At 63.2% G+C, this 55,643-nt stretch carries 54 protein-coding genes, 2 tRNA genes and 1 riboswitch (1 of these 57 only partly in view); of the genes, 37 read left to right on the top strand and 19 right to left on the bottom strand.

Features of this window, described 5'->3' with window-relative positions:
- The 3 genes from ACODSK_RS02385 to ACODSK_RS02375 all read left to right on the top strand — a co-directional run.
- On the top strand, window positions 1-250 hold the final stretch of the coding sequence (locus ACODSK_RS02385; protein WP_489013597.1) for an Orn/Lys/Arg family decarboxylase. 2,006 nt of this gene lie to the left of the window's left edge; the window shows 250 of its 2,256 coding nt (coding positions 2,007-2,256); its start codon lies off the left edge, out of view; it ends in the stop codon at window positions 248-250.
- 58 nt (window positions 251-308) lie between these two features.
- The gene (locus ACODSK_RS02380) at window positions 309-878 is read left to right on the top strand and encodes an SPOR domain-containing protein (protein ID WP_489013595.1); all 570 of its coding nucleotides are present in this window, start codon (window positions 309-311) and stop codon (window positions 876-878) included.
- Window positions 879-981: 103 nt separating this feature from the next.
- A complete protein-coding gene (locus ACODSK_RS02375) occupies window positions 982-1,407 on the top strand; it encodes a GTP pyrophosphokinase (protein ID WP_489013593.1) in 426 nt (141 codons plus the stop codon).
- Between the two features lie 16 nt (window positions 1,408-1,423).
- Here ACODSK_RS02375 and ACODSK_RS02370 read toward each other — a convergent pair whose 3' ends face one another.
- Together ACODSK_RS02370 and ACODSK_RS02365 are read right to left on the bottom strand one after the other, a co-directional pair.
- Window positions 1,424-2,113, bottom strand: a complete 690-nt coding sequence (locus tag ACODSK_RS02370; RefSeq protein ID WP_489013591.1) for an endonuclease — start codon at window positions 2,111-2,113, stop codon at window positions 1,424-1,426.
- Between the two features lie 5 nt (window positions 2,114-2,118).
- Entirely contained in the window at window positions 2,119-2,364 is a 246-nt protein-coding gene (locus ACODSK_RS02365) for a DUF1654 domain-containing protein (RefSeq protein WP_489013589.1), read from the bottom strand.
- Window positions 2,365-2,759: 395 nt separating this feature from the next.
- Here ACODSK_RS02365 and ACODSK_RS02360 point away from each other — a divergent pair, with 395 nt between their 5' ends.
- Genes ACODSK_RS02360 through rbsK form a run of 5 tightly spaced genes read left to right on the top strand, consistent with a single transcriptional unit; the run spans window position 2,760 to window position 8,176 of the window.
- Complete coding sequence (locus ACODSK_RS02360) at window positions 2,760-3,707, top strand: sugar ABC transporter substrate-binding protein (protein ID WP_489013588.1); 948 nt, start codon at window positions 2,760-2,762, stop codon at window positions 3,705-3,707.
- The gene (locus tag ACODSK_RS02355; RefSeq protein ID WP_489013586.1) at window positions 3,704-5,248 is read left to right on the top strand and encodes a sugar ABC transporter ATP-binding protein; all 1,545 of its coding nucleotides are present in this window, start codon (window positions 3,704-3,706) and stop codon (window positions 5,246-5,248) included. The genes ACODSK_RS02360 and ACODSK_RS02355 overlap by 4 nt, the downstream gene beginning before the upstream one ends.
- Window positions 5,245-6,234: an ABC transporter permease gene (locus ACODSK_RS02350; protein ID WP_489013584.1), complete on the top strand. Its 990-nt coding sequence runs from the start codon at window positions 5,245-5,247 to the stop codon at window positions 6,232-6,234. The genes ACODSK_RS02355 and ACODSK_RS02350 overlap by 4 nt, the downstream gene beginning before the upstream one ends.
- Before the next feature lie 4 nt (window positions 6,235-6,238).
- Entirely contained in the window at window positions 6,239-7,261 is a 1,023-nt protein-coding gene (locus ACODSK_RS02345) for a LacI family DNA-binding transcriptional regulator (protein ID WP_489013583.1), read from the top strand.
- Between the two features lie 6 nt (window positions 7,262-7,267).
- Complete coding sequence (gene rbsK / locus ACODSK_RS02340; RefSeq protein WP_489013581.1) at window positions 7,268-8,176, top strand: ribokinase; 909 nt, start codon at window positions 7,268-7,270, stop codon at window positions 8,174-8,176.
- Here rbsK and ACODSK_RS02335 read toward each other — a convergent pair.
- Window positions 8,121-8,381 carry a hypothetical protein gene (locus ACODSK_RS02335; RefSeq protein ID WP_489013579.1) on the bottom strand — a complete coding sequence of 87 codons (261 nt, stop codon included), beginning with the start codon at window positions 8,379-8,381 and terminating at the stop codon, window positions 8,121-8,123. The genes rbsK and ACODSK_RS02335 overlap by 56 nt on opposite strands.
- 187 nt (window positions 8,382-8,568) lie before the next feature.
- Here ACODSK_RS02335 and ACODSK_RS02330 point away from each other — a divergent pair, with 187 nt between their 5' ends.
- Both ACODSK_RS02330 and ACODSK_RS02325 read left to right on the top strand, forming a co-directional pair.
- The gene (locus ACODSK_RS02330; RefSeq protein ID WP_489013577.1) at window positions 8,569-8,871 is read left to right on the top strand and encodes a hypothetical protein; all 303 of its coding nucleotides are present in this window, start codon (window positions 8,569-8,571) and stop codon (window positions 8,869-8,871) included.
- Window positions 8,872-9,008: 137 nt separating this feature from the next.
- Complete coding sequence (locus ACODSK_RS02325; RefSeq protein WP_489013575.1) at window positions 9,009-9,329, top strand: I78 family peptidase inhibitor; 321 nt, start codon at window positions 9,009-9,011, stop codon at window positions 9,327-9,329.
- A 63-nt stretch (window positions 9,330-9,392) separates the two neighbouring features.
- On the opposite strand, the gene ACODSK_RS02320 is transcribed toward ACODSK_RS02325, so the two are convergent.
- Both ACODSK_RS02320 and ACODSK_RS02315 read right to left on the bottom strand, forming a co-directional pair.
- A complete protein-coding gene (locus ACODSK_RS02320; RefSeq protein ID WP_042126302.1) occupies window positions 9,393-9,605 on the bottom strand; it encodes a cold-shock protein in 213 nt (70 codons plus the stop codon).
- 150 nt (window positions 9,606-9,755) lie between these two features.
- Window positions 9,756-10,061 (bottom strand): hypothetical protein, encoded by a 306-nt coding sequence (locus ACODSK_RS02315; protein WP_489013573.1) that lies wholly within the window; start codon window positions 10,059-10,061, stop codon window positions 9,756-9,758.
- A 371-nt stretch (window positions 10,062-10,432) separates the two neighbouring features.
- Between ACODSK_RS02315 and thrS the strand changes: the two genes are divergently transcribed.
- From thrS to ACODSK_RS02260, 11 genes are all read left to right on the top strand, one after another.
- Window positions 10,433-12,355, top strand: coding sequence for a threonine--tRNA ligase (gene thrS, locus ACODSK_RS02310; RefSeq protein WP_489013572.1), 1,923 nt, complete (start codon window positions 10,433-10,435; stop codon window positions 12,353-12,355).
- On the top strand, window positions 12,355-12,906 hold the full coding sequence (gene infC, locus ACODSK_RS02305; RefSeq protein ID WP_489013748.1) for a translation initiation factor IF-3: 552 nt from the start codon (window positions 12,355-12,357) through the stop codon (window positions 12,904-12,906). Before thrS ends, infC begins: the two co-directional genes overlap by 1 nt.
- A 60-nt stretch (window positions 12,907-12,966) precedes the next feature.
- Window positions 12,967-13,161, top strand: coding sequence for a 50S ribosomal protein L35 (rpmI, locus tag ACODSK_RS02300; RefSeq protein ID WP_009394045.1), 195 nt, complete (start codon window positions 12,967-12,969; stop codon window positions 13,159-13,161).
- A gap of 28 nt (window positions 13,162-13,189) precedes the next feature.
- The gene (gene rplT, locus ACODSK_RS02295; protein ID WP_009394046.1) at window positions 13,190-13,546 is read left to right on the top strand and encodes a 50S ribosomal protein L20; all 357 of its coding nucleotides are present in this window, start codon (window positions 13,190-13,192) and stop codon (window positions 13,544-13,546) included.
- Between the two features lie 107 nt (window positions 13,547-13,653).
- The gene (gene pheS, locus ACODSK_RS02290) at window positions 13,654-14,670 is read left to right on the top strand and encodes a phenylalanine--tRNA ligase subunit alpha (protein ID WP_330075375.1); all 1,017 of its coding nucleotides are present in this window, start codon (window positions 13,654-13,656) and stop codon (window positions 14,668-14,670) included.
- Between the two features lie 34 nt (window positions 14,671-14,704).
- Complete coding sequence (gene pheT / locus ACODSK_RS02285) at window positions 14,705-17,080, top strand: phenylalanine--tRNA ligase subunit beta (RefSeq protein ID WP_489013570.1); 2,376 nt, start codon at window positions 14,705-14,707, stop codon at window positions 17,078-17,080.
- A 3-nt stretch (window positions 17,081-17,083) separates the two neighbouring features.
- Window positions 17,084-17,386, top strand: a complete 303-nt coding sequence (gene ihfA, locus ACODSK_RS02280) for an integration host factor subunit alpha (protein WP_009394049.1) — start codon at window positions 17,084-17,086, stop codon at window positions 17,384-17,386.
- Window positions 17,367-17,723, top strand: a complete 357-nt coding sequence (locus ACODSK_RS02275; RefSeq protein ID WP_151926229.1) for a MerR family transcriptional regulator — start codon at window positions 17,367-17,369, stop codon at window positions 17,721-17,723. Before ihfA ends, ACODSK_RS02275 begins: the two co-directional genes overlap by 20 nt.
- A gap of 99 nt (window positions 17,724-17,822) precedes the next feature.
- Window positions 17,823-17,899 (top strand) — tRNA-Pro (locus ACODSK_RS02270).
- Between the two features lie 113 nt (window positions 17,900-18,012).
- Window positions 18,013-18,088 (top strand) — tRNA-Gly (locus ACODSK_RS02265).
- Between the two features lie 116 nt (window positions 18,089-18,204).
- Entirely contained in the window at window positions 18,205-19,116 is a 912-nt protein-coding gene (locus ACODSK_RS02260) for a LysR family transcriptional regulator (protein ID WP_489013568.1), read from the top strand.
- A gap of 27 nt (window positions 19,117-19,143) precedes the next feature.
- Here ACODSK_RS02260 and madM read toward each other — a convergent pair whose 3' ends face one another.
- The 10 genes from madM to ACODSK_RS02210 form a co-directional block, all read right to left on the bottom strand.
- Entirely contained in the window at window positions 19,144-19,908 is a 765-nt protein-coding gene (gene madM, locus ACODSK_RS02255; protein WP_489013566.1) for a malonate transporter subunit MadM, read from the bottom strand.
- A gap of 2 nt (window positions 19,909-19,910) precedes the next feature.
- On the bottom strand, window positions 19,911-20,333 hold the full coding sequence (gene madL, locus ACODSK_RS02250) for a malonate transporter subunit MadL (RefSeq protein WP_489013564.1): 423 nt from the start codon (window positions 20,331-20,333) through the stop codon (window positions 19,911-19,913).
- A gap of 63 nt (window positions 20,334-20,396) precedes the next feature.
- Window positions 20,397-21,317, bottom strand: a complete 921-nt coding sequence (gene mdcH, locus ACODSK_RS02245) for a malonate decarboxylase subunit epsilon (RefSeq protein ID WP_489013563.1) — start codon at window positions 21,315-21,317, stop codon at window positions 20,397-20,399.
- Complete coding sequence (locus tag ACODSK_RS02240; protein WP_489013561.1) at window positions 21,314-21,928, bottom strand: malonate decarboxylase holo-ACP synthase; 615 nt, start codon at window positions 21,926-21,928, stop codon at window positions 21,314-21,316. Before ACODSK_RS02240 ends, mdcH begins: the two co-directional genes overlap by 4 nt.
- 1 nt (window position 21,929) lies before the next feature.
- Entirely contained in the window at window positions 21,930-22,721 is a 792-nt protein-coding gene (gene mdcE, locus ACODSK_RS02235) for a biotin-independent malonate decarboxylase subunit gamma (RefSeq protein WP_489013560.1), read from the bottom strand.
- Complete coding sequence (locus tag ACODSK_RS02230; RefSeq protein ID WP_489013558.1) at window positions 22,718-23,566, bottom strand: biotin-independent malonate decarboxylase subunit beta; 849 nt, start codon at window positions 23,564-23,566, stop codon at window positions 22,718-22,720. The genes mdcE and ACODSK_RS02230 overlap by 4 nt, the downstream gene beginning before the upstream one ends.
- Window positions 23,563-23,859: a malonate decarboxylase subunit delta gene (locus tag ACODSK_RS02225; protein WP_489013556.1), complete on the bottom strand. Its 297-nt coding sequence runs from the start codon at window positions 23,857-23,859 to the stop codon at window positions 23,563-23,565. Before ACODSK_RS02225 ends, ACODSK_RS02230 begins: the two co-directional genes overlap by 4 nt.
- Window positions 23,860-24,711, bottom strand: a complete 852-nt coding sequence (locus ACODSK_RS02220; RefSeq protein WP_489013554.1) for a triphosphoribosyl-dephospho-CoA synthase — start codon at window positions 24,709-24,711, stop codon at window positions 23,860-23,862.
- Window positions 24,711-26,372, bottom strand: coding sequence for a malonate decarboxylase subunit alpha (gene mdcA / locus ACODSK_RS02215; RefSeq protein WP_489013552.1), 1,662 nt, complete (start codon window positions 26,370-26,372; stop codon window positions 24,711-24,713). The genes ACODSK_RS02220 and mdcA overlap by 1 nt, the downstream gene beginning before the upstream one ends.
- 116 nt (window positions 26,373-26,488) lie before the next feature.
- The gene (locus ACODSK_RS02210) at window positions 26,489-27,370 is read right to left on the bottom strand and encodes a LysR substrate-binding domain-containing protein (protein ID WP_489013551.1); all 882 of its coding nucleotides are present in this window, start codon (window positions 27,368-27,370) and stop codon (window positions 26,489-26,491) included.
- 150 nt (window positions 27,371-27,520) lie between these two features.
- Between ACODSK_RS02210 and ACODSK_RS02205 the strand changes: the two genes are divergently transcribed.
- The 11 genes from ACODSK_RS02205 to ACODSK_RS02155 all read left to right on the top strand — a co-directional run bounded on the left by ACODSK_RS02205 (window position 27,521) and on the right by ACODSK_RS02155 (window position 40,043).
- Window positions 27,521-28,378 carry a transketolase gene (locus tag ACODSK_RS02205; RefSeq protein WP_489013550.1) on the top strand — a complete coding sequence of 286 codons (858 nt, stop codon included), beginning with the start codon at window positions 27,521-27,523 and terminating at the stop codon, window positions 28,376-28,378.
- A complete protein-coding gene (locus tag ACODSK_RS02200) occupies window positions 28,375-29,376 on the top strand; it encodes a transketolase family protein (protein WP_489013549.1) in 1,002 nt (333 codons plus the stop codon). The genes ACODSK_RS02205 and ACODSK_RS02200 overlap by 4 nt, the downstream gene beginning before the upstream one ends.
- A gap of 134 nt (window positions 29,377-29,510) precedes the next feature.
- The gene (locus ACODSK_RS02195; protein ID WP_489013548.1) at window positions 29,511-30,836 is read left to right on the top strand and encodes an MFS transporter; all 1,326 of its coding nucleotides are present in this window, start codon (window positions 29,511-29,513) and stop codon (window positions 30,834-30,836) included.
- On the top strand, window positions 30,833-31,201 hold the full coding sequence (locus tag ACODSK_RS02190) for a glucose dehydrogenase (protein ID WP_489013546.1): 369 nt from the start codon (window positions 30,833-30,835) through the stop codon (window positions 31,199-31,201). The genes ACODSK_RS02195 and ACODSK_RS02190 overlap by 4 nt, the downstream gene beginning before the upstream one ends.
- 10 nt (window positions 31,202-31,211) lie before the next feature.
- The gene (locus tag ACODSK_RS02185; RefSeq protein ID WP_489013544.1) at window positions 31,212-33,245 is read left to right on the top strand and encodes a pyrroloquinoline quinone-dependent dehydrogenase; all 2,034 of its coding nucleotides are present in this window, start codon (window positions 31,212-31,214) and stop codon (window positions 33,243-33,245) included.
- 56 nt (window positions 33,246-33,301) lie between these two features.
- The gene (locus ACODSK_RS02180; RefSeq protein ID WP_489013542.1) at window positions 33,302-34,054 is read left to right on the top strand and encodes an SDR family NAD(P)-dependent oxidoreductase; all 753 of its coding nucleotides are present in this window, start codon (window positions 33,302-33,304) and stop codon (window positions 34,052-34,054) included.
- 34 nt (window positions 34,055-34,088) lie between these two features.
- Window positions 34,089-34,721 (top strand): glutaredoxin 2, encoded by a 633-nt coding sequence (gene grxB / locus ACODSK_RS02175; RefSeq protein ID WP_489013540.1) that lies wholly within the window; start codon window positions 34,089-34,091, stop codon window positions 34,719-34,721.
- A gap of 70 nt (window positions 34,722-34,791) precedes the next feature.
- Window positions 34,792-34,998: riboswitch (cobalamin riboswitch) on the top strand.
- 107 nt (window positions 34,999-35,105) lie between these two features.
- Entirely contained in the window at window positions 35,106-37,244 is a 2,139-nt protein-coding gene (locus ACODSK_RS02170) for a TonB-dependent receptor (RefSeq protein WP_489013538.1), read from the top strand.
- A gap of 47 nt (window positions 37,245-37,291) precedes the next feature.
- Complete coding sequence (locus tag ACODSK_RS02165; RefSeq protein WP_489013537.1) at window positions 37,292-38,077, top strand: ABC transporter ATP-binding protein; 786 nt, start codon at window positions 37,292-37,294, stop codon at window positions 38,075-38,077.
- Window positions 38,074-39,042 carry an ABC transporter substrate-binding protein gene (locus tag ACODSK_RS02160; protein ID WP_489013536.1) on the top strand — a complete coding sequence of 323 codons (969 nt, stop codon included), beginning with the start codon at window positions 38,074-38,076 and terminating at the stop codon, window positions 39,040-39,042. Before ACODSK_RS02165 ends, ACODSK_RS02160 begins: the two co-directional genes overlap by 4 nt.
- The gene (locus ACODSK_RS02155) at window positions 39,039-40,043 is read left to right on the top strand and encodes a FecCD family ABC transporter permease (protein WP_489013534.1); all 1,005 of its coding nucleotides are present in this window, start codon (window positions 39,039-39,041) and stop codon (window positions 40,041-40,043) included. Before ACODSK_RS02160 ends, ACODSK_RS02155 begins: the two co-directional genes overlap by 4 nt.
- Before the next feature lie 185 nt (window positions 40,044-40,228).
- Here the strand turns inward: ACODSK_RS02155 and ACODSK_RS02150 are convergent, their stop codons facing one another.
- Window positions 40,229-42,442 (bottom strand): DNA/RNA helicase domain-containing protein, encoded by a 2,214-nt coding sequence (locus ACODSK_RS02150; protein WP_489013533.1) that lies wholly within the window; start codon window positions 42,440-42,442, stop codon window positions 40,229-40,231.
- A complete protein-coding gene (locus tag ACODSK_RS02145) occupies window positions 42,439-42,759 on the bottom strand; it encodes a nucleotide pyrophosphohydrolase (RefSeq protein ID WP_489013532.1) in 321 nt (106 codons plus the stop codon). Before ACODSK_RS02145 ends, ACODSK_RS02150 begins: the two co-directional genes overlap by 4 nt.
- A gap of 267 nt (window positions 42,760-43,026) precedes the next feature.
- Here ACODSK_RS02145 and ACODSK_RS02140 point away from each other — a divergent pair, with 267 nt between their 5' ends.
- Complete coding sequence (locus ACODSK_RS02140; protein WP_489013531.1) at window positions 43,027-45,207, top strand: PQQ-dependent dehydrogenase, methanol/ethanol family; 2,181 nt, start codon at window positions 43,027-43,029, stop codon at window positions 45,205-45,207.
- A gap of 28 nt (window positions 45,208-45,235) precedes the next feature.
- Entirely contained in the window at window positions 45,236-46,669 is a 1,434-nt protein-coding gene (aldA, locus tag ACODSK_RS02135; RefSeq protein WP_489013530.1) for an aldehyde dehydrogenase, read from the top strand.
- A 314-nt stretch (window positions 46,670-46,983) separates the two neighbouring features.
- Here aldA and ACODSK_RS02130 read toward each other — a convergent pair whose 3' ends face one another.
- Window positions 46,984-48,876: a sigma-54-dependent Fis family transcriptional regulator gene (locus ACODSK_RS02130; RefSeq protein ID WP_489013529.1), complete on the bottom strand. Its 1,893-nt coding sequence runs from the start codon at window positions 48,874-48,876 to the stop codon at window positions 46,984-46,986.
- Between the two features lie 157 nt (window positions 48,877-49,033).
- Window positions 49,034-51,217: a TonB-dependent siderophore receptor gene (locus ACODSK_RS02125; RefSeq protein ID WP_489013527.1), complete on the bottom strand. Its 2,184-nt coding sequence runs from the start codon at window positions 51,215-51,217 to the stop codon at window positions 49,034-49,036.
- A 243-nt stretch (window positions 51,218-51,460) separates the two neighbouring features.
- Between ACODSK_RS02125 and feaR the strand changes: the two genes are divergently transcribed.
- The 3 genes from feaR to ACODSK_RS02110 all read left to right on the top strand — a co-directional run bounded on the left by feaR (window position 51,461) and on the right by ACODSK_RS02110 (window position 55,629).
- A complete protein-coding gene (feaR, locus tag ACODSK_RS02120; protein WP_489013525.1) occupies window positions 51,461-52,393 on the top strand; it encodes a transcriptional regulator FeaR in 933 nt (310 codons plus the stop codon).
- Window positions 52,394-52,561: 168 nt separating this feature from the next.
- The gene (locus ACODSK_RS02115; RefSeq protein WP_489013523.1) at window positions 52,562-54,679 is read left to right on the top strand and encodes a PQQ-dependent dehydrogenase, methanol/ethanol family; all 2,118 of its coding nucleotides are present in this window, start codon (window positions 52,562-52,564) and stop codon (window positions 54,677-54,679) included.
- An 89-nt stretch (window positions 54,680-54,768) separates the two neighbouring features.
- On the top strand, window positions 54,769-55,629 hold the full coding sequence (locus tag ACODSK_RS02110) for a transporter (protein ID WP_489013521.1): 861 nt from the start codon (window positions 54,769-54,771) through the stop codon (window positions 55,627-55,629).
- Window positions 55,630-55,643: the final 14 nt, after the last annotated feature.

Here is a 55,643-nt window from a genome sequence, read left to right as displayed (position 1 = left end):
CGAGGCGGTGCCTATCGAGCAGTTGCTGGGGCGTATCGCCGCCGTGATGCTGGTGCCGTATCCACCGGGCATTCCATTGATCATGCCCGGAGAGCGTTTCACCGAAGCGACTCGCTCGATTCTGGATTACCTCGCCTTCGCCCGTGCCTTCGACACGGGCTTTCCTGGATTCGTCGCCGACGTGCACGGTTTGCAACATGAAGAAATAGATGGGGTGCGGGTCTACACCGTGGACTGCGTCAAGGAGTAGCGGACCCGAGTTGTAGCCAGGTGCTAGAATCCGCCGCTTGAATTCAGGAGGTAAGCGCGTGCGCAAAGTGGCGGTGGTAATGGCGGTACTGGCCCTGGCCGGCTGTGACAACGATGCGGAGCGGGTTCACAAGCAGGTCGCCGAGCATCTGCCGAATCCGAAGACGGCCAAGTTCGCCAATGTGCGGTTCAATACCCAGGGAGATATCTGCGGTCAGTTCCGTGGCAAGGACGACAGTGGCAGCTACCTGCCGTATCGCAGCTATGTGGCGATCAAGAACGGCGCGGACTACAACATCATCATCGACGAGACCGGCAACGATCTGCGCATCCGCGAAGTGTGCGGTGGCGCCGACCTGCAGCGGCGCGCCGACGCCATCGCCAACGATCCTGCCCCTCAGGGCTGGGATGTGGAAATCATCCAGGGGCCGAACATGGGGGCGCTCAGCGACATCACTGCGCGGCTGATCGAGAAGGGCATCCCGTCTTCGGTGACCTACCGCGATGGCAAGCCGGTGGTCCTGCTTGGTCCGTTCATGGAGAAGGCCGAGGCCGAATCCAGCAAGAACGACGTGATGGCGCGCCTGGGCACCGACTCGGTGGTGATCCAGCACGACGCTCCGCGATAAGCCCTCCAGCAACGCCTTGCCGCCGGTGCTTCGGCGTTTGTCGGGCTATGCTCATTGAGGAAGGTGTTCCATCGATGAGTGCAGCAACGGTGAGGAGGGGGCCATGTCCACGCTGGAGCGAGCCATTACAGTTGCAGCCCGTGCCCACGAAGGGCATCGGGACAAGGTAGGTGCCGCGTATATCCTGCATCCATTGCGGGTCATGCTGCGGGTTTCGACCACTGAGCAGCGAATTGTAGCGGTGCTGCACGAGGTCCTTCAGGATTCGCCGATGACCCTGTCCGACCTGGCTCGGGAAGGCTTCGCCTTGAAGATTCTCGCCGCAGTTCAGGCCTTGAGCCCGCGGGGAGGAGAAAGCGATGAGGAGTTCGTCGCAAGGATCGGCTGCGATCCACTGGCCAGGGCTGTGAAGCTGGCGGATCTGGCCGATGAGAGCGACCTGACCCGCATCGTCCTTCCCGGTCCTGCCGATATCGCCCGTTTGCAGAGGTGCCAACAGGCCAGCGCCTATCTGCAGACGCTGGCCTGACGTTGCGTAGCGCAGTTCAGCTGCAGGCCTTGAGGTCCACCGGGCCGACAAACTCGTTGCCGTGGCCCATCACGCAGGCCACCTGCTGGTTGCGCTGGCGCTCCCAGGCCTGGGCCGGATAGGTCTTGTTCCAGGCTTCATACAGCTGCCGGTCCTGCTTGGACAAGCGCAGATCGTAGTGTTTGCTCATGTAGAAATAAGTGCGCGCGATCATCCCGCGAATGGAGGGGCGCGGCATGACCTTCTTCGCCTTGAAATCCACCTGGGTCAGGCACGATCCGTATTGCCCATGCTGTTCGGGCAGCCAGCCGAAACTGAAGTTGCTGCGATCGCCGTTGACCTCGCCGATGCTGGGTACCAGGTTGTGCAGGTCGGCTTCCGCGCGCTGATAGACCGTGTCGTTGCGTGAGCAGTTCTTGCGTCCACCGCTTTGCCAGCACTGGCGCTGATGGCCGATCTGCCAGGCCGGCACAATGTGTTCCCACTCGATGCGCGAGGCACGGTTGGCATTCTTGCGCGGGACATAGCCGCAACCGGCCAGATCCACCTTGTTACCGTTGTACTTGCAACCGCAATAGAACTCCGTCGATTGGGGTGCATAAAGGCGCCACGCAACCTTCTTGGCTTCGCTGAAAGTACGGGGGGCGTCGGCGTGGGCGGTGAGGCTGAACAACAGGCAGCTGGCTGCCAATACCGTGAATCTCATCCGCGTCAGTCTTCCTTCGGCACCGTCCAGAAAATCTGCACGCCACCATCGTCGCGATGAGCGAGGGTGACGTTGTCGTTTTCTGCTATTTCCTCGAGCAGGGTCTCCCAGTCGTCCACGGACTCGTGTTCGAGGCGGAAGATCAGCGCGGCCCTGGAACGCTGGGCGGTTGGGGCGTTGATGATTTTCTGGATGCGGACGCCGAGCTGCTCATAGCTGCTGGCAGGCGTGGTAGCGGAGGAGGTGGCCACGAGAGTGTTTCCTTGTTTTGCTGTATGCGCATACAGTATTTAACTGTAGGAGTTTTCGCAACAGCTAGTCGGTTCAAAGAAGCCATGTGACCGCTCCAGCATGCTTTTGCTGCGTGGCTTGAAAAATAAATCCAACTGGTTTGCGCAAGCGCGGGGTTAGGGCGGCAAACGCTGGCCCATTGCCTAGAATCGGAAAGGCACTTTCTTCCGGGTCGGAAATCCGGAAGGTTTCCAATTAAAAGTTCGGTTTTCCGAGCGTTTGAGTGACAATTCCCGCGCCCCGGTCTCTGCAAAGAGCTTTGTCCGGTATTTGACAAAGTCGGGTTCCGTTCGCATAGTGGGGTATAGCAAACGTTTGCGATCCGATAAAAAGCATAAAATGCGGAGTGAACTACATGCATCTGCCTTCCTGTGGACGGATTCTGGCCATGGCCATGCTCACCGTCCTTCCCCTAGCTTCCGTCGTGCATGCCGGTGACCGTCCCAAGGTCGCGCTGGTCATGAAATCCCTGGCCAACGAGTTCTTCCTGACCATGGAAGATGGCGCCAAGGCCTACCAGAAAGAACACTCCGAGGATTTCGAGCTGGTATCCAATGGCATCAAGGATGAGTCCGATACCAGCGCCCAGATCCGCATCGTCGAGCAGATGATCGTCTCGAAGGTGAATGCCCTGGTGATCGCGCCAGCGGACTCCAAAGCCCTGGTTCCGGTCATCAAGCGCGCAATGGACGCGGGCATCACCGTGGTCAATATCGACAACCGCCTTGATCCTGGCGTGCTGGCAAGCAAGCAACTGAGCGTGCCTTTCGTGGGGCCGGACAATCGCAAGGGCGCTCGCCTGGTTGGGGAGTACCTGGCCGGCAAGCTGAAGGCTGGTGATGAGGTCGGCATCATCGAGGGGGTGCCGACTACCACCAACGCCCAGCAACGCACCGCCGGGTTCAAGGACGCAATGGAGGCGGCACAGATGAAGGTCGTCTCGGTGCAATCCGGCAACTGGGAGATCAACAAGGGCAATGCCGTTGCCTCCGCGATGCTCAATGAATACCCGAACCTCAAGGCGTTGCTTGCAGGCAACGACAGTATGGCCCTGGGCGCCGTATCGGCGGTGCGCTCCGCAGGCCGCAGTGGCCAGGTGCAGGTAGTGGGATACGACAACATCAAGGCCATTGCGCCGATGCTCGCCGACGGTCGTGTACTTGCCACCGCCGACCAGTACGCTGCCCGCCAGGCAGTGTTTGGCATCGAGGCGGCGTTGACGATGCTCAAGGGGGAAAAGCCCGAGGTGGATGCCGACAATGTCATCCAGACGCCCGTCGACCTGGTGACCCGCACGCCATGAGCGTGGACGTGCTGCTGACCATCAGCGGGGTTGGCAAGACCTACGCGCAGCAGGTGCTCGACGGTATCGACCTGACTCTCCGGCACGGCGAGGTGCTGGCGCTCACCGGAGAGAACGGTGCTGGCAAGAGCACCCTGTCGAAGATCATCGCTGGTCTGGAATCAGCCAGCGCGGGGAGCATGGAGTTTCGCGGACAGCCCTATCAACCGGCCAGCCGTGCTGCCGCCGAGCGCCTGGGCGTGCGCATGGTCATGCAGGAGCTGAACCTGCTGCCGACGCTCAGTGTTGCGGAAAACCTGTTTCTCCATCATCTGCCTGGCCGCTTCGGCTGGATCGATCGCCAGCGTCTGCGTGAGCAGGCCAGGGAGGCCATGGTGCGGATGGGGCTGGACGCCATCGATCCGGACACGCTGGTGGCTGATCTGGGTATCGGGCATCAACAAATGGTCGAGATCGCTCGCAACCTGATCGGCGACTGCCATCTGCTGATTCTCGATGAGCCGACCGCCATGCTCACCGAGCGCGAGGTGGAGTTGCTGTTCGCCCAGGTCGAGCTGCTGCGCCAACGTGGTGTCGCGATCGTCTACATCTCGCATCGGCTCGAAGAGCTCAAGCGTGTGGCGCAACGGATCGCGGTGTTGCGTGATGGTCGTTTGGTCTGTGTCGATCCGATCCAGCGCTACAGCAGCGAAGAACTGGTCAGGCTGATGGTTGGGCGGGAGCTGGGTGAGCATCTCGATGCGCAGGAGAGGCGTATCGGCGAACCTTTGTTGCGGGTCAGCGGCCTTGGGCGCAGCGACAAGGTCATCGATGTTTCCTTCGAAGTATGTGCTGGCGAAATCTTCGGGTTGTGTGGCCTGGTGGGGGCAGGGCGTACCGAGCTGTTACGCCTGATCTACGGTGCCGACACTGCCGATCAGGGTACGGTGGAGTTGGGGCAGCCATTGCGGGTCTGCCGGATCGACTCGCCGATGGCGGCGGTGCGCCAGGGCCTTGCGCTGATCAGCGAAGACCGCAAAGGCGAGGGCTTGCTGCTGAGCGAGTCGATCAGCGCGAACCTGGTCCTGGGCAATCTCGAGGCGGTGTCCCGAGCGGGAGTGCTGGATCGCGCTGCCGAGCAGGCGCTGGCCGAGCGTCGTATCGACGCCTTGCGCATCCGTAGCGCAGGGCCGGGACAGTCGGTTGGCGAACTGTCGGGTGGTAACCAGCAGAAAGTGGTGATCGGTCGCTGGCTCGAGCGTGACTGTACGGTGCTGTTGTTCGACGAACCAACCCGAGGCATCGATGTCGGCGCCAAGCTGGATATCTATGCTTTGCTTGCCGAGCTGGCGAGTCAGGGCAAGGCGTTGCTGGTGGTGTCCAGTGATCTGCGTGAGTTGATGCTGATCTGTGATCGCATCGGTGTGATTTCCGCGGGGCGTCTGGTCGACACCTTCGAGCGGGGCGGCTGGAGCCAGGGTGAGCTCCTTGATGCGGCCTTTTCCGGCTATCAGAAACGTGAAGCGCTGCTGTCCGACGCAGCGTTCGGAAGCCTTCAATGAAAATATCTTCTCCGGGTACCGCGCTCGGCAGCAAGCGCAGCGCTGGCCAGCTCTCGCTGGGTACCTATCTCGGGCTGTCCGCTGCCTTGCTGGGCATGGTGGTGCTGTTTTCCCTGCTCAGCAGTCATTTCCTGTCGTACGCCACCTTCAGCACCTTGGCCAACCAGATTCCCGATCTGATGGTCCTGGCGGTTGGCATGACCTTCGTGCTGATCATCGGTGGTATCGATCTGTCCGTCGGTTCGGTATTGGCCCTGGCGGGCTCGGTAGTGAGCGTGGCCATGCTTGGCTGGGGCTGGAGTGTATTGCCTGCGGCCCTGTTGGGCATGGGCTGCGCTGCGCTGGTCGGTAGCCTGACCGGGTCCATTACCGTGGCCTGGCGTATTCCCTCCTTCATTGTTTCCCTGGGCGTGCTGGAAATTGCCCGGGGCGCCGCCTATCAACTGACCGACTCGCGCACAGCCTACATTGGCGACGCTCTGGCATGGCTATCCGAGCCTTTTGCCATGGGTGTTTCGCCGTCCTTTCTGATTGCGCTGGCGGTAGTCGTACTGGCTCAACTGGTGCTCGGGCGCACGGTCTTCGGGCGTTACCTGATCGGTATAGGCACCAACGAAGAGGCGGTGCGCCTGGCCGGGGTCGATCCGCGACCCTACAGGATCCTCGTGTTCTCCCTGATGGGCTTGCTCGCCGGATTGGCAGCACTGTTCCAGATTTCACGTCTGGAAGCGGCGGATCCCAATGCCGGCTCCGGCCTGGAGCTGCAGGTCATCGCGGCCGTGGTGATCGGTGGTACCAGTCTGATGGGAGGGCGGGGTTCGGTCGTCAGTACCTTCTTCGGCGTACTGATCATCTCGGTGCTGGCGGCGGGCCTGGCACAGATCGGGGCTTCCGAGCCTACCAAGCGCATCATCACTGGAGCGGTCATCGTGATCGCCGTGATTCTCGACACCTATCGCAGTCGGCGTACCGGCCGGCGGAATTGAAAGCATGGCAACCATAAAAGACGTAGCGGCGCTGGCCGGCATTTCCTACACCACCGTTTCCCACGTGCTGAACAAGACCCGGCCGGTCAGCGAGCCTGTGCGGTTGAAGGTCGAGGCAGCCATCGCTCAGCTCGATTACGTGCCCAGTGCCGTGGCGCGCTCGCTCAAGGCGCGCAGTACCGCGACCATCGGCCTGCTGGTGCCCAATAGCGTCAATCCCTATTTTGCCGAGCTGGCCCGGGGTATCGAGGATGCCTGCGAACGCAATGGCTACTGCGTGATCCTGTGCAACTCCGACGACAACCCGCAAAAGCAGCGCAGTTACCTGCGGGTGCTCCTGGAAAAGCGCATCGACGGCCTGATCGTCGCCTCGGTGGGTGAGGATCGTGACCTGCTCGACAGCCTGTCCAGCGTACGTACCCCGATGGTCATTCTCGATCGTGCACTGGAGGGTGTGGATGCCGATCTTGTGCGTATCGACCATGAACAGGGCGCGTATCTGGCTACCCGGCACCTTCTTGACCTTGGGCATGTGGACATCGCCTGTATCAACGGACCGGCAGATACCAGTGTGGCAAAGATGCGCCTTGCCGGTTTCCAGCGTGCGTTGGTCGAGGCTGGCGTGACGCTGCGCGAGGGGCGGGTGATAAACAGCGACTTCACCAGTCTTGGTGGTTACGGTGTGGCGGCCCAATTGCTCGGCCGCAATCGCCCTACGGCAATCTTTGCCGGCAACGACATGATTGGTATGGGCGTATTGCGTGCGGCCGCCGAGCGACATATCACGGTGCCGGGCGAGTTGTCGGTGATCGGCTTCGACGATATCCAGATGTGCCAATACGTCTACCCGGCGCTGACCACTGTCGGGCAATCCATTCGCGATCTTGGCGAGATGGCGACATCGATGTTGCTGCGACGTATCAGTGGTGCTGAAGCATTGCCGACAGAGCAGCGGATCGTTGCGCCGAAGATCGTCTTGCGCGAGTCCACCGGGCGCAGCCCGGACCTGTTCGCTGAAGAGAGGTAGGGGCGCATGCAAGGCAGGGTAGTGGTAGTCGGTAGCCTCAATATGGATCTGGTTGCTCGGGCCGAACGTCTGCCGCGGGCAGGGGAGACGCTGGCCGGAACGACCTTCGACACCGTTCCTGGGGGCAAGGGGGCAAACCAGGCGGTCGCGGCAGCACGGATGGGAGCGCAGGTGGCGATGGTCGGCTGCGTCGGCGATGATGCCTACGGTCAGCAATTGCGTGATGGTTTGTCCGCCGAGGGCATCGATTGTACGGCGGTGGAGGTGATTGCCGGTGTGTCCAGTGGTGTGGCGCTGATTGTGGTGGATGCCGCGAGTCAGAACACCATTGTCATTGTCGCTGGCAGCAACGGCTACCTTCTGCCTGGCTCGATAGAGCGTTTCGATGCGTTGTTGCAGAGCGCCAATGTGGTTGTCTGCCAGATGGAGGTCCCGACACAGACGGTGGCATTCACCCTTGCCCGGGCACGGGAGCTGGGCAAGACGGTGATTCTCAATCCCGCTCCGGTCAGTGGGCCGTTACCCGTGGAGTGGCTCGCCAATATCGACTACCTGATTCCCAATGAAAGTGAACTGGCGGCTTTGACCGGTCTGCCGGTGTGGGATCTGTCCTCGGCGCGTTCTGCCGCCCGGCAGTTACAGGGCTTTGGGGTGGAGCGGGTAATCGTCACTTTGGGGGCGCAGGGGGCCTTGCTGGTCGATGTCCAGGGTGATGAGCACTTCACCGTACCGGTCGTGCAGTCGGTAGATACAACGGCCGCCGGCGATACCTTCGTTGGCGCTTTCGCCGCAGCCCTGGCCAGGGGATGCACTGAGCGCGAGGCAATCAGCTTCGGTCAGCGTGCAGCTGCGATTTCGGTCACTCGTGCGGGGGCGCAACCGTCGATTCCCCGGTTGGCTGAGCTCGGCTTGTGATGTCGTGTGAGGGGGCGTTGACGGGGTCGTGGCGATAACGCTCGAAGACCTGATCGATAAAGGTGCGAGCGGCGTCGCTACCCATCTCCTTGACCAGCAGGTCGATTGCGATAAGGGTCAGTTCTTCCGCTGTTCCGGGGCTGTAGGCGCTCTGGCCTTCAGGCCATTTCACCTTGATGTCGGCGTCGATGCTGTGGCTGGTCATGGTGCTCTCGCGGTGACTCGTTTTATTGAAGGTGAACGGCCGGTTCGTCAGTTGTTCGACAGCGGTTGGCAAGGCCTGGGCGCTGCGTTTCCAGTTTAACCATCCCCCGCGCGAGGCGGCTCTGCGACTTAGGCATAAGGGCGCCGGCGTGGCAAACTATCGGTATTTTCATCGGCAGGGCCGCAGCATGAATATCGACCTCAACGACCCGCAGCAATTTACCCTCGAACAGGTTCGCCAACTGCTTGCCAATGGCAATGGCATGAAACACAACCAGCTACGCGTCAGCCGACAGGGGCTGGCCTGGTTGTCCGAGGTCGTTGGTGGCGCCCAACTCGATGGTGTGCTGTTTCGCCTGGAAACCTGGGCTGCCGGCTCTGGTTGTGTCGGCATCGCGGCCGCAGAGGATGAGCGCTGGGTTCGCCAGGTATTCAAGGTCCTGCAGGATAATTGGCCAAAGCCTTCGAGCGACTATATTGATCTTTACTGAGTCATTCGGCGCAAAATCCAGACACTATTGTCATTTCCCCTGGAGAGACGACTCGGGCAGACTGGCGCCCTTTTTTGCAACAACTGGCATGAAATGCTGTCGGATCGAACAGCATTCAGTATCCCTAAGGAGGATTCATGTTTCCCATGCGTGCATCACTGGTGAGCCTGCTGGCCGCCGTCGTTCTGGTTGGTTGCAGTAGCGGTGGCAGTGGGTCGAAAACGTCTGAGCCTGTGGTTTCCGCAAACCCTGACAGTCGTTGCGAAGCTAGCAGTGCCGAGTTTGCAGTCGGCAAGGCGGCGTCCGCCGATTTGCTGGAGCAGGCGCGCAAGGCGAGTGGGGCGCAGTTGGCTCGTATTCTGAAACCAACCGATGCGATTACCCTGGAGTATCGTTCCGAGCGTCTGAATCTGCATGCTGACGACAAGGGCGTTGTCAGCCGGGTCAATTGCGGTTGATCAACGAATTCCAGGCATAAAAAAACCCGTCGCGAGCGACGGGTTTTTTATTCGCCAGAGAACTTACTCTGGGCGAACTTGTGCAGCCTGCATGCCTTTTTGGCCTTTCTCAGCCACGAAGGATACGGTCTGGCCTTCTTTCAAGGATTTGAACCCGTCGGATTCGATGGCCTTGAAGTGTACGAACAGGTCGTCACCGCCACCTTGAGGAGTGATGAAGCCGTAGCCTTTCTCATCGTTGAACCATTTGACGGTGCCGGTTTGGCGATTGGACATGGGGTGTATCTCCAGGAAACTTGATTTTCGGTAGTGCGGTGTCGCCGAGAGCCAACAGGATGCACCGGGACATCATAGTCTAATTATTCGGATGTGGTGGCTTTTAGCTTCATCGAATGCTGACCTGGCGCAAGAATCAGCCGGGTCAGCTTATTTTTTGGGTGCGCAGGCGGCCTTGACCGCAGTCTCGGCTCGCGCCCTCAGGGAAGCATCGATCTCGGTCCTGCTGTCCAGTTTTTCGATTTCCTGGGTGGTGAAGTTCTTCTCGAGGGCGTTCGCGCCGCATTTGCAGTGCTCGTCGGCTTTGCTGGCGCTGACGCCCTGTCCAGTGGCGACCTGCACGCATTGATCCATGTATTCGCCTTTCTTGCCTGCGGGCCATGGACCGGCGGTGGCGGCCAGGGGCAGTAGCAGGCATCCGGCGGCGGTCAGTGTGAGAAGGGAATGAAGTCGCATAACCGTGCACTCCTTGGGTTGTCGGTCTCATGGAAGAGTAGGACGCTTCAGTGACTCTGATCGGTAAAAAATCGCGGGAGTTCACTCGGCGGTCCTTTTTCCAAATATTTCCGCTTGTCACCGCTCTCGCACGTCGCAGGCGCCAATCCGTGTGCTAGCATGCTTGGCTCGGTTTCGCTGGACCTCTGTTCCGTGCGTTTCCGTTCTTACTTATTTCTGTTCCAGTCACTCTGGTTCGTTCCCTGGCAGGCATTCGACTTCTGCCACTGTGAGGCAGGCTTTTCGAGAGAAAAGACAGGGGCGAATCGCGTACTGGCTCATCCCAACCCACGTGACCTTTGGTAGGGGTCACCACTAGGAGAGGAGGCGCCATGCCCGTAATTACTCTTCCCGATGGCAGTCAACGTACGTTCGACAAGGCGGTTACCGTCGCCGAGGTCGCCGCATCCATTGGTGCAGGCCTGGCCAAGGCTACGCTGGCCGGCAAGGTCGATGGCAAGCTGGTCGATGCTTGCGACCTGATCGAACACGACGCCCGTCTGCAAATCATTACGCCCAAGGACGAAGAGGGGCTGGAAATCATTCGTCACTCCTGCGCGCACCTTGTCGGTCACGCTGTGAAGCAACTGTACCCGACCGCGAAAATGGTCATCGGTCCGGTCATTGACGAAGGCTTCTACTACGACATCGCCTACGAGCGTCCTTTCACGCCTGAAGACATGGCGGCGATCGAGCAGCGCATGCAGCAGCTGATCGACAAGGACTACGATGTCATCAAGAAGGTCACCCCGCGTGCCGAGGTGATCGACGTGTTCACGGCCCGTGGCGAAGACTACAAGCTGCGCCTGGTCGAGGACATGCCTGATGAGCAGGCGATGGGCCTGTACTACCACGAAGAATATGTCGACATGTGCCGCGGTCCGCACGTGCCGAACACTCGCTTCCTCAAGTCGTTCAAGCTGACCAAGCTGTCTGGCGCCTACTGGCGTGGCGATGCCAAGAACGAGCAGTTGCAGCGCGTCTATGGCACCGCCTGGGCCGACAAGAAGCAGTTGGCAGCTTATATCCAGCGTATCGAAGAGGCCGAAAAGCGCGATCACCGCAAGATCGGCAAGCGTCTCGGCCTGTTCCACCTCCAGGAAGAAGCGCCGGGCATGGTGTTCTGGCACCCGAACGGCTGGACCCTGTACCAGGTGCTGGAGCAGTACATGCGCCAGGTGCAGCGCGACAACGGCTACCTGGAGATCAAGACTCCGCAGGTGGTCGATCGTACCCTGTGGGAAAAGTCCGGGCACTGGGCCAACTACGCCGACAACATGTTCACCACTCAGTCGGAAAACCGCGACTACGCGATCAAACCGATGAACTGCCCGTGCCACGTGCAGGTGTTCAACCAGGGTCTGAAAAGCTACCGCGAGCTGCCGCTGCGTCTGGCCGAGTTCGGTGCTTGCCACCGCAACGAAGCATCCGGCGCGCTGCACGGCATCATGCGTGTGCGCGGTTTCACCCAGGATGACGCACACATCTTCTGCACCGAAGACCAGATGCAATCCGAGTCGGCTGCATTCATCAAGCTGACCATGGACGTGTACTCCGACTTCGGTTTCCAGGATATCCAGCTCAAGCTGTCCACTCGTCCGGAAAAACGTGTCGGCTCCGACGAGCTGTGGGATCGTGCCGAGGCCGCGCTGGCCGCTGCACTGGACAACGCTGGCCTGGCGTATGACCTGCAGCCGGGCGAGGGTGCTTTCTACGGTCCGAAGATCGAGTTCTCGTTGAAGGACTGCCTGGGTCGCGTATGGCAATGCGGTACCCTGCAGCTGGACTTCAACCTGCCGATCCGCCTTGGTGCCGAGTACGTTTCCGAAGACAACGGTCGCAAGCACCCAGTGATGCTGCACCGTGCCATTCTCGGTTCGTTCGAGCGTTTCGTCGGAATTCTGATCGAGCACTACGAAGGTGCATTCCCGGCCTGGCTGGCGCCAACCCAGGCGGTGGTCATGAATATCACCGACAAACAGGCCGAATTCGCCCTTCAGGTGGAAAAAACCCTGGCCAATAGCGGATTCCGTGCCAAGTCTGACTTGAGAAATGAAAAGATCGGCTTTAAAATCCGCGAGCATACCTTGCTCAAGGTTCCCTATCTCTTGGTTATTGGAGATCGGGAAGTCGAAACGCAAACTGTCGCTGTGCGTACCCGTGAAGGTGCTGACCTGGGCTCCATGCCCGTCGCCCAGTTCGCGGACTTGCTTGCGCAAGCGGTTTCCCGGCGTGGTCGCCAAGATTCGGAGTAATTACCATTAAGCGTGATATGAGACAGGATAAACGAACTGCACCGAAGGCCCCGATCAACGAGAATATCTCGGCCCGCGAGGTTCGGTTAATTGGCGCTGACGGCGAGCAGATTGGCATCGTCTCGATTGATGAAGCGCTTCGTATCGCTGATGAAGCGAAGCTGGATCTGGTAGAAATTTCTGCTGACGCTGTACCTCCTGTGTGCCGGGTCATGGACTACGGCAAGAGCCTCTTCGAGAAGAAGAAGCAGCAGGCTGCGGCGAAGAAGAACCAGAAGCAGATCCAGATCAAAGAAATCAAGTTTCGTCCAGGGACGGAAGAAGGGGATTACCAGGTAAAACTACGCAACCTGGTACGTTTCCTTAATGATGGGGACAAGGCCAAGATCTCTCTGAGATTCCGCGGCCGTGAGATGGCTCACCAGGAGCTGGGCATGGAGCTGTTGAAGCGGGTCGAAGCCGACCTCGCTGAATACGGCACCGTTGAGCAGCATCCGAAGATGGAAGGACGCCAGCTTATGATGGTCATCGCCCCCAAGAAAAAGAAGTAACCACCAGGGCACGGCAGGCCTTGCGGTTATGTTTATCCACTGAATGCGGAGTATCCGAACATGCCAAAAATGAAAACCAAAAGCGGTGCCGCGAAGCGTTTCCTGAAAACCGCTTCCGGCTTCAAGCACAAGCACGCTTTCAAGAGCCACATCCTGACCAAAATGTCGACCAAGCGTAAGCGTCAACTGCGTGGTAGCAGCCTGCTGCACCCGTCGGACGTTGCAAAAGTCGAGCGCATGCTGCGCGTACGTTAATTTCGGTCAAAGATAGAGGAAGTAACTCATGGCTCGTGTAAAGCGTGGCGTCATCGCTCGTAAGCGTCACAAGAAAATTCTGAAACTGGCTAAAGGCTACTACGGCGCGCGTTCCCGCGTATTCCGTGTTGCCAAGCAAGCGGTCATCAAGGCAGGCCAATACGCCTACCGCGACCGTCGTCAGAAAAAACGTCAGTTCCGCGCTCTGTGGATCGCCCGTATCAACGCTGGTGCTCGCAACAACGGTCTGTCCTACAGCCGTCTGATCGCTGGTCTGAAAAAGGCGTCCATCGAGATCGACCGTAAGGTTCTGGCTGATCTGGCAGTGAACGAAAAAGCGGCGTTTGCTGCGATTGTCGAGAAAGCTAAAGCCGTCCTGGCTTAAGTACCCACGACAATCATTCGCCGTCGAATTCGGCGGCGAATGTTAAACGTCATAAATAGGGGAAGAGCCTGTAAGCTCTTCCCCTATTTCGTATCTGGAGTCTGTACATGGAAAACCTGGATGCGCTGGTCTCACAAGCCCTGGAAGCTGTGGAGCGCGCTGAAGACATCAATGCCCTGGAGCAGATCCGGGTTCAATTCCTTGGCAAGAAAGGCGAACTGACCCAGGTGATGAAGACCCTGGGCAACCTGCCAGCCGATGAGCGTCCGAAAGTCGGTGCGCTGATCAACGACGCCAAGGAACGCGTCACCGAAGTGCTCAATGCGCGCAAGACCGCCTTCGAAGAGGCTGAGCTCAGCGCTCGCCTGGCGGCCGAATGCATTGACGTGACCTTGCCGGGCCGTGGCCAGACTTCCGGTGGTCTGCACCCGATCACCCGTACCCTCGAACGCATCGAACAGTTCTTCACCCATATCGGCTATGGCATTGCCGAAGGCCCAGAGGTCGAAGACGACTATCACAACTTCGAAGCGCTCAACATTCCCGGCCATCACCCGGCTCGGGCAATGCACGACACCTTCTATTTCAATGCGAACATGCTGCTGCGCACCCACACCTCGCCGGTGCAGGTGCGGACCATGGAGTCCTCGCAGCCGCCGATCCGTATTGTCTGCCCAGGTCGCGTCTACCGTTGCGACTCGGACCTGACCCACTCGCCGATGTTCCACCAGGTCGAAGGCCTGCTGGTCGATCGCGACATCAATTTTGCCGACCTCAAAGGCACCATCGAAGAGTTCCTCCGGGTGTTCTTCGAGAAAGAACTGGCGGTACGTTTCCGTCCATCGTTCTTCCCCTTCACCGAGCCTTCGGCTGAAGTCGATATCCAGTGTGTGATGTGCAGTGGCAAAGGCTGCCGCGTCTGCAAGCAGACCGGCTGGCTGGAAGTCATGGGCTGCGGCATGGTCCATCCAAACGTGCTGCGCATGTCCGGTATCGACCCCGAAGAGTTCTCGGGCTTCGCTTTCGGCATGGGGGCTGAGCGCCTGGCCATGCTGCGTTACGGCGTCAATGATTTGCGCCTGTTCTTCGACAACGATTTGCGGTTCCTCGCGCAATTTCGCTAGTCGCGCACCCGTAACGAATCTTTAGGAGAGCAGGATGAAATTTAGTGAAAAGTGGCTGCGCGGTTGGGTCAATCCGCAGGTTTCCCGTGACGAGCTGGTAGCCCGTCTGTCGATGGCAGGTCTTGAGGTCGACAGCGTGACCCCGGCCGCCGGCCAATTCAGCGGTATCGTGGTGGGTGAGGTGCTGAGCACTGAACAGCACCCCGACGCCGACAAGCTGCGCGTTTGCCAGGTGAGCAACGGCAGCGAGACTTTCCAGGTCGTCTGCGGTGCACCTAACGTGCGTCCGGGCCTGAAAATCCCGTTCGCCATGATCGGCGCCGAACTGCCGGGCGACTTCAAGATCAAGAAGGCCAAGTTGCGCGGTGTCGAATCCAACGGCATGCTCTGCTCGGCCTCCGAACTGCAGATCAGCGACGATAACGACGGCCTGCTGGAACTGGCTGCCGACGCACCGGTTGGCAAGGATATCCGCGAGTATCTGGATCTGGACGACGCCAGCATTGAAGTCGACCTGACCCCGAACCGTGGCGACTGCCTGTCCCTGGCCGGTCTGGCCCGTGAAGTCGGCGCCCTGTATGCCGCTCCGGTCAGCCGCCCGGGAGTGCCTGCGGTCAATGCCGTGCATGACGAAGTGCGTCCGGTCGAGGTACTGGCTCCTGCTGCCTGCCCGCGTTACCTGGGCCGGGTCATCCGCAATGTCGATCTGTCGCGTCCGACCCCGCTGTGGATGGTCGAGCGCCTGCGTCGCGCCGACGTACGCAGCATCGATGCCGCGGTCGATATCACCAACTACGTGATGCTCGAGCTGGGCCAGCCGCTGCACGCCTTCGATCTTGCCGAAATCAACGGCGGCATCCGCGTGCGTATGGCGGAAGAGGGCGAGAAGCTCGTCCTGCTGGACGGCCAGGAAGTCACCCTGCGTGCCGACACCCTGGTCATCGCCGACCACAGCCGCGCCCTGGCTATCGCCGGCGTGATGGGTGGCGAGCACAGCGGAGTGTCCGCCACTACTCGCGACATCTTCCTGGAAAGCGCCTTCTTCGAGCCGATCTCCGTCGCTGGCAAGGCCCGTTCCTACGGCCTGCACACCGATGCCTCGCACCGCTACGAGCGTGGTGTCGATTCGCAACTGGCCCGTGAAGCCATGGAGCGCGCCACCGGCCTGCTGCTGGAGATCGTTGGCGGCGAAGCCGGTCCGGTGATCGAAGCCCTCAGCGCGCAGCATCTGCCGCAGATTGCGCCGATCACTCTGCGCGCCGAGCGCATCACCCAGATGCTGGGTATGGAAATGGCCGTAGCCGAGGTCGAGCAACTGCTCAATGCCCTGGGCCTGAAAACCACCGCCGGCGAAGGCCAATGGCAGGTGGAAGTGCCAAGCCATCGCTTCGATATCAGCCTCGAGGTCGACCTGATCGAAGAGCTGGGTCGCCTGTACGGCTACAACCGCCTGCCGGTCCGTTACCCGCAAGCACGTCTGGCTCCTCAGGCATGTGCCGAAGCTCGCGGTGAGCTGCCGTCGCTGCGTCGTCTGCTGGTCGCCCGTGGCTACCAGGAAGCGATCACCTACAGCTTCATCGATCCGAAACTGTTCGAACTGTTCACCCCAGGCGTTGAGCCGCTGCTGCTGGCCAACCCGATCTCCAGCGACATGGCCGCCATGCGCGCGTCCCTGTGGCCGGGCCTGGTCAAGGCGTTGCAGCACAACCTCAATCGTCAGCAGGATCGCGTGCGCCTGTTCGAAAGCGGTCTGCGCTTCGTCGGCCAACTGGAGGGTCTGCAACAGCAGCCCATGCTGGCTGGCGTGGTTTGCGGTAGTCGTCTGCCAGAGGGCTGGGCCAACGGTCGCGACGGCATCGACTTCTTCGATGTCAAGGCGGATGTCGAGGCGCTGCTGAATTCGTCCGGTTCGCTGAACGAATTCACCTTCGTCGCCGGCAAGCACCCGGCGTTGCACCCGGGCCAGACTGCACGTATCGAGCGCAATGGTCGTGAAGTCGGTTTCCTCGGTGCACTGCATCCGGAACTGGCCAAGACCCTTGGTCTGGACCGCAGTGTGTTCCTCTTCGAGTTGGTGCTGGGTGAAGTGGTGGAAGGGCGTCTGCCGAAGTTCCACGAGCTGTCCAAGTTCCCGGAAGTTCGTCGCGACCTGGCGTTGATTGCCGGCCGTGATGTTGCTTCAAGTTCTGTGCTTGAAGTAATTCGTGAGAATGCAGGCGAATGGCTCACGGACCTCAGGCTGTTTGACGTCTACCAGGGTAAAGGTATTGATCCTGATAGAAAAAGCCTGGCGGTCGGCTTGACCTGGCAACATCCATCGCGCACTCTTAACGACGATGAGGTGAATGCCACGACCCAAAACATCCTCACCTCGCTCGAACAAAGGTTGAACACCACGTTAAGGAAATAGCGTATGGGTGCTCTGACGAAAGCTGAGATGGCAGAACGGCTGTACGAGGAGCTGGGCCTGAACAAGCGTGAGGCCAAAGAACTGGTCGAACTGTTCTTTGAGGAAATCAGGCACGCTCTTGAAGACAACGAGCAGGTCAAATTGTCCGGTTTCGGCAATTTTGACCTGCGCGACAAGCGCCAGCGTCCGGGACGCAACCCGAAAACCGGGGAAGAAATCCCGATCACGGCACGCCGCGTCGTCACCTTTCGTCCAGGGCAGAAACTGAAGGCCCGGGTTGAGGCTTATGCTGGAACCAAGCCATAACGACGAACTCCCGCCTATTCCGGGAAAACGTTACTTCACCATCGGTGAGGTCAGTGAGCTCTGTGCGGTAAAACCGCACGTGCTCCGTTATTGGGAGCAGGAGTTCCCGCAACTCAACCCGGTCAAGCGCCGCGGAAACCGTCGGTATTATCAGCGCCAGGATGTGCTGATGATTCGTCAGATCCGCGCCTTGCTGTACGACCAGGGCTTCACCATTGGCGGTGCGCGTCTGCGTCTGTCCAGTGATGAGGCCAAGGACGATACCACCCAGTACAAACAACTGATTCGGCAGATGATTACCGAACTGGAAGATGTGCTGGTAGTTCTGAAGAAATGACCTGAGGCAGATTTTGATAGGGTTGTGAAAATAATCCTTCCAAAATTCAAAAGCTTAAGGTAGATTCCTCATCGTTCTCAGCAACACCGAGAATGCAGTCGGGGCGTAGCGCAGCCCGGTAGCGCACTTGCATGGGGTGCAAGGGGTCGAGTGTTCGAATCACTCCGTCCCGACCAAAAATCCCCAAAAATCCAGTCACTCGACGGTGATTGGATTTTTTATTCGATGTTGATTCAGTGGGGCGTATACCTTCACATTTGAATTCAGATTCGGATACACAGCAACAAATGCGGGAATAGCTCAGTTGGTAGAGCACGACCTTGCCAAGGTCGGGGTCGCGAGTTCGAGTCTCGTTTCCCGCTCCAAATTAAGATCAAAGGACCTTCGGGTCCTTTTTTCGTTTCTGCAATCCTCCCGCAAGGCATTGATTTCGATGGGTTGATCGGTCAGGGTGAGGCCTATCGCCAAAGGTCCTGCACCCATGCTGATAGACGAAGAACTCACCCTGAAGAAACTCGAGATATTCCTTTCCTTCATGCGCTGCGGAAACCTCGGACGTGCCGCCGAAGCCTTGTCCACCAGCACGGTCAGCGTGCACCGGGCCATCCACTCCCTGGAAAGTGCGCTGCGCTGCCCATTGTTCAAGCAGGCGGGCCGACAGCTCATCCCGCTGGAAAGCGCCTATGTCCTGGAGAAGAAAGCCCGCCAGCTGATCCAGGATGCCGAGCAGATGGTGCGCCAGACCCGCGAAGCGGCGGGGTTCTACGCTGACCGGTTCAAGCTGGGCTCGCTGTATTCGCTGACCGTCAAGACCGTCCCCAAGCTGGTCATGGGCCTAAAACTGCGGCGCAGCGAGTTGACCATCGATCTGTCCCTCGGCTCGAACGTCGACCTGCTGGGGCGCCTGAAGAACCATGAACTCGACGCCATCCTGATATCGCTGGACGAGAGCATCAACGACCCGCTCTTCGAGCATCTGCCGCTGTGCTCCGACGATATCTTCCTTGCCACCCCGGTCGATTCGCCCTTTGCCGAGCAGCCTGAAGTGGACCTTGCCGATCTGGTGGAGGCGACGTTCATCAGCCTGACCCAAGGCTTCGCCACCCATCGCGACAGCATCCGGGTTTTTCAGCAAGCGGGCTTCGAACCGAAAGTGGCCATGCAAGTGCATGACATTTTCACCCTGCTGAGCATGGTGAGCTCGGGCGTGGGTTACGCGCTGTTGCCAGGAAGGGTGTCCGCCGTGTACGAGAACCGGGTCAAGCTGATTCCCCTGCAAGCGCGCTATCGCCTGCAGCAGCATATTGGCGTGGTTTTTCTCAAGGCCCGGGAGCGTGAACCGAATCTGCTGGCCTTGCTGGCGGAGTGCCGGATGTACAAGGAGCGGGGGTGATGCCCCCCGCTCGCGACCTCTAAAAATCTAGCCAACCAACCCGCGTACGCAGAAGTACAGGATCGACGGCCCCATCAGGCAGCCCAGCCCGGTATGGAACGTGGCGGTCAGCGCGCCGTAGGGCACCAGACGGCGATCGGTGGCCGCCAGTCCGGCAGTGACGCCCGACACGGTGCCTGCCAGCCCGCCGAAGACCATCGCCGAGCGCGGGTTGTCCAGGGCCAGCAAGCGTGCCGACATCGGCGTGAAGACCATGACGATGATCGCCTTGATCAACCCGGTGGCGATGGACAGCGCCATCACATCGGAACTGGCGCCAATCGCTGCACCCGTCACCGGGCCGACGATGTAGGTCACTGCGCCGGCACCGATGGTGGTGATGCTCACCGCATCCCGGTAGCCAAAGGCCCAGGCGACGGCAGCGCCGACGATAAAGGGCAGCACGGTGCCGAGCAACAGGGAGACCACACCGATCATCCCGGCCTTGCGCGCTTCGGTGGCCTGTACTTCGAAGGCCGTGGCGACGATGGCGAAATCCCGCAGCATGGCGCCGCCCATCAGACCGATACCGGAAAACAGCGCGACGTCCGCCAGGCCCTTCTGGCCGCCGGTAAGGGTGCCGCCAACCCAGGCCAGGACCAGGCCGATGACGATGGCGATGGCCGAGCCATGCACCCGGCCAAGGGTCAGGTACTTCGACAGCAGGACCGACAGCCACATGATCGCGCCCACTACCGCGAAGGCGGTGATCAGGCCGTTGTGTTCCAGGGCTTTTTCAATGATTGGCCACATGTTCAACGACCTCCAACGGGGGCGACGTGAGCAGGCTGGTCAGGGACGCTTTCTTCCCTGGGCAACGGCTCGCCTCTATGGGTGCGGCTGATCAGGGCGATGGTCACGCCACACGACAGGACCGCGCCAATGGCTGCCAGTACGGCGACCGGGCCGCCATGCAGCGCGGTAACAACGTTCTGCTGGGCCGCCATGGCGACCACCACGGGGATATACATCGCGCCCCAGAAACCCACGCCCAGTTCGCATTCCTTGCTCAGGCCGCCACGCTTGTGCATGTACAGCCGCGCGCAGATCAGCAGGATCATGGCAATGCCGACCCCGCCGACATTGGACTTGACGCCCAGCAGCACACCCAGGAAGTCGCCGACGATGACGCCGGCCAATGTGCATACCGCAAGCAGAGCCACACCATAGATGATCATTGTTGTTGTCCTCGGTCTTTTATCGAAGTTGCTTTTTGTTGTTGTCCTTCGCAAACCACACGCTTACTGGGTGCTGGCCACCTCCTGACGCAGCAAGGCGTCCACTGTATCTGCCCGGGTGCTGTCGAGGGCAACTACACGGCCCTCCTTGAACACACTGCGGGCCAGGCCGCTGAGGACGCTGCCCGGCGGCATCTCCACCTGCAAGCGCACACCGCGTTCGTAGGCATTGCCCAGAGTGCCGCGCCAGTCGACGACCCGCGCCATGTTGCCGGCCAGGTCATCGCGCAGGCGCGCACTGTCGAAGATCGGGCGCGCGCTGCTGCCGCTCAGATAGGTGATCCGTGGCCGCTGGACCGGCACATCGGCGAAGGCCGCAGCCAATGCGCTGGCCGGTTCATCCAGCAGAGGGCAATGCGACGGCACGCTGACGGCCAGGCGCCGTGCGATACCCTGGCCGCGGCGCCGGGCCAGGGTCGCGACCGCTGCCATCGCTTCGTCACTCCCGGCGATGACTATCTGGTTTTCCGTATTGAGGTTGGCGATGTGTACCTGGCCTCCAGCCTCCGCGATCAGCGCTTCGATCTGGCTCGCGTCGAGACCGCTGAGGGCGGTCATGCCATAGCCTTGCGGATAGGCGCGTTGCATCAATTCACCGCGCAGGCTGACCAGACGCACGGCATCGGCGAAACCCAGCGCCTGTGCCGTCACTGCCGCCGCATAGGCGCCGATGGACAGCCCGGCCACATAGTCCGGCTGCGGGCTGCGCTGCATCAGCCAGCGCGCCCAGGCCACCCCGGCCAGCAACAGGCACAGTTGCACGGCCCGGGTGGATTGCAGCGCCGCCACCGAATCCAGCGCCAGCACCGATTCGTTCAGGCAGTCACCGGCTTCCTCGATCAACGCGGTCGAGCCTTCTGGAAGCCTGTGGAGCATGCCCGGTTGCTGCGCGCCTTGACCGGGAAACACGAAGAGACTGCTCATCCCCGGCGCTCCTGTTCCAGCCACGGGTTGGCGACCAGGCGCGCTCCCGTGGACGACTTGAGCAGTACGCGGGCAGCGCTGCCGGCCCACTCGCGCAAGGCGATCGCGCCAGCGGGTGTTTCCAGTTGCACGTCGATACGGCAGGGCCCCTGGTCGAGGGCATCGAGCAAGGCCCTGGCCTGGGGACGTTCAATCGGCCCGGGCGTGCGCAGCAGCAAGTCCAGATCACTGTCGGCATGCAGCACCGCCACGCCGGTCGCCAACTGATACCCCGTACCGCCCGTTGGCCCCCATGCCAGCCCGGTCGAATCCAGCACCGCCGCCACATGGCCCAGCGCGAGCAGCGGCGGCAGGGTAGCGACCTGCTCGCCGCGCAGCGCTTCCGGACTCACTTGCCTGACGATCGCGGCCAGCGCCATTTCACAGGCCAGGCGCTGCTCGCGTCCGTCACCACGCAAGCCCACCGCGACATTGCCGTCGCTGGCGATGGCACGCCGCACGACCACCGGATGCCCGTCGCGCAGCACGCGATGAGCCCAGGCCGGAGCTTCTTCGGGCAGTGCTGCCGCAGAGAGTCCCCAGAGCAGGTCGTGTGGGCGAGGCGCGTGCATGTCAGGCCTCCTGCCACTGCGCGCGAAGCAGGGCCCGCACGTTACGCGAGGCGCTGCGATGGGTACCTTGCAGGCGCGCCGACAGATCACTGCTGGCGCCGATATCCTGCACCGCTGCGACCAGGCATTCGCGTACCCGGGACAGGTCGGCTGCGCCCGGCTGCTCGGCACTGTCCACCGCCAGACGGCGCCACAGCAGGCCCAGCGAGTCGTAGCTGTCCAGGTCGTAGGCCATGGGCGGGATCTCGGCGGCCAGGGCTTCGAGCTCCTCGACACTGCGCAGGGTGATGCGCGCCGCCGCCGCCTTGCCCATGGCGTGGACCATGACCCCGGCATCGTCCAGGGCGATCAGGCGCTGGGCCTGGTAGCCATGGGCGAGAAACGCACCGGACATGGCCTTGCCCACCAGCAGCCCGATCACCGGATGCCCGGCCAGGCGTGCCCTGGCGTAGGCGTCCACCGCGCCGGCCAGCGCCTGATGGATGCCCAGCGCTTCCTCGCGACGGCCATAGGCCTGGCTGGGCACGTCGATGATCGCCACCAGCGCACGCTTTTCACCGTTGCGGTCCTGTTCGATGGCCTCGGTGACCGCCTTGGCCAGTCCCCAGCCCTCCAGCAACCCGACTTCGCCGGAGCGTGCCCGGGGGAACGGATTGTGCGGGTCGGGGACCACGGCGATGAAGCGCACGGTGCGGTTGTCCAGCTCCCCATCGACCACCCGCAGCGAGGCCGGGTAGCCGGGCAGGGGCGCCTCGTGGGTCAAGGCCGATAGCCAGGTGTGGGCGCGGTTCATGACGGTTCTCCTGGGTAAAGGGTTCGCACTGCGGCAGCGTCCAGTTGCGCGACATCCGCGCCCAACTGCGCCAGGCGTTCGAGGTACCACTGGTAGCGCTGGCTGCGCAGGCGCGATGGTGCGTCTACCAGTTCGATCAATTTCTGGCGCACGCTCTCGACATCGTCGTTGACGTAGCTGTCCGCCAGGCCGGACGCATGGCGTTGTTCGCCGCCGGTCAGGCCCCAGATGAACGGACGATCCTTGGCGTCGTACTCGCCGATACCGGCTTCCTGCTCGATGACCTGCGGACCGTTCAAGCCCAGGCGCGCTTCACGGGTCACCAGCAGGTGGCTGCATAGTCCGGCGGCGATCGACATGCCGCCGAAGCAGCCGACCGAACCTGCGATCAGGCCGATCACCGGCTGATAGCCACGCAGCTCGACGATGGCCGCCTGGATCTCGGCGATGGCTGCCAACCCGAGGTTGGCTTCCTGCAGGCGCACGCCGCCGGTTTCCAGCAACAGCACGGCACGCACGGGAATGCCCTTGCGGTTGTCCTCGATGGCCAGCTCCAGGGCGCCGGCGATCTTCGCGCCGCCCACTTCGCCCATGCTGCCGCCCTGGAATCCCCCCTCGATGGCGGCAATCACGGTGGCGTGGCCATCCAGCGTGCCCTTGGCGATCACCACGCCGTCATCGGCCTGGGGCACGATGCCCTGGCGTGGTAGCCAGGGCGACATCTGCCGGTCGAACGGGCCGAGCAGTTCACGGAAGGTGCCGCTGTCGAGCAGGGCCCTGGCGCGTTGCCGGGCGTTCAGTTCGACGAAGCTGCGTGCTTGCAGCAGGCGTTGGATATCGGTCATGGCGCGATCTCCTCGAAGCCCTGTTCAAGCCGCAGACGGGCGACCCCGGGGGTGGCGCCGAAGTCATGGATATCGATGTTCAGGGCCGGCAACCGGCGGCCGTCGAACAGCCGTTCAAGCAACTGCGACCAGCGCGCCGAACTGCCGTTGACCGAGGTCACCACCTGCACGCGCAGGCGACCGGCGTTGCCAGGTTCGATCAGCACTTCCAGGTCACCGGAACTGACGCAGCCCACCAGGCTGCGACCGCGGCCAGGTTCGGCGGCGGGAAATTCAAAGGTCAGGGTTTCCATTCACAGACTCCCGATTCTGTCGAGGAACAGGCAGGCGGCCAGCAGGTCCGCGGCGCCGCCTGGCGAGGCATTGAGTTGCAGCAGCAGGGTGTCGAGCGCTTGCAGGCGCCGGCGTCCGGCGAGGCTGGCGCTGCCACCGGCATCGAGGATGGCACGGGCGCCTTCTTGCAGCGCGGCCAGGCCCTGGGCGCCGGAACGCCAGAGGACGCAGGTGTCGCTGAGCACCGCCATCAAGGCCAGCAGGGTATCCAGGCGCGCATGGTTTTCACTGACGCCCGCAGCCCGGCTGCGCCGCAGTTGCGGCAACCCCACCTCGATCACCGCAGGAAAACCAAGCTGCGCCTGTTCCCGCGCGCCGAGTGCGCCGTAGCGCCGCAGCACCTGTGCGCCATGGCTGTTGCTGGCCGGTGCGGCGGGGTCTTCGATCAGGGCGATGCGGCCGGCGCGAATGGCGATGGTGGCGGCATCCTGGGTGTCCGGCTGCACGGCCTTGGCCGCGATCAGCAGGCCCAGTGCCCAGATGGCACCGCGGTGGGTATTCACGCCCTTGGTGGTTGCCAGCATGGCGGCTTCGCCGTCACGGCCGGTCTTGCCCAGCGCCATGCGCAACGCAGGATTGATCTCGCCGTGGACCTGGGCCGCTTCGGCCATCTGCCGAAAGCACGGCCACAACGACAGGGCCGAGGCCTGCATCAGGGCCAGGTTCATGTCGCCATGGGCACCGCCGCCGCGACGGTCGACCAGACCCGGCTTGGGCGACAGTTCCGCCTCGTCGATCAGCGCATCGACGGCCAGATCCGCCAGGCGGTCGGCCAGGGGGAGTTCCGGGAGGAGCGGATTGAGCGCATTCATCACCAGCTCCTGAAACGTGCGGGCGGGTTGTAGAGCCCGCCGGACCATTCGACCAGTTCGGCGATGCTGCGCGCCGCGAGCAGCTCGCGACTGGCATCGGTGCGGCGGATGCCGAGGTCTTCCGGCAAGGCCACCAGCCCGGCCTGGCGCAGGCGCAGGGTGTCTTTCGGATCGTGGCGCAGGCCGATGGCGGTAACCCCGGCCACTGCGGCGATCATCTGCTGGCGCTCCTCCAGGCTGCGGGCCTTGTACAGGTAGGCGATGCCTTCCTCGGTGAGCAGGTGGGTGACGTCGTCGCCGTAGATCATGATCGGGGCGAGGGGCATGCCGGTCTTGCGCGCCACGTCCACCGCGTCGAGGGTTTCGACGAAGGTCGGTTTACCGCCTTCCTGGTAGGTCTCGACCATCTGCACCACCAGCTTGCGGCCGCGTTCGAGCAGGGTGTCGGGCACGGTCATGTCCAGCCAGGCCGGAGTGGCATGGCGGCGTCCGCGCGGGTCATGGCCCATGTTCGGCGCCCCGCCGAAGCCGGCCAGGCGACCGCGGGTCACGGTCGAGGAGTGGCCGTCGCCGTCCACCTGCAGGGTGGCGCCGATGAACAGATCGACCGCGTACTGGCCGGCCAGTTGGCACATCATCCGGTTCGAACGCATGGAGCCGTCGCGACCGGTGAAGAACACGTCCGGACGCTGGGCGATGTAGTTCTCCATGCCCAGTTCGGTGCCGAAGCAGTGCACGCTCTCGACCCAACCGGTCTCGATGGCGGGGATCAGGGTCGGGTGCGGGTTGAGCGTCCAGTTGCGGCAGATCTTGCCCTTCAGGCCCAGGGATTCGCCGTAGGTCGGCAGGATCAGTTCGATGGCGGCGGTGTTGAAGCCGATACCGTGGTTCAGCGACTGGACCTGATGTTTCTCGTAGATGCCGCGAATCGCCATCATCGCCATCAGCACATGCACCGGCTTGATATGGCGCGGGTCGCGGGTGAACAGCGGCTCGATATAGAAGGGCTGGTCGGCGACCACCACGAAGTCGACCCACGACGCCGGAATGTCCACCCGGGGCAGGTCGTCGCTGCGCTCCACCAACTGGTTGACCTGGGCGATGACGATGCCGTCGCTGAAGGCCGCCGGCTCGACCAGCGCCGGGGTGTCCTCGGTGCTCGGGCCGGTGTACAGGTTGCCGTCGCGGTCGGCCATGAACCCGGCAACCAGGGTGACGTTGGGAATCAGGTCCACCAGCAGCCGGGAATACAGTTCGATGTAGGTATGGATGGCACCGACTTCCAGCAGGCCGTCTTCCAGCAACTGGCTGATACGCAAGCTCTGCGGACCGGCGAAGGAGAAGTCCAGCTTGCGCGCGATGCCCCGCTCGAACAGGTCCAGGTGCTCGGCCCGGCTGACGCTGGGCATGATCATGTGCAGATCGTGCAGGCGCTCCGGGTCGGCCTTGGCCAGGGCCCGGGAAAGGAAATCGGCCTGTTTCTGGTTATTGCCTTCCAGCACCACGCGATCGCCGGGGGCAATCAGCAACTCCAGGGCTTCGACGATGGCCTCGGTGGGCAGCACGGCCCCGTCGGCAAGATGACGGACCCGGTCAAGGCGGCGCTGCTTCTCGGCGCGCCGCCGTGACCATTGCGGGGGAGGGGTGAGAGCGGTGGTCATCGGTGACTCCACGATTGTGGTTTTTGTGCAGCCACTGTGGTCGTGGAACGTTGGGCTATCAATCAACCCCGCAGGCGTTTCATTACTCTGAGGCTAATAGTTTGCCTTCATACGGCTTAGGCCTCCAGCTCCCTGAACAGCCACTCCCTGAAGTGCTTGACCGCCTCCGGCTGGCGATGCCGGCGCGGGTTGACCAGGTAGTGGCCGACGATCCGCACCGACTTGCTCACGCCCTGCAACGGGCTGACCAGGCGCCCCGTCGCCAGCTCGCGGGCGGCCAGCAAATCCGACTCGACGATCACCCCCAGCCCGTCCACCGCCGCTGAAATGCTGATGGAACTGCGGTCGAAGGCCAGGGCGAAACTGCTCGGCAGCGGCAGGTCGTTGGCCGCGAACCAGCCTTTCCACTGCACGGCCTGGCCATCGTTCTGGATCAGCAACTGCTCGTAGAGATCCTGGGGGTGGCGGATCTGCTCGGCCAGGGCCGGGCAGCAACGCGGGGTCAGTTCTTCGATGCACAGCGGGGTGACCTCATGCTGCGTTGGCTGCGGGTCGCCATAGACGATATCGACGTCGAAGTCATCGTTGTCGAAGGTGGCGTACTCGGTGCTCGCCGAGATGCGCAGGTCGATCTGCGGGTGCTGGTGCATGAAGCCGGCAATCCTCGGCACCAGCCACTGGCTGGCGAAGGTTGGCGCCGAGTGCACGCGCAAGGGCACCGAGGCCTGGGTGGTGGCCATGCTGAAGCCACGGTTCATTTCCTCGAAACCGCGCTGGACATGCTCCAGCAGCACGGCGCCTTCGGCGGTGAGTACGGTACTGCGGGTGGTGCGGATAAACAGCGCCACCCCGGCCGCCGCCTCCAGCTTGCGGATGGCATGGCTGACGGCGCTGGCGGACAGATCCAGCTCATGGGCCGCGCTGACGAACGAGCAGGTCCTGCCTGCCGCCTCGAACACGCGAAGGGACGTCAGCGGTACGCGCTTGAGCCATTTCATTGATGAATCCTGTTCACTTATTGGCGAATTTATACCTTTTGTCGACCGCTGATTTTTACACGAAGATCGCGCCATTGCTCAATTTGGCCGGTTGCAGATGAATCATTTGCGCCAATAGCCGAAGACCCAAGGTCCCTAACGGAGAACAACATGACCGAGAGTTGCAATGGACACTTCGTCCAGATGTCCCGGCACGCCTGGCGCATTCGCCGCTTCGCCCTGCGCATGGGCGAGGTCCAGGGCCAGGGCTATGTCGGCCAGGCCCTGGGCTGGGCCGATGTGCTGGCGGTTGCCTACTGCCATGCCATGAACCTCCGCGCCGCCGAACCCGAGTGGGAAGGGCGCGACCGTTTTCTGCTGTCCCATGGTCACTACGCCATCGCTCTCTACGCCGCGTTGCTGGAGGCGGGTGTGCTGCCCGAAGAAGAACTGGAAACCTACGGCTCCGATGACAGCCGGCTGCCCATGTCGGGCATGGCCACCTATACCCCCGGCATGGAAATCTCCGGTGGATCCCTCGGCCAAGGGCTGGCGATCGCGGTGGGCCAGGCGCTCGGCCTGCGTATGAAGGGCAACGCGGCCTTCGTCTACAACTCGATGTCCGATGGCGAGCTGGACGAAGGCGCCGTATGGGAAGCCGCAATGTCGGCGGCCCATCACCGGCTTGGCAACCTCATCAACCTGGTCGACATCAACCGCCAGCAGGCTGATGGGCCATCCCACGACATCCTCCAGTTCGAGCCGCTGGTGGACAAATGGGCGGCCTTCGGCTGGCACGTCCAGCGGGTCGATGGCAACGACCTGCGCGCAGTGATCGAGGCGTTCGACATTGCGCGAGCCGTCAGCGCAGACAAACCCCGGGTGATCCTCTTCGACACCCTGATGGGCAAAGGCGTGCCGTTCCTCGAACAGCGCGACAAGAACCACTTCATCCGGGTCGAGCCACACGAGTGGCAACAAGCCCTTGCCGACCTCGACGCGATCCCCGCCCCCGGGAGCCAGCCATGACCACTGCCACGCCTGCCAAGGCGAAACTCACCACCTCGTCGATGATCGCCTCCATCGCCAGCGAGGGGCAGCGCACCACTTCGGCGCCCTTCGGCCATGCCCTGGTCAAGGCCGGGGAGCACAACCCGCGCATCGTCGGCATGACCGCCGACCTGGCCAAGTACACCGACCTGCACATCTTCGCCCAGCGCTATCCCGAGCGTTTCCTGCAGATGGGCATGGCCGAGCAGTTGCTGATGGCCGCAGCCGGCGGCATGGCCAAGGAAGGCTTCGTGCCGTTCGCCACCACCTACGCGGTGTTTGCCACCCGGCGTGCCTATGACTTCATTCATCAGGTGATTGCCGAAGAAAACCTCAACGTGAAGATCTGCGCGGCGCTGCCGGGCCTGACCACCGGCTACGGGCCGAGCCACCAGGCCACCGAAGACCTGGCGATGATGCGTGCGATTCCGCAGATGATGGTCATCGACCCCTGCGATGCGTTGGAAACCGAGCAGTGCGTGGCCGCCATCGCCGAGCATCAAGGCCCGGTCTACATGCGCCTGCCCCGTGGACGGGTGCCGCTGATCCTCGACGAGTACGACTATCGCTTCGAACTGGGCAAGGCCAGCGTGCTTCGCGACGGCAAGGATGTGCTGATCATTTCCTCGGGCCTGATGACCATGCGCGCCCTCGAAGTGGCCGATGCGTTGAGCGGCAGCCGCATCGATGCCGCGGTACTGCATGTGCCGACGATCAAGCCGCTGGACGTCGACACGATCATTGCGCAGTGCCGCCGGGAAGGCCGGTTGGTGGTCATCGCCGAGAACCATACGCAGATCGGTGGCCTCGGCGAAGCCATCGCCATGGCCCTGCTCATGGCCCGGGTCCAGCCCGAGGTGCGCCATGTGGCGCTGCCGGACCAGTTCCTCGACGCCGGTGCGCTGCCGACCCTGCATGATCGCTATGGCATTTCCACCGACGTCTTGGTGGCCAATATCCAGCGTTGGCTGGGCTGAGCATTCATCAGTCAGGCCGCCGACCGCCACCTTGCCGGCAATGCCCGCTGCCCGGGCCTGCAAGGTGGTGGTCGGCCCTGGCGTATCCCGTCATTTGTCCCTGAATCGTCCGAATAACTACAAAGGTGATGACGATGCAAAACGACTCCGCTCTGCTGAGCAAGAAGCGTGTCTGGATCTACGCGTTTCTCTTCACCCTGACCTTGATCAACTACGTGGACCGGGTGTCGCTCTCGGTCGCGTCCAAGGTGCTCAAGGAAGAATTCGATATTTCCCCGGTGGCCATGGGTTACCTGTTCTCTTCGTTCGTCTGGCTGTACTTCCTGGCGCTGATTCCCATGGGTTACCTGGTGGGGCGCTTCGGGCCGAAGAAGGTCAACGGCTACGGCATCGGTGTCTGGTCGGTGGCAACCGCCTGCACGGCGCTGTCCACCGGCTTTGTCTCGCTGCTCGGTTGCCGGCTAATCATGGGCATGGGTGAGGCCACCACCTATCCGGCCGGGGCGCGGGTCATCCGCGAATGGATGCCGCTCAAGGAGCGCGGCATGGCCACCGCGGTGTTCCACAGTGGCAGCCTGGTCGGCCCGGCGATCGGTGCCATCGGCTTTGGCTGGCTGATCAGCGCCTTTGGCTGGCGCATCGCTTTTGTCGTTGCCGGGGCGCTGGGGTTCGTCTGGCTGGCGGCCTGGCTGAAGTGGTACAACCACCCGTCCAAGGCGCCCTGGCTGGGTGCCGAGGAGCGTGAGGAAATCGCCCGGGGCAGTGTCACAACCACTGCGGATTCGGCTCAGCCCGTCTCCCTCGGTCTCAAGGGCCTGGCGCGCTCCAGCAGCATGTGGGCCATCGCGCTGTCCCATGGTTGCGCGGTCTACGCCACCTACTTCTTCCTCACCTGGTTGCCCAGCTACCTGCAGGCGGAGAAGGGTCTTACGGTGATGTCCAGCGGCTTCTACACCGCCATTCCCTACCTCGGTGCAGCCATCCTGGCGATTGTCATTGGCCGCCTGAGCGACAAGGTCATGCGCCCTGGTGCTGCAGAGACAGGTCAGCGGCGCAAGGTGATTGCCAGTGTCCTGCTGGGCTCGTCGGTGATCTTTCTGGTCCCGGCCATCGACAGCACTTGGGCGATCCTGCTGGTCATCACGCTGTCGCTGGCCACCTGCGCCTCGGCCATCTCCCTGAACCTGTCGCTGGTCAACGACCTGGTGCGTGCGGAAGACGATGTCGGCACGGCAGCGGGCTTCATCACTGCGGTCGGCAACCTGTTCGGCCTGCTCGCACCGATCGTCACCGGCTATGTGGTCGCCGGATCGGGCCGTTTCGCCCTGGCCTTCATCGTCGTCGGCGCCTTGCTGGTGGTGGGCGCGATTCTCTCCCTGTTCTGTACCCGCCGCCCGATCGGCACGCTGCCACACGTTGGCCTGAATCAACTGCACGTCAAGGAATCAACAGCGTCATGACTCAACCTAGTGGTGTTTCCCAGACTCCGGACCGGGCTGGCTGGAGAGTGGCGGTCGGGGTACTCGCCCTGGCGCTCGGATTGTTCGGCCTGGCCATGCTGGCTGGCGGTGTGTGGCTGATGGCCCTGGGCGGTAGCTGGTACTACGGACTGGCGGGCGCTGGCTCGACGGTCACCGCCTGGCTGCTCTGGCGGCAGCGGCGCAGCGCCCTCCATCTGTTTGCCCTGATCTGGGGCCTGACCCTGGTCTGGGCCTTGTGGGAGGTGGGTTTGAACGGCTGGGGCCTGGTGCCGCGACTGGTCACCGTGAGCGTGATCCTGGTGCTGATCCTTTTGCTCTCGCCGGCCTTGCGCCGCGCTGTCTGACGAGGTCTTCATGTCTACTTCCGTTACCTGCGCCGGTGCGCTTGCCATCACCGGCGCACTGTTGTCGCCGCTCGCATTTGCCCAGCCAACCCCGGAGCCGTCGCCGATCGCCGGCGACTGGCCGTTCTACGGCGGCGACCACAACGCCCAGCGATTCAGCCCGCTGCAGCAGATCACCCCGCAGAACGTCGCTCACCTGGAGCGGGCGTTCGTCTATCACACCCGCGACCTGCCCAATGCCGGCGTGCGCTATTCGCCCGAGACCACGCCGCTGAAGATCGGCAACGACCTGCTGATGTGCTCGGCGAAGAACATCCTGATTTCCATCAACGCCGCGACCGGCCAGGAAAACTGGCGCCATGACCCGGGCGTTGCGGACCAGGCGATTCCCCATGCCGCCGCTTGCCGGGGCGTGGCCGTCCACACCGCCGTGCAATTGCCGGAAACGGCCCAGTGCCGCAGCCGCGTGATCGAGGCGACCCTCGATGCGCGACTGATCGCGGTCGACCTGCACACTGGCGAACCCTGCCAGGACTTCGGCCAGAACGGCGCGGTGGATCTATGGCAGGGCCTCGGCAAGAAGGTGCCCGGCTGGTATGCCGTAACGGCGCCGCCGACCATCGTCAACGGCGTGGTGGTAACCGGTGCCCAGGTTCGCGATGGCCAGGACGAAGATGCACCGTCTGGCGTGATCCGCGGCTACGATGCGCTGACCGGAAAACTAGCCTGGGCCTGGGACCTGGGCAACCCGGACAACGTCCACGGACCTGCCGAAGGCACCACCTACACCCGCGGCACGCCGAACATGTGGACTGCTGCCGTGGGTGACGAGCAACTGGGCTACGTCTACCTGCCGATCAGCAACTCGTCGATCGACTACTACGGCTCCAACCGCAGCGAGGCCGAGAACAAGTACTCGACCTCGCTGGTGGCCGTGGACGTGAAGACCGGCAAGGACGTCTGGCATTTCCAGACCATCCGCCACGACGTCTGGGACTATGACCTGGGCAGCCAGCCGACCCTGCTCGACTATCCGGGCAAGGATGGCAAGCCGGTGCCGGCGGTGCTGTTGCCGACCAAGCAGGGCGATATCTACATCCTCGATCGGGCATCCGGCGAACCGCTGACCCCGGTTGGCGAGGTCAAGGCGCCGAAGGGCGGCTCGGTGGAACCGGGGTTCCTCGCCGACAGTCAGCCGACCTCCGAATGGCACACCCTGCGCCAGGCACCGAAGACCGAAGCCGACATGTGGGGCTTCTCGCCGCTGGACCAACTGATGTGCCGGATCCAGTTCCGCCAGGCCAGTTATGAAGGCTACCTGACGCCGCCGTCGGTGGACCGTCCGTGGATCCAGTACCCCGGCTACAACGGCGGTTCGGACTGGGGCTCGGTGGCTATCGATCCGGTACGGCGCCTGCTGATCGCCAACTACAACGATATCCCCAACCTCAACCAGCTGATTCCGCGGGAGCAGGCCAACGCCATGGGGCTCAAGCCCATTTACGCGCCGAAGACGGACGAGACGGCGCTGAACAAGGCCGGCAGCAAATCGGGCAAAGGCGAGGGCGGTGCTTCGACCTACCCGCAGGTCAACGCCCCTTACGCCATCCGCGTCAATGCCGGATGGCGCAACTGGGGCACCGGCGTGCCGTGCTCGGCCCCGCCCTATGGCGGCATCCGCGCGATCAGCCTGGATACCGGCAAGACGGTCTGGGACGAACCCCTGGGCACCGCCCGGCGCAACGGTCCCTTCGGCATCCCGTCGCACCTGCCGTTGACCATCGGCCTGCCGAACAACGGTGGTGCCGTGTTGACGGCGGGTGGGCTGACCTTCATTGGCGCCGCCACCGACAATCTGTTCCGCGCCATCGACACCGCCACCGGCGAGGTGCTCTGGGAGGATGTGCTGCCGGTAGGGGCCCAGGCCAACCCGATCTCGTACGAGGTCGACGGCGAGCAGTATGTGCTGATCTCAGCGTCGGGCCATGCCTTCATGGAAACCGGAACGGGTGACGCGATCATTGCGTACAAGCTGCGCAAGTAGACAGCCCGACGGCGCTGTACAGCGCCGTCGTGGACCCTGCCAAGAGGAGATAGATGATGGATCTGGGCTTGAAGGACAAGCGCGTGCTGGTCAGCGGCGCTTCACGCGGGATCGGGCGCGCGATCGTGCAACTGTTTCTCGATGAGGGCGCACAGGTCGAATTCTGTGCCCGCGGTGTTTCCGGCGTGGAGGCGGCAGGTGCCGCGTTCGGCGCGCGGGCCTTCGGCACTGCCGTGGATGTGACCCACCCGCAGCAGATCGCCGAGTGGGTGGGTGCGGCTGCCGAGCGCATGGGCGGGCTCGATATCGTCGTCCCCAATGTCAGTGCCCTGGCCGGTGGCGAAGACCTCGACACCTGGCGCAGGGCGTTCGACACCGACCTGCTGGGCAGCGCCGCGATGGTCAAGGCGGCGTTGCCAGCGCTGCGCCAGTCGGCTGCAGCGTCGATCGTGCTGATCTCCAGTGTCTCGGGCCGCGAAGTCGACCAGTTCGCCGAGCCCTACGGCATCCTCAAGGCCGCGTTGCTGCACTACGGTAAAACCCTGTCGGCGCGTCATGCCGGTGACGGTATTCGGGTGAATAGCGTGTCCCCCGGCAACGTCTACTTCCCCGATGGGGTCTGGGGCGATATCGAACGCGAGCAGCCGGAAACCTTCGCCAGGTGCCTGGCGGAAAATCCTCTCGGACGCATGGCCACGCCCTTGGAGGTGGCCAGGGCCGTGGTCTTCCTCGCCAGTCCGGCGGCCAGTTTCACCACCGGTACCAACCTGCTCGTCGATGGCGGGCTGACCCGTGGGGTGCAGTTCTGAACGGCAACGGGGTAACGACATGCAAGGACCTGCGATGAAGCTGTACATCTACGAGCACTGCCCGTTCTGCACCCGTGCGCGAATGATCTTCGGGCTCAAGGCAATGCTCGTCGACCTTGAGGTCATCATGGAGGGCGACGCCGAAACGCCGCTAAGTCTTATCGGCAAAAAGGCCGTGCCGATCCTCCAACGGGAGGACGGTACGCATATGGGGGAGAGCCTGGACATCGTTCGTTATGTCGACTCTTTCGTTCCGTCGGTGCTTACGGCGCCTCGCGACGAATCGCTCGATACCTGGGTGAAGCAGGTATGGGCGTCTGCGCTCAAGCTGTTCATTCCACGTTTCGTCAACGGCGACTTTGCCGAGCTTGCCACGGCCCAGGCGCGGGAGGCCTATCGCTTGCGCGAGGAGCAGGCCTTCGGCGATCTTCAAGCCTTGCGCGAGGCCACCCCGGAGCTGCTGGTCGAGGTCAACCAGCGACTGCAAGAGCTGGCGCCGTTGCTGGATCAACGCACGGCCCTGGGCATCAACGACATCACCTTGTGGCCGGTGTTGCGGTCATTGTCGATTACCAGAGGACTCGAGTTCCCGCCTGCTGTGCTGGATTACATGCAGCGAATCGGCGCACGGTGTGGGGTGCCGATGCTGTTTTCGCAGCAGTCCTGAGGCTGTTTTCAACGGGAGACTGCGCGCTCCCGGGCCGATCTCTGCTTGACGTAGCGGCACTTTGATGGTCATCTGCGCGCCTGTTTCAGGTGCCCCCTGCCGCCGTGCATGGGGTGAAACGGGAAGCCGGTTCGTCATCGCGTGATGATCAGTCCGGCGCTGCCCCCGCAACGGTATGCGAGCGAAGCGTTCAAAACGCCACTGTGACTTGTCATGGGAAGGCGAACGCTTCACGACCCTCGCGAGCCCGGAGACCGGCCTGAAGCATCGATAGGCAACCCGCGGTGGGCGGGCGCAGGCCGGTTTTGGTAGGCGCGTGCGCCTGCAATCTCCTGTGCGTTTTTCCCTCCGGGCTTCTTCCATTCCTGCTTCAAGTGGAACGACATGTCCCGTAATTCGTTGTTCAGTTGTTCGCCAGGCACGCTGCTGCGTGCAAGCCTGGTGCCCTGTGTTTTCCTTTCCATCTCCGCTCAGGCCGCCGAGGCCGACAAACCACTGGCGCTGCCTGCGACGGACATCACCGACGTCGCCGAGCAAAGTCCGCAGCCAGATCTGCACACCCCGAGCACCAGCGGCTCGCGCCTGAACCTGACGCCGCTGGAGACGCCCGCCAGCGTCACCAGCATCGGCTCGGAGCAGATCCTCAAACGCAACAACGCCACGGTGCAGGACGCCGTCACCCGCTCCCCCGGCATCACCTTCATCGGCTCCCCCGGCAACGGCGGCACAGCGCTGTCGGCCCGCGGTTTCACCGGGCACAGCTCGACCATGCAGCTGTACGACGGCACCCGCCTGTACGTCGGCGCCGGCACGGTGACCTTCCCGGTGGACACCTGGTCGGTCGAGCGCATCGATGTGCTGCGCGGCCCGGCGTCGGTGCTGTATGGCGAAGGCGCCACCGGCGCGGTGATCAACGTGGTGCCGAAGAAGCCGTTCGAGGGCGAGATCCGCAACCATGTGCGTTTCGGCTATGGCTCCGACGACCGTCGGCAGATGGCCCTGGACAGCGGCGGCTCGCTGACCGACACCCTGAGCTACCGCCTCAACCTGAACAAGCTGGCCAGCAATGGCTGGGTCGACCGTGGCGACTCGCAAAGCCTGGCCATCAGCGGCTCGCTGCATTGGCAGGCCAACGACGACCTGGCTTTCACCCTCAGCCATGACTACGGCGACCAGGACCCGCAACGCTACTTCGGCACGCCGTTGGTGAACGGGCATTTCCGCGAATCGCTGCGCGACCACAACTACAACGTCGACAACGCCGAAGTGCGCTACAACGACCAGTCCACGCGTCTGGTCACCGATTGGCAGATCAACGACAACCTCAGCGCCAGCAACCAGCTGTACTTCCTCAAGGTCCAGCGCCGCTGGCGCAATGCCGAAACCTACACCTGGCAGCCGGGCGACCTGGTCGAGCGCAGCGACTTCATCAGCATCAAGCAGACCCAGGAGCAGATCGGCGATCGCCAGACGTTCACCCTGCAGCACTCTCTGTTCGGCCTGGACAGCCAGACCGTGGTCGGCACCGACTACAACTCGATCCGCTTCGTGCGCAAGCATGACTTCGGCAATACCCTGAGCGATACCGTGCCGCTGGCCGGCTCCGGTGGCGGCGAGTACATCAGCGACGACCCGTACCGTTCCCGCGAGGCCAACCAGGCCCGGCAGTTCTCGCTGTTCGCGGAAAACCGCACCCAGCTCAGCGAGCGCCTGTCGCTGATCACCGGCGTGCGCCGCGACCAGGTGCATCTGGACCGCGACAACCTGGACAACGACACCCGCACCGATCGCAGCCTGTCCGGCGACAACTGGCGCGCAGGCCTGGTGCTCGCCGTCACCGAGGACCTGTCGCTCTACGGTCAGCACGCCACCAGCACCGAAGGCGTGAGCAACCTGCTGACCCTCAATCCCGCCCAGCAACAATGGGACCTGAGCACGGCCAGGCAGACCGAAGTCGGCATCAAGCAGATGCTCCCCGAGGGACGCGGGGAATGGACCCTGGCGGCCTACCACATCGTCAAGAAGAAGCTGCTCAGCACCGATCCGGCCAACCCGACCGTGCAGCAGCAAATTGGCCAGCAGAGCTCGGACGGTATCGAGGCCACCCTGGAACTGCGCCTGCCCTACGACGTACAGTTGTCGGCCAACGCGGCCTGGGTGCGGGCAGAGTTCGACGAGTTCGCCAGTGGCAGCAACGACTACTCCGGCAACCGCCCGACCAACGTACCGCGCCGTTCCGCCAATCTGTGGCTGAGCAAGGACTTCGACCAGCGCTTCAGTGCCGGTGCCGGTGCGCGCTATGTCGACAGCCGCTACGGCGACAACGCCAACACCGTCGAGGTGGCGGGCTACACCGTGGTCGACGCCAACTTCGACTGGCACGTGCAGAAGGACCTGACCCTCGGCCTGCAATTGAACAACCTGTTCGACCGTCAGTACGCTACCACCACCAGCAACAATGGCCGGCAGTGGTACCTGGGCGAACCGCGTTCGTTCTTCGTCACCGCCGACTACAGCTTCTGACCCTGTCGCACCGGCCCCCTGGCCGGTGCCTGCTCAAGGTGTACCGCATGACAAGCCTGAACATCGAAGCGCTGGACTGGACCCTTCGACAACGCGGGCAAGCGCCACGGCCGCTGTTGCAGGACATTGACCTGCAAGTGGAGCAGGGCGAGTTCGTCGGGCTGATCGGCCCCAATGGCAGCGGCAAGAGCAGCCTGCTGCGCTGCGCCTATCGCTTCACCGAACCGAGCGCAGGGCGCGTCCTGCTCGGCGCCGATGATCTCTGGCAGCGCCCGGCGCGCTGGTGCGCGCAGCGTATCGCCGTGGTGCTCCAGGAGTTTCCCGACGAGTTCGGCCTGAGCGTGCGCGATGTGGTCGCCATGGGCCTGGCGCCGCACAAGGGACTGTTCGACGGCGACACCGCCGAGGACCAGCAGCAGGTCAGCCAGGTACTCGGCCGGGTCGGGCTGGCAGCGCAAGATACCCAGACCTTCGCCACCCTGTCCGGCGGCGAGAAACAACGGGTACTGCTGGCGCGGGCGCTGGTGCAGGCGCCCGAGCTGCTGATCCTCGACGAACCGACCAACCACCTCGACCCGCGCTATCAACTGGAGCTGCTCCAGCATCTGCGTGGCCTCGACCTCAGCGTGGTAGCCAGCTTCCACGACCTGAATCTGGCCGCCGCTTTCTGTGACCGGCTGTACGTGATCGATGGCGGGCGCATCGTCGCCGCCGGCACGCCACAGCAGGTCTTGACCCCGGCCTTGCTCAAGCAGGTTTTCGGCGTCGATGCCCTGGTCGACCCGCACCCGCTGCATCCCTATCCGCGCATCACCTGGATTACCCACCCATGAGCTTTCGCTACCTGATCGGCCTGCTGTCGATCGTCCTCGCGCTGCCCGCCATGGCCAGCGACTACCCGGTGCACGTGCGCAGTTGCGAGCGCGACGTCACCTTCACCCAGGCCCCGCAGCGGGTCGTGGTGCACGACGTGAACATGACCGCCATGCTCCTGCACCTCGGCCTGCGCCAGCAAATCATCGGCTACACCGGCTTCACCCGCAGCAAGCACCGCGACGCCTGGATCGACCAGGCCCTGGAGGGCGTGCCGCAACTGGCCAGCCAGTACCCGTCGCTGGAAACGCTGCTGGCGGCCGATACCCAGCTGTTCTTCGCCGGCTGGAACTACGGCATGCAGGTCGGCGGCCCGGTGACGCCGGCCACCCTCGCGCCGTTCGATATCCCGGTGTACGAACTGAGCGAGTCCTGCTCCTGGGTGATGCCGCAACAGCGCGCCAGCCTGGAGGACGTCTACCGTGACCTGGAAAATCTGGGGCGGATTTTCTCGGTCGAGGCGCAGGCACAGACGCTGGTCGCGCAGATGCGCGCTCGGGTCGGTGCCGTCAGCCACGCCGTCGCCCGAGTGCAGCAGCATCCGCGGGTGTTCCTCTATGACAGTGGCGAAGACCGTCCCATGACCTCGGGCCGCCTGGGCATGCCCCAGGCGTTGATCGAGGCGGCGGGCGGGCGCAACGTGATGGACGATGTGTCCGCCAGCTGGACCCATGTCAACTGGGAGAGCGTGGTCGAGCGCGATCCTGAAGTGATCGTCATCGTCGACTATGGTCCGCGTAGCTGGCAGCAGAAGCGCGATTTCCTCCTTCAGCAGCCGGCGTTGAAAGACGTCCGCGCCATTCGTGAGCAGCGCTTCATCGTGCTCTCGTACTTGCAGGTGACGCCGTCGGTGGAAAATGCGCAGGCTGTCGAAACCCTCGCCCGCGGTTGGTACCCCGATCTGCTGTCAGGCGTTGATCCATGACCGGCACCTATCGCTGGCTGATCGCGGCGCTGATCCTGGTGCTGCTGGTGTCGTGCCTGAGCGCCCTGGCCTTTGGTCCTGCGTCGGTGCCCTTGGCCCATGTGGCGGGCATCGTCGGCCAGCAACTGGGGATGGACCTCGGTGGCGGGTGGACCCGCAGCCAGGCGCAGATCGTCTGGGTGATCCGTGCGCCACGGGTGATCCTCGGCGCGCTGGTCGGCGCCGGCCTTGCCATGGTCGGCACCGCGTTGCAGGCGGTGACGCGCAACCCGCTGGCCGATCCGCACCTGCTCGGGGTCAGCTCCGGAGCGGCCCTGGGCGCGGTGCTGGTAATCCTCTACCTGGGCGAGTTCATCGGCGTGTTCAGCTTGCCACTGGCGGCCTTCGCCGGCGCGGCGGGGGGCATGCTGCTGGTCATCGCCGTGGCCCGACGCAGCGGACGCATGGACAGCGATCGCTTGTTGCTGGCGGGGGTGGCCGTGTCGTTCGTGCTGATGGCCCTGGTCAACCTGCTGCTGTACACCGGCGACCAGCATGCGGCGACGTCGGTGGTGTTCTGGATGCTGGGCGGCCTGGGCGCGGCGCGCTGGGAGGTGATCTGGTTGCCGGCGCTGTGCGTGCTGGCGGGGCTGTTTGTCCTGCGCATCCTCGGGCGTGGACTGAACGCGCTGATGAGTGGCGAGCAGACGGCGGTCAGCCTCGGCTTCAATGGCAAGCGCCTGCGCTTGCAGGTGTTTGTCTGCACCTCGTTGCTGACCGGCGTGCTGGTCTCGCTCAGTGGCGCCATCGGCTTTGTCGGCCTGATCGTCCCGCATATCGCCCGGGCGCTGGTGGGCGCGGAAAACCGTCGGCTGATTCCGGTCAGCGCGCTGCTTGGGGCGATCTTCCTGGTCTGGGTGGATGTGGCCGCGCGTACCTTGATCGCGCCGCAGGATTTGCCGATCGGCATCGCCACGGCAGCGCTGGGTGGGGTGTTCTTTATTCTGTTGTTGAGGCGCTGAACGTCGGAGCGATCCCTGTGGGAGCGGGTTTACCGGAACGCCGGACCGCCGCGATTACGATGGTGGCATCACCTACGCCATCGCGGGTAAACCCGCTCCCACAGGGTCCGCGCCGCTCTTAGACCTGTTCTCTGCGCGACGGCGCAGCCTGAAAGGCTGGGCGGACTCCCACAGGGTGCCAAGCCTCAATCCGAAGTGTGTAGTGACCTTTGGCCCTGGGGAGACGCCGTCAGGACCCTGACAAACTCCCCAACCACCTTGTACCGGGACAGCAAGTCTTCCTTCAACTCGATCGGTTCGAAGCTGCTGTCGGACGAGCGTGGCAGCAACTGGATCTTTTCATGGTGCCAGCCGTGCTCGTCTTCCACTTTGACACTGCGATATTCCTTGACCGTGTAATGCGCACCGTCCGCGTCATCCCACAGCTCCACCAGGACGATCTTGCCGTTGCGACTGCCGCCGCGCTCGACGCGGAACAGGCAGATCGCTCCGTCGGGAATGATGCTGTTCATCGACTCCCCGTGCACTTCGCAGGCGAAGCAGGTGCTGTCCAGCGGGACAGGCGCCTCCACGGCGATCCAGCTTGTTTGCTCGGCGTTCTGGGCTTCACTGAAGCCACCTGCCGCCGCTCGCAGGTCGTACAGCGGCACTGAATTCACATAGGGCACGAGCTTCAACGGTTCACGAACCGGCGGCAGCGGGCGATGCGCAGGCAGATGCTCGGCCAGGTAGTCGCGCAGCTCCGGGTTGCAGGCGTAGACGAAGGTCCCGCGGATACCCCGGAGCATGATGGTCTTGTAGATATTGAGGATGTACTGCTTGAGTTCGCCGGGCTGCTTGATGCCGTTCTTGCCGTTGCGGTCGAAATAGCGGCGCGCATCGATGGTGATTTCGCCGCGCGCCTTGTCGTAGCCGATCTCGTTGCCAAAGATGATCGCTGCGTAGTTCAGGTCGTAGCCCTGCGTGGTGTGGATGCAGCCGACCTCCAGCTCGGAGTTCCTGGCGTTGATCCAGTCGCTGTTGGTGCTGTTCCAGCGCAGCTTCTGGTCTTCGATCTCGATGTCGAACGCATCCTTGTTCTTCTGCGAAATCCACGGCCATGAATAACCGGCAATCATGCGTGACAGGCCGAATTGCCGGTTTCTTTCCTGGGTGACCCGGACCATGTCGCTGATCGAGTCGAACAGTACCAGCTCGTAGTTTTTCGGCGAGAACTTCGGCTTGCCGCTGCGTCGGACGTTGAGCAGCTCATCGAGGAAATTTACATAGGGATTGCCCGCACGCACGCGGAACTGCGACAGCAGTGTCTGTACCTGTGTCGTGGCCAGGGCCTTGAGCCGGGAAAAGTCCTCGGCATTGGCATCCGACGGTTTGATCGACTGGCTGGTGTCGTAGAAGAACACCGCCTTGCCCGCCTGCCGGCACACCCAGTCCACTTCGCTGCAGCTGTGCTGATCGAAGCCGAGCGCCTTGCTGGTGTTGTCGAACACCTTGAAGTAGGGGCCGAGGTTGCTGCGTTTGCGCAGGCGATGGGCCTCGTCGACCAGGACGATATCGTAGCGTTGCCTGGCAAGGTCGGCAGGGCCGATGACCATGTCGGGCGACAGGCCGACGATATTCCGGAAGGCTTTCTGCAAGGTCTTGCGGAACGAGCCCATGGGCACGACCAGCGCCATCTTCGGTTGGCCGTAGCGCCGCTTGATACCCTTGAGCAACTCGCGCAACTCGGCTTCTTCGACATCGAAGTCGTGGAAGCTCATCTCGTCGATATCCGAGTGCAGCAGCTTGAACAGGTAGATCGCCAGCACCGATTTGCCGGTCCCCGCGCCACCCTGGACGATCAGGGTAGTGGTGCGCTCATCCAGCAGCGCATGGAGAATGCCCAGCAGTCCCTGGCGTTGGTCGGAGGACAGGGATTTGTAAGGCGAGTACTTGAACAGGTCCGAGTTGTCGAGCGACTCCAGGGAGTGCTGCACCAGCCCTTCGCCATGCAGCCTGTTCCAGGTTTCCTTGAAGATCTGCGCGTACAGCTCGTTGCGCTGGTAGTAGTTGTGATCCACCAGGCCGAGGTTGCTGTTGAGCAAGGAGAACTTGCCATCGGCAGCGATGTACTTGATCAGCGAGGATTCGATATCCAGGGTTGCCGACTTGTTGAAGCGCTCGCTGCTGATCAGGTGCACGGAGCGCAGCAGGTGCTTGTCACCATGCTTCAGGTGGGCGCTCATGCGCGTTAGGGTGTCGGCCGTCTCGCCGATATAGGCCTGCTTTCGCGCTTCGTCGCTGAGGATATACACCAGCGGCCAGGCGTCCGCCGCGTAGCGGTTGCCGCGGATATCCTGCTCCAGCGCCTGGCGCGAGAAGGTGTAGCGCTGCACGTCGACCAGAGGCTTGTCGCTCATAGCTCCGTGTACTTCCGCGCGCTGCCCTTGGCCTTGTCCACCGGGTACTTGCTGTCGTTGAGCTTGATCTTGTCGAGGACGATCTGCTGCGGGTCGAGGCCGTAGCTGTCGGCCAGCAGCAGGGCGTAGGCAAGCACGTCCGCCAGCTCTTCCCTGACCTTGCCCACATCGGCTTCATCAGCGGATTTCCACAGGAAGACTTCGAGCAATTCGCTCGACTCGATGCTCAAGGCCAGCGCCAGGTCCTTGGGGTTGTGGAATTTCTTCCAGTCACGGGCGTCGCGAAACGCCCGCAGTTGTTTGAGTGCTTCTTCCATGGTCAGTCACGCCGCAAGGGAAATGCGGCAATGATTGCCTACGTCATCAGGTGAAACAAGTTTCGGGCAACACAGCTGTTGCGCTGCACTGTTGCGTCGAACGCTACACCTGTAGCGCCTACCACTCGCTGCAGCCATCCCGTCATTCCTCCCGACCCCGCGTAAACCGGGGGTCCCGGCCCTGTTCGAGACCACTGGCATAGCCGTTGCTCTGTCCCGGTTGCGCAGCGAAAACACCGCGCCACTAATAAGAACAGGACAACTCCCATGACACAGATTGGCCATGCCTCGCCGTCCGGCGTCCGTTCCACCCTTGCCGGTATTCCCCTCAAATCCCTGGCCGCGGCGTTGCTGTTGAGCCTGGCCGCCACGCCCGCCCTGGCGCTGGAGACGCCGGCGAACGTCGACAGCCAGCGCCTGATCGCCGCCGACAAGGAGCCCGGCAACTGGATGAGCACCGGGCGTACCTACGACGAACAGCGCTACAGCCCGCTCAAGCAGATCAGCGACCAGAACGTCGGCCAGCTCGGCCTGGCCTGGAGCTACAAGCTCGACCTCGACCGCGGCGTGGAAGCCACGCCGATCGTGGTGGACGGGGTGATGTACACCACCGGGCCGTTCTCCGTGGTCTACGCGCTGGACGCGCGCAACGGCAAGCTGATCTGGAAATACGATCCGCAATCGGACCGCAACCGCGCCGGCGAGGCCTGCTGCGATGCGGTCAACCGCGGGGTGGCGGTGTGGAAGGGCAAGGTCTATGTCGGCGTGCTCGACGGTCGCCTGGAAGCCATCGACGCCAAGACCGGCCAGCGCGCCTGGTCGGTGGATACCCGCGCCGACCACAAGCGCAGCTACACCATCACCGGTGCGCCACGGGTGGTCAACGGCAAGGTGGTGATCGGCAATGGCGGCGCCGAGTTCGGCGTGCGTGGCTATGTCACCGCCTACGACGCCGAGACCGGCAAGCAGGCCTGGCGCTTCTACACCGTGCCGGGCGATCCCAAGCTGCCGCCGGAAGGCAAGGGCATGGAGATCGCCGCCAAGACCTGGCACGGCGATGCCTTCGTCGAGCAGGGCGGTGGCGGTACGGCCTGGGACTCGTTCGCCTTCGACCCGGAGCTGAACCTGCTGTACATCGGCGTCGGCAACGGCTCGATGTGGGACCCGAAATGGCGCAGCCAGGCCAAGGGCGACAACCTGTTCCTGTCCTCCATCGTCGCGGTCAATGCCGATACCGGCGAGTACGTCTGGCACTACCAGACCACCCCCGGCGACGCCTGGGACTACACCGCGACCCAGCACATGATCCTCGCCGAGCTGCCCATCGACGGCAAACCGCGCAAGGTACTGATGCAGGCGCCGAAGAACGGCTTCTTCTACGTCATCGACCGGGCCACCGGTGAGCTGCTGTCAGCCAAGGGCATCGTCCCGCAAAGCTGGACCAAGGGCATGGACATGAAGACCGGGCGGCCGATCTTCGACGACGAAGGGGCCGCCTACTGGAAGGACGGCAAGCGCAAGCTGGTGACCCCGGCATTCTGGGGCGCCCACGACTGGCAACCCATGTCGTACAACCCCAATACCGGCCTGGTGTATATCCCGGCCCATATCATGTCGGCCTACTACGAGCACATTCCCGAGGCGCCCAAGCGCAACCCGTTCAAGAGCATGTACCAGCTGGGCCTGCGCACCGGGATGATGCCGGAGAACGTCGACGGACTCCTGGAAATGGCCAAGGGCTGGTCCGGCAAGCTCATCGCCTGGGACCCGGTCAAGCAGCAGCCGGCCTGGGAAGTGCCCTACGTGACCATCTTCAACGGCGGCACCTTGAGCACCGCCGGCAACCTGGTGTTCGAAGGCAGTGCCGATGGCCGGGTCATCGCCTATGCCGCCGACACGGGCAAAAAACTCTGGGAGCAACCGGCCGCCAGCGGAGTGATGGCCGCACCGATCAGCTACAGCGTCGATGGCGAGCAGTACGTGACCTTCATGGCCGGCTGGGGCGGGGCGTTTTCCACCTTCGCCGGGGCGCTGTCGCTGCGTGCCGGGGTGCAGCCGTTCTCCCAGGTGCTGACCTACAAGATCGGCGGCACCGCCAAGCTGCAAGAGCCGGCACCGCGTCCCGACACCCCCAAGCCACCACCCCTGAGCACCGACACCGCTGCCATCGAAGCCGGCGCCAAGCTGTATGACGGCTACTGCTCGCAGTGCCACGGCATCCATGCGGTCAGCGGTGGCGTGCTGCCCGACCTGCGCAAGCTGACGGCGGAAAAACACCAGATGTTCCTCGGCATTCTGTTCGGCGGTCGCGTGCCCGATGGCATGCCGTCCTTCGCCGATGCCTTCACCCCCGAGCAGGTCGATCAGATTCACCAGTACCTGATCAAGCGCGCCCACGACCTGCAGGACGAGGGCGAGGCGTGGAAACAGTTCAGTGCCAAGCAATAAGCCAGCGACCGACATGGAGAGAGAACAAATGAGTGTCACCACCTACCAGAACTACATCGGCAATGCCTTCGTTGCCGGCGAGCAGCATATCGAGGTGCATAACCCGGCCAACGGCGAGTTGCTCGGGCGCGTACCCGAAGGCAGTAGCGACCAGGTCGAGCAGGCCATCGCCGCCGCGCGCCAGGCGCAGAAAGCCTGGGCCGCCCGGCCGGCCATCGAGCGTGCCGGCTATCTGCGCACGATTGCCGGCAAGGTGCGCGAACAGGCCGAGCGCCTGGCGCGGGTGATCACCGCCGAACAGGGCAAGGTGCTGGAGCTGGCCCGGGTCGAGGTGAATTTCACCGCCGATTACCTCGACTACATGGCCGAGTGGGCGCGGCGCCTGGAAGGCGAAGTGCTGAGCAGCGATCGCCCTGGCGAAAGCATCTTCCTGCTGCGCAAACCCCTTGGCGTGGTGGCCGGGATCCTGCCGTGGAACTTCCCGTTCTTCCTCATCGCGCGGAAGATGGCGCCGGCCTTGCTGACCGGCAACACCATCGTGATCAAGCCCAGTGAAGAAACCCCGATCAACTGCTTCGAATTCGCTCGCCTGGTGGCCGAGACCGACCTGCCTGCCGGGGTGTTCAACGTGGTCTGCGGCACCGGGGCCACGGTCGGCAGCGCGCTGACCAGCCACCCGGGCATCGACCTGATCAGCTTCACCGGCAGCGTCGACACCGGTTCGCGGATCATGGCCGCGGCGGCGCCTAACATCACCAAGCTCAACCTGGAACTGGGCGGCAAGGCGCCGGCCATCGTCCTCGCCGATGCCGACCTCGACCTGGCGGTGAAGGCGATTACCGCCTCGCGGGTGATCAACACCGGGCAGGTGTGCAACTGCGCCGAGCGGGTGTATGTCGAGCGCAAGGTGGCCGATGCCTTTATCGAGCGCATCGCCGCGTCCATGGCCGCCACCCGTTATGGTGATCCCCTGGCCGAGACCGGGCTGGACATGGGGCCGCTGATCAACCGCGCAGCATTGGACAAGGTGGCGCGGATGGTGCGTACCGCCAGCGGGGAGGGCGCGCAGGTGATAACCGGCGGCGCGGTGGCCGACCTTGGCCAGGGCTTCCACTACCAGCCGACGGTGCTGGCGGGGTGCAGGGCGGATATGGAAATCATGCGCAAGGAGATCTTCGGCCCGGTGCTGCCGATCCAGATCGTCGATGACCTGGACGAGGCGATTGCCCTGGCCAACGACAGCGAATACGGCCTGACCTCATCGATCTACACCCGCGACCTGAACGCCGCGCTACATGCCACCCGGGCGCTGGACTTCGGCGAGACCTACATCAACCGCGAGAACTTCGAAGCCATGCAGGGCTTTCATGCCGGGACGCGCAAGTCGGGGATCGGCGGGGCCGATGGCAAGCATGGGTTGTACGAGTACACCCATAGTCATGTGGTGTACATCCAGGGCTGACGACACGGACCCTGTGGGAGCTGGCTTGCCAGCGATGAGCATGGGTATCTACACAATTTCAGATCAACCACAAAACGACAGGTCGCCGCATACCTGTGGGAGCGGCTGTTAGCCGCGATTGGCCGCAAAGCGGCCATAAAACCTGTGTTCTCGGTGTGTCAGACAGATCTGGGACTTAGGTTTTACGACGGCTTCGCCGCCGATCGCGCGGTCCGGCGTCCCGGCTAACAGCCGCTCCCACAGGGTCCGTGTTGCACCAGATTGAGGTGTGTAGATACCTATGCAGCGATGAGGCCAGCAGGTTCGTGCCAGGCTCAAAGCCGGTCATTCGGCTGCACCAACCCCTGCTTTTTCATCTGCCGATACAGCGTCGAGCGGGCCACACCCAGCTCGGCTGCTGCCGCACTGATATTCCACCGATGCCGGCGCAGTACTGACTGCAGGTCCGAGCCTTGCGAATCGCTGCCTGAAGGCGCGGGAGCAAGCATGCCGTGGCGCAGTTCCTCCGGCAGGCAATCCATATCGATACAGCCATCTTCGGCCAGGGCCACCGCATAGCGCAGGGCATTGAGCAACTGGCGGATATTGCCCGGCCAGGGCGCATCGAGCAGGCATTGGCGGGCCTCGGCGCTGAGGTGCAGGCCCTGGGCCTGGGCATCGAGCAGTTGCTGGATCAGTTGCTCGCGGTCGCTGCGCTCGCGCAGCGGCGGCAGGCGCAGGTTCATGCCGTTGAGGCGATAGAACAGGTCTTCACGAAAGCCCTTGTCGCGCAGCATGCCCGGCAGGTCCTGGTGGGTGGCGCAGATCACCTGGATATCCAGGGCTACCGGCGCCTGGGCCCCCAGCGGGGAAATCTCCCGTTCGGCCAGCACCCGCAGCAGCCGGGTTTGCAGATGGGCCGGCATATCACCGATCTCGTCGAGGAACAGCGTGCCGCCATTGGCCAGTTCCAGCTTGCCCTTCAGGCCTTTTTTCTCGGCGCCGGTAAAGCTGCCGCCGCGATAGCCGAACAGTTCGCTCTCGATCAGGCTCTCCGGAATCGCCGCGCAATTGAGCGCGACGAAGGGGCCGGTGCGCCGCGCGCTGGCCTGGTGGATGGCCCGGGCGAACGCCTCCTTGCCGGTGCCGGTTTCGCCGGTGATAAGAATGGCGATGTCCTTGTCGATCACCTTGCGCAAGCGCCGCACGGCCTGTTGCAGCGCCGGGTCGGCCCCGGCCAGGCGCTCCAGGTCGGGGTGACGGGGTGGCTGTGCCTTGGCTGGCGCAGGTGCCACGCGATGCCGGTCCGAGGGAATGCGCAGGCTCAGGTCGAGCAGGCTTTCATCCTGCCGCGCGCGCAGGCGCAGGCCACGGGCACCGCCATTGGTCAGGCGCAGCAATTCATCGACACCCATCGGCAGCCACTGATCGATCAGGCTGCCCAGCAGGCGCTGCCCATGGGCGACGAAGGCCGCGCGGTTGGCACCGATCACCCGGCCACTGTCATCCAGGGCCAGCAGTTGTTCATTGGCCAGGTCGGCGATTTCGTCGATGGGCTTGAGCGACAGGGTCAGGCGGTCGCGGTAGCTCTGGCGGAAATGCGCGTTCTCGATCAGGCGGGCATAGAGGATCACCAGTTGCAGGGTCAGGTACTGGCTTTGCTTGGGGCCGTCGCTGTTCAGGCAGGTGGCGTTCAGGCAGCCCTGCAATAGGCCTTGGGCGTCGAAGATCGGCGCCACGGAACAGCTCAGGCGGGCATTGGCGTCGAGGAAGTGTTCTTCGCGGTGGATGATCAGCGGCTCGGCGGCGGCGAGGGTGGTGCCGATGCCGTTGGTGCCGGCGATGGACTCGTCCCAGCGCGAGCCGACCACCAGTCCCGAACGGATGTACGGCGTGTGGGTGGGGGGCAGGCGGGCGTCGAGGGTGATGCCCTGGGCATCGCTGAGCAGCACCGCGAAGCCGGCCGGCACCACGCGTCGGGCCAGGCCGCTGACGCCCTGGCTGGCGATATCGAGGTACTCCTGATGGCGCTGCTGGTGCTGGCGGATATCGTCGGCGCAGAGGATATCCAGGCGGGCGGTGGTCGCAGGGTCGAGACGATGCTGCATGACGCTGCGGTACCAGGACTGGGCGATCACCCCGTCCGGACGGATCCGTCGCTCGGGAAAATGCTCGTTGACGAAGGCTGCCAGTTCGCTGGCTTGGGGCTGCGCGCTATGCCGGGTCATGAACGGCTCCGTGTGGCGTGCGACTGCGCAACGGCAGGCACGGCGGTCTTGTTATGGGGTCACGGTACGCGACCTAAGATAGTCGCTGGGGAGGGCTGGCGCCAAGGCCGGGGTGTCGCGAGGAGGGAGGAATGCGCGTCCCTGCGCAGTTGCAGCGTCAGAAGCTGTACTTGGCCGTGACCATCATGTTGCGTGGCGAGCCGTAGGTGTCGCCACCGTAGAGCACCGAGTTGGAGATGGACGAGTAGTACTTGCGATCGAAGATATTGTTGGCGTTGAGCTGCAGGTCAAGATTGCGGGTCAGTTGGTAGCCAGCCATCAGATCGGTGACCGCATAGGCGCCTTGTTCAAGACGGTAGCCGCCGCTGGCGGTGGAAATGTCGTTGTACATGCGGCTCTGCCAGTAGACGTTGCCACCCACCCGCAGTTTTTCCAGCGGACCTTCGAAGCGGTACACCGTGGACAGCTTGAACAGGTGCTCGGGGTTGTCGGTGGTGAAGCGCTGGCTCTCGTTCTGCGGGTTGGCGTCATCCTTGACGTAGTGGGTGCGGGCATAGGTGTAGCCGGCACCGACCTGCCAGTTGCGGGTCAGGGCGCCTTGCAGCTCCATGTCGATACCCTGGCTGCGCACTTCGCCGGAGGCGGCGTAGCAGTTGGTCGGGTCGACGCAGCCGGACACATCGGTCAGCGAAACCGCACGGTTTTCCTGGTCGACGCGGAACAGCGCGACGCTGGCGTTGAGCGCGCCGTCGAAGTACTCGCCCTTGATCCCGACCTCGTAGTTCTTGCCTTCCACCGGCTTGAGCGGGCTGCCGGAGGCGTTCTTGTAGGCCTGTGGATTGAAGATGTCGCTGAAGCTGACATAGACCGAGTGGTGGTCGTCCAGGTCGTAGATCAGGCCGGTATAGCGGGTGACGTTGCGGGTCACCTTGTAGTCCGCCTCGCTGCTGTCCTTGTCGTCGTAGTCGTACCAGTCCAGGCGGCTGCCGAGGATCAGCTTGAGCGGGTCGGCCAGGCTCAGGCGGGTGGTCATGTACACGCCTTCCTGGTTGGTCACCGTGCGGCTGTTGCCGGTGTGCACGAAGTCCGGCTTGCCGGCATCGAGCGGCCAGTTGGTGTCGTACGGGCTGTAGTTGTGGGTGGTCATGTCGTAGATGCGCTTGCTGGCGCCGACCACCAGTTCATGGGTGCGGCCGAAGGCGTCGAAGGGACCGCTGACGAACCCGTCGATGCCCGCCTGGTCTTCGTCATGGGCGGACTGGTAGACGGTGCGGGCCAGGCTCTGGTCGGAGGCCCAGCGCGATTGGTAGGAGCCGGAGAACAGGGCGTTCTGTTCGGTGTAGGTGGCGTTGACCTGGAGTTTCCAGTCGTTGGCCAGGCGCTGGCGGACCTCGGCGAATACCGTGTTGATCTCCTGGTCCTTGTCTTCCCAGTCGGTGCCCGGGTTGTACGAGCGCGGCAGGTCCAGGTGATGGCCGTCGAGGCCGACCATCGAGGCGCCCCAGAAATAGTTGTTCTTGTCCTTCTGGTGCGAGAAGCCCAGGGACAGGGTGGTGTCGTCGCTCAGGTCGGCCTCGGTGATGGCGTAGAACAGGCCGTGGGTCTCCTCGCCACCATCGACGAAGCTGTTGCTATCGCGGTAGGACGTCACCACCCGGCCGCGCAGGGTGCCACTGGCGTTGAGCGGGCTGGAGGCATCGACCTCGCCGCGGTAGTCGTCCCAGCTGCCGGCAGCACCGGTCAGGGTGACCTTCTGTTCCGCCAGCGGGCGCTTGCGCACCAGGTTGATCGCCGCCGACGGATTGCCGGCACCAGTGACCAGGCCAGTGGCGCCACGGACGATCTCGACCCGGTCGAACATCGCCAGGTTCGGTTGTGCGCCGACGGTCCAGCCCTGGTAGGTGCTGGGGATGCCGTCGTACATCAGGTTGTCGATATCGAAGCCGCGGGAGGTGTAGGTCTGCCGGCCGGGTCCGCTGGACTGGCTGAGGAACAGGCCGGGGGTGTACTTGACCACGTCGTTGATGCTGGTCATCGCCTGGTCGTCCATGCGCTGACGGGTCATCACGGTGACCGCCTGGGGCGTCTCGCGCATGGTCATCGGCAGCTTGGTGGCGGTGGACATGGCGCCGGTGGTGTAGGACGCGCTGCCCTCGGTGGTGCTGCCCAGCTGCGAGTTGGTGATCTCCGTGGCGCCCAGTTCAAGCGGGGCAGGGGAGCTCTTCTGCTGGGCCTGCTCGCCATCATCGGCAAGGGCGGAGCTCATGCTGGCCATGCACACGGCGGCGGCCAGCAGGCTGAGTGACGGGCGGAGGTACCGAGGTAGAGCGGGGGACGACATGCCTGACTCCTGATTGCTAAACAAAGTGCTTATGAGAATTATTAGCAAATAGTGTGTCAGGGTTTTTCTATCCAGAAAAGCGCTCATGCATCCGAAAGAATGATTGGGTGTCCGGTGATTACCTGCAGATAGTGTGTTTTGATACTTTAATTTATGTTGTAGTCTGGAATTGGTATCGCAACTGAGCTTGATCTCCTCGAAACTAGATAATATGTTAATAAAATAATAAAACCGGAGGACGCCATGTTCCTGTCATCGAGCGAGCAGGTCGGATTCGAGCGCTGGTGTCAGTCGCTGCGCAGCATCTGCGGCAACTTCAGTACCTTGCCGTCCAGCCTCACCCGTCATTTCATCGGCGAGATCCACAGCCAGACCATCGGCGCCCTGGACACCGCCCATATCCGCACCAATGCCCGCCTGATCAGTCGCGAACTGATCGGTGTCGACAGCGACGACAGTCATTGCTTCCTCATCTATCAGCGCAGCGGCCGCCAGCGCATTCGCCAGGCGGGCATGGAAGTCGAGCTGGGCCCGGAGGACATCGCCCTGGTGGACTCGGCGCGGCTGTTCGAGATCGAGCCGCTGGGCTTGGTCGAGAACATCTCCGTGCACCTCTCCCGCGACATCGTCACCCGCCAGTTCAAGGGCGATAACCTGTTCGGCAAGCTGCCGCGCAACAACGTGTCGAGCTGCATGGTGCGTTCGCTGGTGCAGTCGATCGGCATGCTCGGCGATGGCGCGGCCAATGGCGATGACGGCCAGGCGATCCAGAATGCGCTGGTGTCCCTGGTGCTGCCGGCGATGTCCGGGCAGGTGCAGGGCGAGGGGCATCTGCTGGAAAGCAACAGCCTGTTCGCCACCGCGCTGCGCCTGGTGGATGAGTCGCTGCAGGATGTCGATCTCGGTCCTGCCTACCTGGCGGATCAGTTGCACACCTCGGTGCGCAGCCTCTACCGCTTGTTCGAAGAACATGGCGAGAGCGTCTCGCGCTACATCCTGCGCACCCGCCTGAGCAAGGTGGCTCATGACCTGTGCTGCCATACCCTGCGCAGCCAGTCGATCACCCAGATCGCCTTCAAGTGGGGCTTTGTCGACGTCGCCCATTTCAGCCGGGCATTCAAGCGCCAGTTCGAGGTTTCCCCGCGCGACTACCGGGCCCACGCCTTCCAGCCCTGAGTACTGGCAAAAAATGCCAACTGCATTGGCGGTGACAGTCAAGCGCCGCCCTCCGGCAAAACTTCTAATACCCCTACGTAGCGCCAATCCTGCTATTGCGTGACCCGCGGGGGAGCCTGTCCCGCGGGCGCATAACAACAATAAATGTGTCGCTGGAGTCCGAAACACATGAAAAGCCTCTTTCTGCTGGCAGGGTTGCCCTTGCTGCTGTCGACCCTGCCTGCCACCGCCGCCGACAATCCGCCTGCCGCACCTGCCCAGGTCGACGCCAAACGCCTGACCAACGCCAACCTCGATCCCGGCAACTGGATGAGCCACGGGCGTACCTACGACGAGCAGCGCTACAGCCCGCTGGACGCGGTGAACGACAAGAACGTCAGCCAGCTCGGCATGGCCTGGACCACCCGCCTGGACATCGACAGCGGCACCGAAGCCACGCCCATCGTGGTCGACGGGGTGATGTACACCACCGGCGCCTTCAGCATCGTCTACGCGATGAATGCCGCCACCGGCGAACTGCTGTGGAAATACGACCCCGACGTGCCACCGGAGAACCTCAGCCAGGGCTGCTGCGGCCCGGTCAACCGCGGCGTGGCGGTGTGGAACGGCAAGGTCTACGTCGGCAGTTTCGACGGCCGGCTGATCGCCCTCGATGCGGCTACCGGCAAGCCGGTGTGGTCGGTGGATACGGTGATCGACCGCAGCAAGAGCTACTCGATCACCGGCGCCCCGCGCATCGTCAAGGGCAAGGTGCTGATCGGCAACGGCGGCGCCGAGTTCGGCGTGCGTGGCTATGTCACCGCCTACGACGCCGAGACCGGCAAGGAAGCCTGGCGCTTCTACACCGTGCCGGGCGATCCGAAACTGCCGCCGGAAAACCCGGCCATGGCCATGGCCCTGAAGACCTGGACCGGCGACGGCTGGGTCAAGTGGGGCGGCGGCGGCACCGCCTGGGACTCCATGGCCTACGACCCGGAGCTGGACCTGCTGTACATCGGCACCGGCAACGGTTCGCCGTGGAACTACCAGTTCCGCAGCCAGGGCAAGGGCGACAACCTGTTCGTCTCGTCGATCCTGGCCCTGCGCCCGGACACCGGCGAGTACGTCTGGCACTACCAGGTCACCCCGCAGGACCGCTGGGACTACACCGCGACCCAGCACATGATCCTCGCCGACATCAAGGTCGACGGCCAGGTGCGCAAGGTGTTGATGCAGGCACCGAAGAACGGCTTCTTCTACGTGCTCGACCGCACCAACGGCAAGCTGCTGTCGGCGAAGAATTACGTGCCGGTGAACTGGGCCAGCGAGATCGACCTGAAAACCGGGCGTCCGGTGCTGACCGGCGCCGCGGACTACTCGAAGGAACCCAAGGTCGTACAGCCAAGCTTCCTCGGTGGTCACAACTGGCACCCGATGTCCTACAGCCCGAAGACCGGCTACGTCTACATCCCGGCCCAGCACACCCTGGCCGAGCTGAAGGCGGCGAAGGAGCCGATGTTCTTCCCGAACAAATCGGTGCTCAACTTCGGCCTGGACGTACCGGACCTGCCGGAAGATCCGAAGACCTTCAAGCAGATCCGCGATGCCTGGACCGGCGAGCTGATCGCCTGGGACCCGGTCAAGCAGGCCCCGGCCTGGAAACAGGAATACGCCAGTGCCGGCAACGGCGGCACCTTGAGCACCGCCGGCAACCTGGTGTTCCAGGGCACCGCAGACGGCCGGGTGGTGGCCTACAGCGCCGACAAGGGCGAGAAGCTCTGGGAGCACCGGGCCAACTCAGGGGTAATGGCCGGGCCGATCACCTACACCGTGGGCAAGGACCAGTACGTGGCCTTTTCCGTAGGCTGGGGCGGGATTCTGCCGCTGCTGACCGGCTCGCTGACCAACAAGGCCAAGGTGCAATCCGAGTCGCGGATCATCGCCTTCAAGCTGGGCGCCAAGGGTGAACTGCCGCCACCGAAGCAGGCGCCGGTGTTCCCCAATGTCGAGCTGAAGCTGAGCGCCAGCCCCGAGCAACTGGTCCAGGCGCGCAACATGTTCAACGGCCTGTGCGCCGGTTGCCATGGTCTGAACGCCGTCGCAGGCGGTGTAGTCCCCGACTTGCGCTACCTGACCAAGGCGAAGCACGAAGCCTTCCCGGCCTTTGTCAGCGGCGCGCTGATCTACCGCGGTATGCCCAACTTCTCCGACATCCTCAAGCCGGAGGACATGGAGCTGATCCGTCAGTACCTGGTCAAGCGTACCCATGACCTTCAGGCCGATCTGAAGGCCCACGCCGCCAACTGAGTCCGACTTTTCCATATCACCCAGGCGACCCCGGAAACGGGGCCGTCCGGGGCTCTGCACGCCAATAAAAACAACAACGAGAGTTCACCATGAAGACCATCAATGCTGCGGCCCTGGCGGCCGGCCTCGCTCTGTCAGGTGTTTCCGTCTTGGCCCAGGCCGACGTCAAGCCCGACCCCGGTGACTACACCGCTCTGCCCAAGGGCACCGACGTGGTGGTGCTGTACCAGCAGAATCCGCGGGGCGACAAGGTCTACTCCGGCGGCAAGAAAGTCGCCGACGACCTCGACTTGGACATGACCGTGGGCGTCCTGCGTCTGATCCACTTCACCGACTTCTTCGGCACCGGCTACACCTGGGACCCGCAGATCGTCATCCCCTTCGGCCAGCAGGACATCGGCGCCAGCCATACCAAGAACTCCGGCCTTGGCGACATCACCTTCGGCGGCACCCTGTGGACCATCGGCGACCTCGAACGCAACGAGCACCTGGGCTGGTCGGTGTTCTTCACCGCGCCCACCGGCAGCGACAAGAACGAGGGCTTTGCCCTCAGCAACAACCGCTGGGCGGTGGACTTCCAGGTTGGCTACATCAAGGGCCTGACCGACCGCATCACCTGGGATGTCATCGCCGAGGCCGAGTTCTACCAGGACCAGCGCTCGACCGACGCCAAGAAGGACACGTTGCTGCAACTGCACAACCACCTGCGCTACAACTTCACCCAGGACACCTACGCGGCCATCAGCTACCGGCACAACTGGGGCGGGCGTGAAACCCTCGACGGGGTGACCCTGGCGACCAGCCGTGACAACGGCACCGTCGGTTTCACCGTGGCGACCATGGTCAACAAGCAACTGCAGGTGATGGGGCAGGTGATGCACGACACTTCGGTGCGCGAGGGGGTGAAGATCGACAACTCGCTGCAGTTCAGGCTGGCGTATTTCTATTGAGTGCCTATCGCGGG

The organism is Pseudomonas sp. FG98 (assembly GCF_057808595.1).
The sequence above is the reverse complement of the archived record's forward strand: the minus strand, read 5'-3'. Positions and strand labels throughout refer to the sequence as shown.

What these genes read in the sequence shown, in the direction of transcription:
- ACODSK_RS02375 (WP_489013593.1), top strand. Translation starts at nt 982, where the DNA reads ATGTCCACGCTGGAGCGAGCCATTACAGTTGCAGCCCGTGCCCACGAA.
- ACODSK_RS02370 (WP_489013591.1), bottom strand. Translation starts at nt 2,113, where the DNA reads ATGAGATTCACGGTATTGGCAGCCAGCTGCCTGTTGTTCAGCCTCACC.
- ACODSK_RS02360 (WP_489013588.1), top strand. Translation starts at nt 2,760, where the DNA reads ATGCATCTGCCTTCCTGTGGACGGATTCTGGCCATGGCCATGCTCACC.
- ACODSK_RS02355 (WP_489013586.1), top strand. Translation starts at nt 3,704, where the DNA reads ATGAGCGTGGACGTGCTGCTGACCATCAGCGGGGTTGGCAAGACCTAC.
- ACODSK_RS02350 (WP_489013584.1), top strand. Translation starts at nt 5,245, where the DNA reads ATGAAAATATCTTCTCCGGGTACCGCGCTCGGCAGCAAGCGCAGCGCT.
- ACODSK_RS02345 (WP_489013583.1), top strand. Translation starts at nt 6,239, where the DNA reads ATGGCAACCATAAAAGACGTAGCGGCGCTGGCCGGCATTTCCTACACC.
- rbsK (WP_489013581.1), top strand. Translation starts at nt 7,268, where the DNA reads ATGCAAGGCAGGGTAGTGGTAGTCGGTAGCCTCAATATGGATCTGGTT.
- ACODSK_RS02335 (WP_489013579.1), bottom strand. Translation starts at nt 8,381, where the DNA reads ATGACCAGCCACAGCATCGACGCCGACATCAAGGTGAAATGGCCTGAA.
- ACODSK_RS02330 (WP_489013577.1), top strand. Translation starts at nt 8,569, where the DNA reads ATGAATATCGACCTCAACGACCCGCAGCAATTTACCCTCGAACAGGTT.
- ACODSK_RS02325 (WP_489013575.1), top strand. Translation starts at nt 9,009, where the DNA reads ATGTTTCCCATGCGTGCATCACTGGTGAGCCTGCTGGCCGCCGTCGTT.
- ACODSK_RS02320 (WP_042126302.1), bottom strand. Translation starts at nt 9,605, where the DNA reads ATGTCCAATCGCCAAACCGGCACCGTCAAATGGTTCAACGATGAGAAA.
- ACODSK_RS02315 (WP_489013573.1), bottom strand. Translation starts at nt 10,061, where the DNA reads ATGCGACTTCATTCCCTTCTCACACTGACCGCCGCCGGATGCCTGCTA.
- thrS (WP_489013572.1), top strand. Translation starts at nt 10,433, where the DNA reads ATGCCCGTAATTACTCTTCCCGATGGCAGTCAACGTACGTTCGACAAG.
- rpmI (WP_009394045.1), top strand. Translation starts at nt 12,967, where the DNA reads ATGCCAAAAATGAAAACCAAAAGCGGTGCCGCGAAGCGTTTCCTGAAA.
- rplT (WP_009394046.1), top strand. Translation starts at nt 13,190, where the DNA reads ATGGCTCGTGTAAAGCGTGGCGTCATCGCTCGTAAGCGTCACAAGAAA.
- pheS (WP_330075375.1), top strand. Translation starts at nt 13,654, where the DNA reads ATGGAAAACCTGGATGCGCTGGTCTCACAAGCCCTGGAAGCTGTGGAG.
- pheT (WP_489013570.1), top strand. Translation starts at nt 14,705, where the DNA reads ATGAAATTTAGTGAAAAGTGGCTGCGCGGTTGGGTCAATCCGCAGGTT.
- ihfA (WP_009394049.1), top strand. Translation starts at nt 17,084, where the DNA reads ATGGGTGCTCTGACGAAAGCTGAGATGGCAGAACGGCTGTACGAGGAG.
- ACODSK_RS02275 (WP_151926229.1), top strand. Translation starts at nt 17,367, where the DNA reads ATGCTGGAACCAAGCCATAACGACGAACTCCCGCCTATTCCGGGAAAA.
- ACODSK_RS02260 (WP_489013568.1), top strand. Translation starts at nt 18,205, where the DNA reads ATGCTGATAGACGAAGAACTCACCCTGAAGAAACTCGAGATATTCCTT.
- madM (WP_489013566.1), bottom strand. Translation starts at nt 19,908, where the DNA reads ATGTGGCCAATCATTGAAAAAGCCCTGGAACACAACGGCCTGATCACC.
- madL (WP_489013564.1), bottom strand. Translation starts at nt 20,333, where the DNA reads ATGATCATCTATGGTGTGGCTCTGCTTGCGGTATGCACATTGGCCGGC.
- mdcH (WP_489013563.1), bottom strand. Translation starts at nt 21,317, where the DNA reads ATGAGCAGTCTCTTCGTGTTTCCCGGTCAAGGCGCGCAGCAACCGGGC.
- ACODSK_RS02240 (WP_489013561.1), bottom strand. Translation starts at nt 21,928, where the DNA reads ATGCACGCGCCTCGCCCACACGACCTGCTCTGGGGACTCTCTGCGGCA.
- mdcE (WP_489013560.1), bottom strand. Translation starts at nt 22,721, where the DNA reads ATGAACCGCGCCCACACCTGGCTATCGGCCTTGACCCACGAGGCGCCC.
- ACODSK_RS02230 (WP_489013558.1), bottom strand. Translation starts at nt 23,566, where the DNA reads ATGACCGATATCCAACGCCTGCTGCAAGCACGCAGCTTCGTCGAACTG.
- ACODSK_RS02225 (WP_489013556.1), bottom strand. Translation starts at nt 23,859, where the DNA reads ATGGAAACCCTGACCTTTGAATTTCCCGCCGCCGAACCTGGCCGCGGT.
- ACODSK_RS02220 (WP_489013554.1), bottom strand. Translation starts at nt 24,711, where the DNA reads ATGAATGCGCTCAATCCGCTCCTCCCGGAACTCCCCCTGGCCGACCGC.
- mdcA (WP_489013552.1), bottom strand. Translation starts at nt 26,372, where the DNA reads ATGACCACCGCTCTCACCCCTCCCCCGCAATGGTCACGGCGGCGCGCC.
- ACODSK_RS02210 (WP_489013551.1), bottom strand. Translation starts at nt 27,370, where the DNA reads ATGAAATGGCTCAAGCGCGTACCGCTGACGTCCCTTCGCGTGTTCGAG.
- ACODSK_RS02205 (WP_489013550.1), top strand. Translation starts at nt 27,521, where the DNA reads ATGACCGAGAGTTGCAATGGACACTTCGTCCAGATGTCCCGGCACGCC.
- ACODSK_RS02200 (WP_489013549.1), top strand. Translation starts at nt 28,375, where the DNA reads ATGACCACTGCCACGCCTGCCAAGGCGAAACTCACCACCTCGTCGATG.
- ACODSK_RS02195 (WP_489013548.1), top strand. Translation starts at nt 29,511, where the DNA reads ATGCAAAACGACTCCGCTCTGCTGAGCAAGAAGCGTGTCTGGATCTAC.
- ACODSK_RS02190 (WP_489013546.1), top strand. Translation starts at nt 30,833, where the DNA reads ATGACTCAACCTAGTGGTGTTTCCCAGACTCCGGACCGGGCTGGCTGG.
- ACODSK_RS02185 (WP_489013544.1), top strand. Translation starts at nt 31,212, where the DNA reads ATGTCTACTTCCGTTACCTGCGCCGGTGCGCTTGCCATCACCGGCGCA.
- ACODSK_RS02180 (WP_489013542.1), top strand. Translation starts at nt 33,302, where the DNA reads ATGGATCTGGGCTTGAAGGACAAGCGCGTGCTGGTCAGCGGCGCTTCA.
- grxB (WP_489013540.1), top strand. Translation starts at nt 34,089, where the DNA reads ATGAAGCTGTACATCTACGAGCACTGCCCGTTCTGCACCCGTGCGCGA.
- ACODSK_RS02170 (WP_489013538.1), top strand. Translation starts at nt 35,106, where the DNA reads ATGTCCCGTAATTCGTTGTTCAGTTGTTCGCCAGGCACGCTGCTGCGT.
- ACODSK_RS02165 (WP_489013537.1), top strand. Translation starts at nt 37,292, where the DNA reads ATGACAAGCCTGAACATCGAAGCGCTGGACTGGACCCTTCGACAACGC.
- ACODSK_RS02160 (WP_489013536.1), top strand. Translation starts at nt 38,074, where the DNA reads ATGAGCTTTCGCTACCTGATCGGCCTGCTGTCGATCGTCCTCGCGCTG.
- ACODSK_RS02155 (WP_489013534.1), top strand. Translation starts at nt 39,039, where the DNA reads ATGACCGGCACCTATCGCTGGCTGATCGCGGCGCTGATCCTGGTGCTG.
- ACODSK_RS02150 (WP_489013533.1), bottom strand. Translation starts at nt 42,442, where the DNA reads ATGAGCGACAAGCCTCTGGTCGACGTGCAGCGCTACACCTTCTCGCGC.
- ACODSK_RS02145 (WP_489013532.1), bottom strand. Translation starts at nt 42,759, where the DNA reads ATGGAAGAAGCACTCAAACAACTGCGGGCGTTTCGCGACGCCCGTGAC.
- ACODSK_RS02140 (WP_489013531.1), top strand. Translation starts at nt 43,027, where the DNA reads ATGACACAGATTGGCCATGCCTCGCCGTCCGGCGTCCGTTCCACCCTT.
- aldA (WP_489013530.1), top strand. Translation starts at nt 45,236, where the DNA reads ATGAGTGTCACCACCTACCAGAACTACATCGGCAATGCCTTCGTTGCC.
- ACODSK_RS02130 (WP_489013529.1), bottom strand. Translation starts at nt 48,876, where the DNA reads ATGACCCGGCATAGCGCGCAGCCCCAAGCCAGCGAACTGGCAGCCTTC.
- ACODSK_RS02125 (WP_489013527.1), bottom strand. Translation starts at nt 51,217, where the DNA reads ATGTCGTCCCCCGCTCTACCTCGGTACCTCCGCCCGTCACTCAGCCTG.
- feaR (WP_489013525.1), top strand. Translation starts at nt 51,461, where the DNA reads ATGTTCCTGTCATCGAGCGAGCAGGTCGGATTCGAGCGCTGGTGTCAG.
- ACODSK_RS02115 (WP_489013523.1), top strand. Translation starts at nt 52,562, where the DNA reads ATGAAAAGCCTCTTTCTGCTGGCAGGGTTGCCCTTGCTGCTGTCGACC.
- ACODSK_RS02110 (WP_489013521.1), top strand. Translation starts at nt 54,769, where the DNA reads ATGAAGACCATCAATGCTGCGGCCCTGGCGGCCGGCCTCGCTCTGTCA.